This is a genomic window from Plantactinospora sp. ZYX-F-223 (assembly GCF_039649625.1).
Lineage (GTDB): Bacteria > Actinomycetota > Actinomycetes > Mycobacteriales > Micromonosporaceae > Plantactinospora.
On sequence record NZ_JBDJAV010000023.1, the window covers coordinates 114,464 to 162,389 of the forward strand.

A 47,926-nucleotide genomic window follows, 5' to 3' on the forward strand; every position below is an offset into this window, starting at 1 on the left:
GAGGGCGCGGTGGTGGCCAGCTCGATCGGCGTGGTCGGCGACACCCTCCCCGACGGCGAGCAGAAGCAGGCGATCGACGAGCTGGCCGGTGCGTTCCGCGGCAAGTACGGATACCCGCCACCCCAGTTCGCCCAAGACGGCTACAGCGGGATACGGCTGCTCGTCGCCGCGATCGAGAAGGCCGGCGGCACCGACCGGGAAAAGATTCGGGACGCTCTGGAAGGGCTGACGGTGACGACCCCGAACGGCACCTACACCTACAGTGCCACCGACCACGCCGGCCTCAAGGCCGACTACATTTCCGTCAACACGGTGCGGGGCGGCGCGTTCGTCCCCACCGACTGGGCGCGGGAGCAGCTCGCCGTGGTGGCGGGCAAGTGACCGAGCCGCTGCTGCGGGTCGCCGGTGTGTCGCACGCCTTCGGCGGGGTGTACGCCGTGCGAGAGGTCGACATCGACGTCGCGCGCGGAGAACTGCGGGCCGTCATCGGGCCGAACGGCGCCGGCAAGTCCACCCTGTTCAACCTGGTCGGCGGTCAGCTGGCACTGCGTACCGGCGCGATCGTGCTCGCCGGCACGCGCGTCGACCGGCTTCCGGCCCACCGTCGGGCCCGGCTCGGGATCGGTGTCGTCTTCCAGAGCGCCCGGATCTTCCGCGGCATGACGGCGCTGGAGAACGCGATGGTTGGCGCGCACGCCGTCACCGGAGGCGGCTTTGTCGGCGCCGTGTTCCGACTGCCGGTGCACCGCCGGGAGGAGCGGGAGATCCGCCAGCGCGCCCGGGAGGCGTTGGCCCGGGTCGGCCTCGCCGGCTGGGCCGACCGGCCGGCGGAGTCGCTGCCGCTGGGGCAGCAGCGCGCGCTCCAGGTGGCCCGCGCGCTCTGCGGCCGACCCCGCCTGCTCCTGCTCGACGAGCCCGCGGCCGGCCTGCGCGCGGCCGAGCGGGACGCACTGGCCCGACTCTTCGAGGAGTTGAAGGCGAGCGGCCTGACGATGGTGATCATCGAGCACGACGTCGCCTTCGTGACCCGGCTGGCCGACCGGGTCACCGTACTCGACCTCGGCCGCGTGATCGCCGAGGGCACCCCCGCCGCGATCCGGGCCGATCCGGCGGTCGTCGCCGCGTACCTCGGGACAGGGGCGCCCGCGTGATCGACGTCGTCGACCTCACCGTCCGGTACGGCGTCGCGGTCGCGCTGCACGCGGTCAACCTCACCGTGGCGGACGGGGAGATGGTGGCGCTGATCGGCCCCAACGGCGCGGGAAAGTCCACACTGGTCAACACGCTCTCCGGGATCCAGCGGCCGGCCGGTGGCACGGTGACGATCTCCGGCCGGCTGGCCCATGTGCCGGAGGGACGCCAGGTCTTTCCCGATCTGACCGTCGACGACAACCTCCGGCTCGGCGGCTGGCGCATCCGCAACCGCGACACCGGCCCGATCTACGAGATCCTGCCCGGCCTGACCCCGCTGCGTCGCCGCCGCGCCGGTCAGCTCTCCGGCGGGGAACAGCAGATGGTGGCCGTCGGTCGGGCGCTGATGGCCCGGCCGGACGTGCTGGCGGTCGACGAGCTCTCCCTCGGCCTCGCCCCGCTCGTCGTCGCCGACCTGGTGCGGCACCTGCGGGAGCTGAACGCCGAACACGGTCTCGCCGTGCTCCTCATCGAACAGAACGCCCGACTCGCCCTCGATCTGTGCAGCCGGGGATACGTGCTGGAGGCGGGGCGGGTCGTCGCCGCCGGGACCGCGGCGGAACTGGCCGCCAGCCCCCGGGTGGCCGACGCCTATCTGGGAGTGGCCGGGTGAGGGAGTTCCTCCAGTACCTGATCACCGGCGTCGGCGGCGGATGCGCGTTCGCGCTGGTCGGCAGCGGTCTCGTCGTCGTCCACCGGGTCACCCGGGTGGTCAACTTCGCCCAGGGTTCGTTCGCGGTGATCGCCGCGATGACCGCGTCGACACTGCTGGCCAGCGGGCTTCCGCACGGCCTGGCCGAGGTGTCCGCCGTGGCGGTCGGTGCCGGTGCCGGGCTGCTCGTCGGGCTGGTCGCGATCGGCAGGCCGGGTACGCCGCCCGGCGCGTCACTGATCATCACGCTCGGGCTGGCCGTTTTCGCGTACGCGGTCGAGGTGCTGATCTGGGGTGACCAGCCTCGGTCGTTCGCCGGTGTACCCGGTTCGGTCGAGTTCGGTGGCGTCCGCTTCCAGGCGCATTACCTGCTCATCATCGGCGCGACTGCCGTCGTCTTCGCCGGCACGGCCGCGCTGTTCGCGCGCACCGACATCGGCCGGGCGCTGTCGGCCTGCGCCTCCAACCCGTACGCCGCGAAGGTCATCGGCATCGACGTCGTCCGGATGGGGCTGCTGGCCTTCGGCATCGGCGGTGCGCTCGGCGGGCTCGCAGGAGTGCTCGTCACGCCGATCCAGCTCGTCACCTTCGACTACGACGTCACGCTGATCGTCGGTGGCTTCGCTGCCGCCGTCTTCGGCGGGCTGATGCGGCCGTTGCACACCCTCGTCGGTGGACTGCTGCTGGGCGTGGCCCAGTCCTTCGTCGCTGGTTACGCCAACGCCGCGTACCAGATGGAGGTGGCGCTGGTGCTGCTGCTCGCCGTGATGATGAGGCAGGCCGCGCGGGCGCCGGTGGCCGAGCAGGAGCCGGCCTGATGGCGCGGCGGGCGCCGGCGGTGGCGGTGGCGGCGGGCACGCTCGCCCTGCCGCCGCTGCTGTCCGGCAGCCACCTGACCGTCTACATCCTGCTCGGCCTCGCCGTGATGGTCACCGTCGGGCTGTCGTTGCTGATGGGGTACGCCGGCCAGATCTCCCTCGGACAGGCGTCCTTCTACGCGATCGGCGGCTACACGGCCGGTCTGCTCAGCGTGCACAGCCTGCCACCGGCGCTCGGCCTGCTCGCCGCACCACTGGTCTCCGCCGCGTTCGCGGTCGTCGTGGGGGTACCGCTGCTGCGGCTGCGCGGTCACCACCTCGCCTTCGCCACCCTCGCCATGCAACTGATCCTGCTGTCCCTGGTCGCCCGGGCGGACTGGGCGGGCGGTGCCATCGGACTGCAGGGCATCCCACGGCTGTCGGTCGGCGGCTACGAGTTCGCCGACGACATCTCCTACGCCTACCTGGTCTGGGCCGCCGTCGTGCTCACCCTGCTGGTGGCCCGCAACATCGTCGCCTCCCGCCCCGGCCGTGGCCTGCACGCCCTGGCCAGCAGCGAGACCGCCGCGGCGGCCTGCGGCGTGCCGGTAGGGCGCTACCGGCTCACCGTCTTCGCGCTCTCCGCCGCGTTCGCCGGCCTGGCCGGCGGCATCTACGCCTTCTATCTCGGCTACCTCGCGCCGGGCTCGTTCCCGGTGCTGCTCTCCATCGAGTACGTGGTGATGGCCGTCGTCGGCGGGCTCGGCACCCTGTGGGGCGCCCTCGTCGGCGCCACCGCGATCATCCTGCTCGTCCAGGTACTCAACACGCTCGGCACCCAGCCCGGCATGCCCGGCTACGCGCCGAGCGTGCTGTCCTACGCCGTCTACGCGGTCCTGCTCGTGCTGGTCGTGATGTTCCTGCCGCACGGCATCGTGCCTGCGGTACGCGACCGGTTGACCCGCAGGACGTCGCGCGGCACCGGGTAGCCCGGCGGCCGTCATGCCGCTGCCGGGACCGGCCTCGGTCCGCCCTGCGGGTCGGCCGTGGCTACGGGCTGGCGCAGCTCAGTGACGGGGTCGGCGGTGTCCCGCCGCCGAGGAAGCCGAAGGTGGTGGAGCCGGATGCCGGCAGCGAGCCGTTGTACGGGGCGTTCCGCACCGAGACTGTCGAGCCGCTGACGCTCAGTGTGCCGTTCCAGACCTGGCTGACGGTCTGGCCGCTGCCCAGGATCCACCGGATGGTCCACCCGCTGATCGCCGAGCCGCCCGCCGTCACCGTGATCTCACCCTGGTAGCCGCCCTGCCACGAGTTGGTCGTACGGTAGGTCGCGGCGCATGCGGCGGCGGCCGGCGGGGTGGTGGTCGGCGGGGGAGTCGGGGTGTTCGAGGGTCCGGCGGAAGGGGTGCCGGTCGGCGGTGTGGTCGGGGCGGTCGGTGGCAGGAACGGGCAGGTGCCGCGGTATGTGACCACCCCGGTCGAGTCCAGCAGCGGGCAGAGGAACTGGCTGTACCGGGTGTCGTTGTCGAGGAACAGCTTGACGAACGGCAGCATCGTCCGGATCATCACGGCGTTCGACCGGCCGACCGGGAAAAGATGGTCGGCGCCGGCGATCTCCAGGTACGCGCTCTCCGTGGCGGCCGGCAGACTGCCGTAGAGGCCGTTGAGGTAGGTCGGGGTGACCACGGTGTCGCCCTGCCCGGCGAAGACCATTGTCGGAACCCGGTCGTTGGCCAGGTTGGACGACGGCAGGTACGGCGCGATCCCGACCGCGGCCTTCAGCGACGGGCGCCGGATGGCCGCGTTGAGGGCGCCTCCGCCGCCCATGGAGTGGCCGGAGACCGCGAGCCGGTTGGGGTCGACCTGGTCACGCACCGGACTCTGTTGTGTGAGGTAGTCCAGCGCGGCGAGCAACTGGGTGCCCCTGGCGACGTCGAAGTCGTTGCGGCTGTTGGTCTCGATGCCGATCACGACGAACCCGTGGGACGCGAGCCACGGCCCCATCCAGGCGAGTTCGGCGGAGAACAGCGCGGTGTAGCCCGGCGAGATGGCGATCGCACCGAAGGTCCCCTGGCTGGTGTCCGTGGGGTAGTAGATCGCGCCGCCGGCGAAGCCGTACCCGGCCGGGACGCCGACCGACGCGGTGGCGAAGGGGCCGGTCACCGCCGCGACGCTGGCCCGGGTGGGATCCGGACCCCGCTGGTACGGGTTGTCGGCGGCTGACGCCGAGCCGGCCGTCACCGCCACCGTGGAGACCATCCCGAGGGCTACCGCCACCCCGGCCGTGACGAGCGTGAGCAGTCGGCCTCGTGCCCAGGGTGCCGCCCGGCGGACCTCGCTACCTCCGGAAGGGAACGGTCCAAACGTGTGTCCTCGCACTGTCGATGCCTCCTTGCTGGGTGGGCTGGTGTGGGCATGCCTGGCCCTGGGGCGGCCGGCCCCATCGACGACGAGTGGAGACCCTGTGCTGGCCTCTGGCAGCTCGATCGTCGATGGGGCTGTCCCACGGAGGGTGGCGGAGCCGGTCAGCGGGCGGAACTGGTCCGGGTCAGCAGGTCGGTGAACGTTTGGAGTCGACACCCGTCGGGACGGGTCCGGGAGACCATGCTGATCCTCCGGCGGTGGGCGGGAAGTTGCGACGTCATGCCCGGGTCCACCGTTGGTTGGCGTCGCCGTGGCAGGACCAGACGATCACGGCGGTGCCGTTGGCGGTGCCGGCGTTGTCGGCGTCCAGGCAGAGCGAGGGGAACCGGACGCTGCTGACGGTGCCGTTGCCGTTCTGGACCCACTGCTGGTTGGTGCCGCCGTTGCAGTCCCAGATCTGCACCCGCGTGCCGGCAGCGGCGTCCAGCGGGATGTCCAGGCACTTGCCGAGCAGTTGGAGGGCCCGGCCGGACTGGGTGAACTGCTGGTTGGCCCCACTGTGGCAGTCCCAGATCAGCGTGCCGGTGCCGTTGGCCGTGTTGCCGTTGTCGAGATCCAGGCACCGGCCACTGGCCTCGCCGCGCAGCCGGAAGGTCGTCGGCGGGTTGGTGATACCGCCGCCACTGACCCGGTACACGACGGTGCCGTGTGCGGGCACGCTGGCCGAGATCGTACCGGTGCTGCTCGAGGTGGCGTTGGTCCAGGTGTCACGCAGCGTGAACGAGCTGCCGGTCTTGCCGATCGCCGCCGCGGTCGTGGAGATCGTCGTGGTGGCACCGCCCTGGTTGAACAGCGCCACTGCCACGTCACCGTTGGACAGGCGCTTGGCCAGCACCCGCCGGGTGCCGTCGAAGGACACCTGGACCGCCTGGAGGGCCAGCGAGTCCTGGTTGATCGCGATGAGGTTCTGGTTCTTCATGATGGCCTGGGTGCTCGCGTTCATGCTCCGCACGTCGTTGCCGGCGATCAGCGGGGACGCCATCATCGCCCACAGCGCGAAGTGGCTGTGCATCTCCGTGTCGGTCATGCCGCCCCGGCCGACCTCCATCATGTCCGGGTCGTTGAACGCACCCGGCCCGGCGTAGTGGGCCAGCGGCACGGTGACGTTGACGATGTTCTGGATGCCCATCGGGTACCCGTTGCTCTGGCCGGTGTCCCACGCGTTGGTGATGTCCTCGGTGGTGCGCCACATGTTGGCCACGTCGCCCCAGTTGCGCATGGGCCCGGTCTTGGCGTGGATGCTGTTCGGGTTGATGCTGTACACGATCGGCCGGCCCGTGGCGGCCAGCGCGTCGCGCATGACGGCGAAGGTGCGTACCTGGTCGTCGATGGTGCCGGTGGGTGAGCACCAGTCGTACTTCAGGTAGTCCACGCCCCAGGCGGCGAACTGGCGGGCGTCCTGGGCCTCGTGCCCCTGGGCGCCGGTCGCCCCCGGGTAGCTGCCGAAGTACTGGGCGCAGGTCCGGTCCAGCGGCGCCTGGTAGATGCCGAAGAGCAGACCTCGGGCGTGCAGGTAGTCTCCGAGCGCCTTCATCCCGCTCGGAAACCGGGACGGGTTGGCCTGTAGATTGCCCTGCGCGTCCCGGGTCGAGTTCATCCAGCAGTCGTCGACCACGACGTACTTGTAGCCCAGGTCCCGCATGCCGGAGCTGACGATGGCATCGGCCATCTGCCGGATCAACGTCTCGTTGATGTTGCAGCCGAAGGTGTTCCAGCTGTTCCAACCCATCGGCGGGGTCCGGGCCACTCCGTTGTTCAGGGCCTGTGCCGGTCGCGGCGAGGCGGTGGGCTCGACGACGGCCAGTCCCACCGCCACCAGAGCTGTGGTCAGCACAGCCAACAACCTCGTACCTGCGTTCATTGAGCCTCCAGCGGTCTACAGGGGACGGGCGGCAACGCACGTCCCGGAACAAGGCCGGTCGGACTTCGCAACCGGGCCGGTTCTGGGGTCGGGGAATTGCCGCCCCCGTACCACTCGGGCGAAGTCGCACCCGCGCACCCGGACGACGTGACGCCGGGTAGGTCTATGGGCGAATATCGATGTGAGCGGTAACATACGCTGCCGTGCTAGGAAACGCAAGGTGGAATCTCGGCGCGGCGGATACCGTGTTGAGCGGCCTGACGAGGTCACCGGACCGTCTCCACCGTCTCCTTCCGTCGTGGTTCCCGGGCGAATCACGAATCGTGCTCGATTCGCACAACTCCCGTCGCCGGGTTGACGTCCGCCGGGCGGTGGCTGTCGCCGAAACGGCTCCGCCCGGCCCGGCCATCGTCCGTGGGGTAGCCATCGCCAGACCTACGCGGAGGCCCCTCGGCGACGCACGACCTGGACCGTGTGTGGCCGGCTCCCATAACAAGAAGTTGCTGTGATGTTTTTCTTCCCGCACTTCGTCGTGACCATCGGGAAAGTGTTATGAACCGGGCTCGTCGAAAGTCCGGGCTCCGGAGCGGATTCTGTATTGATCAGGTTTCGCGTACGCACACCCGCGTACCTCTTGAAGGCGATGAAACAATCTGGCAATCTTCCCTACGCCGATGTGAGCGCTGCTCCCCCTTCCCGTCTATGGGCTTGGGACCTAGGGGGCTATATATGTTAACGCTAACATCTCTGGTGGGTAGGCGGCGGTTGTGAGGGAGGACCGATGAAGTGTCCGTCGTCGGCCACGCCGGTAGCGCGGGTGAAGCGACTGGTGGTTGCCTCGGTGTCGCCACGGAGCTTCGAGGTCGCTGTCTGGGCGGGCCACGACCGGTCGTCCCAGGGGGTGTTCGGTGATCGTTAGGAGTGGGATGCGGATCCCTGCGTCTGTGGCACGGGTGGTGGCGTCGGGGTCCGGCGGGTCGTCGCCGGCCGGCGTGGCAAGGGTGGACGTGCGCGGCCGGAGCCAGGTCGAGGCGCGGCCACGGCGACTGCCCGGGTCGGTCGTCGGCACCGGATTCCTGAAACTCGCCGGCGTACTCCACCGGGCGGGAGCGAGGGTGCTGCCCGAGGGTTCGGGCCGGCGCGGTCCCTCGCTCGCCCTGGTGGGCGTGTTGCTGTGCGCCGGCCTCCTCTCCGTCGGAGGCCATGCGAACGCCGGTGTCGCCTGGTCGCCGGAGCCGGGGTACACGTCGACCGACATCGGCGACGGCAGGTATTCGGTTCCGCTGCTTCGCTCCGACGTTCCGGACATCAGTGTGGAGCGCGTCCCGGCGGCCGAGAACGACGAGGGTCGGGACATCTACTACATGATCAGTACGACGATGCACCTGAGTCCGGGTGCGCCGATCATGAAGTCCTACGATCTCGTGAACTGGTCGATCGTCAACTACGTGTTCGATCGGGCGAGCATCGGAGATTCCTTCTCGCTGCGCAACGGCCAGAACTCGTACGGCCAGGGCCAGTGGGCGTCGTCACTGCGCTATCGCAACGGCGTGTTCTACGTGGCCTTCAACACCAACAACCTCGGCGGCGCGTACACCTACCGCACGGATGACATCGAGGATGGCGCGTGGCAGCGCACCGCTCTGGGGCGCGGTCTCCATGACCCGTCGCTCTTCTTCGACATCGACGGCACGCCGTACGTCTTCTACGGTTCCGGCGGCACCAGCGCGGTGCGTCTCAACACCGACCTGACCGCCATCGCGCAGGACTATCCGAACATCTTCACGGCCAACGACTACGCGGGCCAGCCGTTCATCGGTGGCCTGTTCGAAGGAGCGCAGTTCTACCACATCGACGGCTACTACTACGCGGTCATCATCACCTGGCCGCCGGGGCAGGGACGTCAGGTGGTCATGTTTCGCTCGCCACACCTGCTCGGCCGCTACACGTCGCCGGGTGGTGTGAACAGCTACGAGGCGCGTGGAGTGCTCAACTCGAACGGGTTCGCGCAGGGCAGCCTCGTGCCGATCTCGCGCGAGGGTGGCGGAACCGACTGGTACGGCATGTTCTTCCGCGACACGTTCCCGGTCGGACGTATCCCGGCGCTCATTCCCGCCAGGTGGCAGGACGGGTGGCCGACCTTCGGCAACAACGGGGTCGTGCCCGTTGACGGCCTGTTCGACAAGCCGATCGACCTGCGCCCGGCAGAGGACCTCGTCGAGCGTCAGCGGAGCATCGTCGCCTCGGACGACTTCTCCAACGACGCGCCGCACAAGGCGTACATGGACGAGGAGTGGACGATCCCGGAGCCGCCGGACATCGACGAGTCGCTCATCGGTGTCGAGTTGCTGGAGAACGCCGGTTTCGAATCCGGGGCAGTCGGCCCGTGGGCCGCGCAGTTCGGCGCGACGCTCGGCTTGGACGAGACCGACCCGGCCGCCGGATCGGCGGCGTTGCGGGTGAGCGACCGCACGGTCAACGGCTCCGGCCCGAACCAGTTCGTGAACGGGAAGCTGCAGCGCGGCGTGACCTACACCGTGTCGGCGAAGGTCAAGTACGCGTCAGGGCCGAGTAGTGTGCGGTTCAACCTCGCCGCGGACTGGGGCTCCGGCGTGCAGGTGATGGCGTCCGGAAGTGTGCCGGTGGGGCAGTGGACGACGGTGTCGGGCCAGTACACCGTCCCGACGACGGCGAACCTCGACAACGTCAAGTTCGCCGTGGAGACTCCGTGGGCGAACCCGCAACCGCCGTCGTCGAGTGTCGAATACCTGATCGACGATGTCTCGATCATCGGACAGCCGGTGACGGCCGAGCAGCCGGCCGAGGAGGAAATCGTCTCCAACGGGTCGCGGCTGGACATGGCGTGGCAGTGGAACCACGCGCCCGACAACCGGTACTGGTCGCTCACCGACCGGGACGGCTGGCTGCGGCTGACCACCGGCAAGGTGGTCACCGGCCGGTACGTGTACACAAAGCTGTCCAACCGGTCCGAGCTGGCCTGGTTCGAGGAAGCCAGGAACACCCTGTCGCAGCGTACCTTCGGGCCGCGGCAGTCGGTCGAGACCAAGATGGACATTTCTGGTATGAAGAACGGCGACGTTGCGGGCCTGGCCGCCTACAACCGTGGATTCTCGTACGTCGCGGTCAAGCGCGTCGGCGACGCGAACACGCTTGGCGTGGTCAACCGGGGGCAGCCCTTCGCGGTGGACCTCGACCAGGCGACGCTCGAGAACTTCCTACCGGGCACGACGGTGCCGCTGGGAGACGCGACCGAGGTGTACGTGAAGGCGGATCTCGACTTCGCGTCGCCAGCGGGGCAGCTCTGGACGACGTTCTACTACAGCCTCGACGGACTGACGTGGCGCCAGCTGGGCGGCCGCGTCGGCCCCCAGACGCTGGATGGGAGCCTCGCGCACTTCATGGGACACCGGGTCGGCCTGTTCAACTACGCGACGCTGGCGACGGGCGGGCGGGTCGACTTCGACTACTACCTGCTCAGCGACACGCTGACCGCGCAGGGCCAAGCGCTGGACAGGAACGACCTCGACGCGGCTGTCGCGCACGCGGAGGCGCTCCGCGAGGCCGACTACCCAGCGGACGCCTGGGCCGCGATGCAGACCGCCCTCGCCGCCGCGTTGACGGCGCGCGCCGGTGAGTTCGGCACCCAGAACCAGATCGACGCGCCGGAGCGGGCACTCAGCTATCAGCTGGCCCGGCTCGGCATGCTCCGGGCCGCTCCCGGGTTGCCTGTCACGGTGACCGTGCAGGCGAGGTGTCTCGCCGGTAGGGCGTACGTCGCCGTGCAGGCGCGCAACGACCACGACAGGCCGGTGGACATCGTGCTGGAGACCGGGTACGGCATGCGGTCGTTCGTCGATGTCGTGCCGGGTGCGAGCGCCTACCAGGCGTTCGGTACCCGGGCGACCTCGGTCACGGCCGGGTCGGCGACCGTCCGGGTCACCGGGAGCGTCGACGGCGAGGACGTGACGACCGTTCGGACCGGAGAACATCCCGGCGTCCACTGCGCCGGATAGCCGGCCGCGACGGCGGACGGTTGCGGCCGGCTCCGGTCACCGCCGCGCCTCGACCCTGCCCCACGCCGGTCGGGGTGACCCGATCCCCGTCCGGGCCACCCCACTGGTCCGGGGTGACTGAGAGTCCAGATGCCAGTCAGAGATCAAGGAAGGTGTCACTTGAAACAGCGCTCGCGAGGGGCGGTGCGTCGACGGTTCGCCGCGATCACCACCATCGGCGTCGTGCTGGCCGCAGGACTGGTCACCACGCCGGTGCCGGTACAGGCCGCCGAACAGAATCTCATCCTGAACGGCGGGTTCGAGGAGGGTCTCGCCAACTGGTTCGTCAACAACGGCAACGCGAACGACAGCGCCACCCTCGCGCCTACCACGGACGCCTATTCCGGTACGGGCGCCGCGCTCGTCAGCAACCGGGTGACCACCGGATCCGGCCCGATGCAGGACCTCAGCGGCAAGGTGCAGGCAGGACAGACATACAGCCTCACCGCCCGCCTGAAGTACGCGAACCCGGACTCGCCCGAGACGAAGCAGTTCTTCGCCACGATGCACTACGGCGGTGGTACCTACACCAACCTGGTGAGCGTGGTGGCGACGCGCGGCCAGTGGGCGCAGTTCAGCGGGACGTTCACGATCCCGGCCGGACAGAGTGTGTCGACGGCGCGCCTCTTCTTCGAGACGCCGTGGACGAGCGCTCCTTCCTCGGATCCTCACCTCCACCTGATGGACTTCACGCTCGACGACGTGTCGGTGATCGGCGCTCCGCCGCCTCCGACGCCGTCGAAGACCATCGAGGTCGTCGGTAAGCTGCCCGGAGAGCACAACCCCCTGATCGGGCACAAGTTCGGCGCCGACGGGTTCGGGTTCGTGCACGGCGGCCGGGTGTACATGTACCTGACCAACGACACCCAGGGTTATGCGCCCGACCCGGTCACCGGCATCTCACCACAGATCAACTACGGCGACATCAACCGGATCACGGTGATCTCCTCCGAGGACCTCGTGAACTGGACGGATCACGGTGAGGTTCAGGTCGCTGGACCGAACGGCGTGGCGCCGTTCACCAACAATTCCTGGGCGCCTGGCATGGCCAGGCAGGTCGTGGACGGGGAGGAGAAGTTCTTCCTGTACTACGCCAACGGTGGCGGTTCGAGCAATGTGATCACAGGCGGGTCGCCGCTCGGTCCGTGGGCCAGCGAGCGCACGAGCACTTTGATCAACGGCGGTACCCCCGGTGCCGAGGATGTCGCCTGGAAGTTCGACCCCGCGCCGCTCGTGGACGACGACGGCGAGGAGTACCTCTACTTCGGGGGCGGTCCCGCGTCGACGAGCATGCCGCCGGCCGAGCGCTTCAACAACCCGAAGAACCTCCGGGCGATCGAACTCGGCGACGACATGGTCTCCACCGAGGGGTCGGCGGTGGTAGTCGACGCCCCGGTCGCCTTCGAGGCGGGCCATGTCTTCAAGCGCGAGGGCAGGTACTACTTCTCGTACTCCTCGCACTTCGGCGGGAACGACTTCGGCGGCAACCAGACGCCACTGCCCGGCTACCCCGGCGGCGGTCAGATCGGCTACATGATCTCCGACGACCCGATGTCGTGGCCGAAGGAAACCTACGCGGGCGTGCTCTTCCCGAACCAGTCACAGTTCTTCGGCGCCGGCACCGGTGGCAACAACCACCAGTCGGTGTTCGAGTTCGAGGGCAAGTACTACTTCACGTACCACGCCCCGACGCTGAACAAGCGCATCAACGGGAACACCACCCAGGGCTACCGCAGCCCGCACATCCAGGAGCTGACCTTCAACCCGGACGGCACCATCCAGCAGGTCGTGGGCACCTACGGCGGCGTGGACCAGGTCAGGAACTTCGACCCGTTCCGGGTGTTCGAGGCGGAGACCCTCGGCTGGAGCAAGGGCATCGCGACCGCGAAGGTCGACGGCGGGTCGACCCAGTTCGGTGCGGAGGCGCCGAACCTGGTGGTCCGGGACGTCGACGACGGCGACTGGACGGCGCTGTCCTCCGTGGACTTCGGTGACGGTGGTGCCCGGAGCGTGACGGCGAAGGTGCGCGCGCTGGCCGCGGGCGCCCGGATCGAGGTGCGGCTGGATACTCTCGCAGGTCCTGTGGTCGGCACCGTCCCGGCCGGCACGCCGACCGCGCAGTGGGCCGAGGTGACCGCCGAGCTCGAAGGCGTCAGCGGCGTGCACGACGTCTACTTCACCTACCACGGCCCGGCCGGTGAGGATCTTTTCGAGATCGACTCCTGGTCCTTCGCGGCGACGGGTACCCAGCCCGAGCTGCCCGTCACGACCACCGTGCAGGCACGATGCCTCGCCGGTAGGGCGTACGTCGCCGTGCAGGCCCGCAACGACCACGACGGGCCGGTGGACATCGCCCTGGAGACCGCGCACGGCGCGCGGTCGTTCGCCGATGTCGCGCCGGGCGCGAACGCCTACCAGGCGTTCGGCACGCGGGCGACCTCGGTCACGGCCGGGTCGGCGACCGTCCGGGTCACCGGGAGCGTCGACGGCGAGGACGTGACGACCGAGCGAACCGTGGAACACCCCGGCGTCGATTGCACCGGATGACCCTGAACGCCCCCGACCAACCACCTCGCCGGCAACAACAGCTTGACAACGGAGGAGCGAATGAAGATACGGAAACGGCGGCACCTGCTCGCGGCCTGCGCCGCCGGCGCCGCCCTGGCCGGAGCGACGGCGTTGCCGCCGCCTGCCGTGGCCGAGCCTGGTGACGACACCGACGTGCAGGTGACGGTCGATATCGACGAGATTCACGAACCGGGCGTGCTCGCCATGTCCATCGCGGGCAACGCCGTCGCGCTGTCCGAGAACGGCTCGACCCTGCTGGTCCGCCAGTTCGTCGGCACCCTGCCCACCGTGACGGTCACCGACACCCGCAACCCGGACGAGGTGCCCGAGGGCGCCGCCTGGGCGGTACTGGGCAGCGCGACCGATTTTGTCGGTGCGGCTGGTCAAGCACCGATCAGCGCCGGCCACCTGGGCTGGAAGCCGCGCCTGCTCGACGGTGGCGACACCGGCCTGGTCACCGAAGGTGATGAGGTCGTGACCGTCCTCGACGAGGAGACCCAGCCCGGCAACAACGTCGGTCTGGTCGACCAGGAGTTGCTGGTGTCGACCTTCGACTCCGGAGCCGTAGCCGGTGACGCGTACTCGGTCAACGCCGACCTGTACCTGCGCACTCCGGCGGATGTCGCCGCCGGCGAGTACGCCTCAACGCTCACCCTCTCACTGTTCGAGTAGTGGCTGGGCGGGGCCCGCGCGGGCCCCGCCCAGCTCCACCGAAGGGGCTGCTCCGGATGACCACCCCGCTACGCCGGGCGCTGACGGTACTCGTCGTCGCGACCCTTGCCGCCCCGGTCACCCCGGCCGTCGCGGCGGAACCGGGCACCACCGTCACCTGGACGGTCCAGCCGGCCGATCCGAGCGGGCCGGACGGCCGTCGGTGGATCGAACTCACCCTCGATCCGGGGCAGGTGGTGACCGAGCACCTGGCAGTACGGAACTTCAGCTCCGCGGCCGTCGTCTTCTCCCTGACGTCCGCCGACGGCTACCTCACGGACAAGGGGCGCTTCAACATGCTTCCGTCCGGCCAGGCTTCGGTGGCCGGCGGCACGTGGATCGACGTACAGCAGGCGGTGACGGTCGGGCCGAACGAGACGAAGGTGGTGCCGTTCACGATCACCGTGCCGCAGGACGCCACGCCCGGGGACCACCCGGCCGGCATCGCCGCGTCGGTCATCAGTACCGGCGGCACGGTCAACGTCGAGAGCCGGGTCGGGTTCCGGGTCATGATGCGGGCCAGCGGCACGGTCCGGGCAACCGTGGCGGTCAAGGACCTCACCGCCAGGTACACACCGTCGTGGAATCCCTTTCGGGGCGGCACGATCCGGGTCCGATACCTCCTGTCGAACGACGGCAACGTCCGGACGAGCGGCACGAGCCGCCTGGCGGTGACCGAGCTGTTCGGCCTGACCGGCCAGCACTCGACCGCCGACGTCGAGGAGATGCTCCCGGGCGGCAGCCGGCTGGTCGAGTCTCGCCTCCACCCTGTCTGGGCACTCGGGCAGCTACGGACGACCATTGCCATGACCCCCGAACCTCTCGGCAGCGACCAGTCCGGCGCCGAGATCCACCAGACCCGGGCCACCGTGACGACCTGGGCCTTGCCCTGGTCGCAACTCGCGCTGCTGCTACTGCTGGGCGTACTCGTCATCGGGTTCCGAACCTCGGCTCGACGCCGCCGTCGCCGGTTGACCCAACTGCTCGCCCGTGCCCGGGAAGAAGGCCGGGCGGAGAGCCGGGCGCGTTCGTAGCCGGCGCCTCCGCCCGGCGCCGGCCCGGTAACCCGGCCGGGGAGACGGATTGACATGAGTCGTTTGACGTATGACGATGTGAGCGCTAACTTTTCAGCCGCGCGTCAGGTGGCTGCCGGGAGCCCTGACGCACCGCCGCGATTCGCGCGGACTCGCCGCATCGCCGGCTCATGGCAGGGCCGGACGTCCGGGGGTGGCGGCCGCGCGGATGCCGCGGATCACCTCACGTGCCGACGCCACCACCGGACGCCGGCACCACCCCCCTGGGCGCACGCGTCCGTCCTGCTCGCGTGTAACCCCGACCGAAGGAGCGGATATGAAGGCCACCGGTGAGGCTCGTCCCGCCTCTCCACAGAGACGTCGCTGGCGGTCTGGGCTGGCCGTCGCGGCGGCGGCGGTCGTCGCGGCCGGGACGCTCGTCGCGGTGAACGCCGCGCCCGCGTCGGCGGCGACAGTGGACACCAACGCCTGGTACGTCCTGGTGAACCGGAACAGCGGCAAGGCACTGGACCTTTACGCCTCGGCCACCAACGACGGCGCGCGGATCAGCCAGTGGACGCGGAACAACGGCGCGAACCAGCAGTGGCAGTTCGTGGACTCGGGCGGCGGCTACTACCGGCTGAAGTCCCGGCACTCCGGCAAGGTCCTCGACGTGCACAACTGGTCGACCGCCGACGGCGGTGCGATCGTGCAGTGGTCCGACCTCAACGCGACGAACCAACAGTTCCGGCTGGCCGACTCCGACGGGGGGCACGTGCGGTTGATCAGCCGGCACAGCGGCAAGGTCGTCGAGGTGCAGGGCGCATCCTCGGCGGACGGCGGGAACGTCGTGCAGTACTCCGACTGGAACGGCGCGAACCAGCAGTGGCAGCTCGCCCGCGTCGACGGCGGCGAGCCACCGCCGGGTGGCACCGGCTGTGGCAAGGCCCCGACGCTGTCCAGCGGCACGTACACGATCCAGAGCAACGGCAAGAGCCGGTCCTTCATCCTGCGGATGCCGGCAAACTACAACAACAGCAACCCCTACCGGCTGATCTTCGCATTCCACTGGCGGGGCGGCACCATGCAGGACATCTCCTCGGGCGGCACCAGTGGGGCCGCCTGGTCCTACTACGGCCAGCAGGAGCAGTCGAACAACAGCGCGATCCTGGTCGCGCCGCAGGGGCTCGGCAACGGTTGGGGCAATGCCGGCGGCGAGGACGTGACATTCGTCGACGACATGATCCAGCGGATCGAGAGTGACCTCTGCGTCAACCCGAGGCAGCGCTTCGCGCTCGGCTTCAGCTGGGGCGGCGGCATGAGCTACGCGCTCGCCTGCGCCCGGGCGAACGTGTTCCGGGCCGTCGCGGTCATCGCTGGAGCGCAGATCAGCGGGTGTAGCGGCGGTACCCAGCCGATCGCGTACTTCGGGCTGCACGGCATCTCGGACAACGTCCTCAACATCTCCCAGGGGCGGTCGCTGCGGGACACGTTCGTCCGGAACAACGGTTGCACCGCCCAGAGCCCGCCGGAGCCGGGGGCGGGCAGCCGGACGCACGTCACCACCACCTACTCGGGATGCCGGTCCGGCTACCCCGTGCAGTGGGCCGCGTTCGACAACGGCCACATGCCCGGTCCGGTGGACGGGAGCTACGCCGAGAGCGGCGTCACCACCTGGACCAAGGGTGAGATCTGGCGGTTCTTCGCGCAGTTCTCCTGAACAGCTCGGCAGACCTGACGGGCGGGCTCGCGAGCAGGGGTGCCGGCACCCGCTGCGGACCGGGAGCCCGTCCGTTCGGCGATATGTCACCGCTGGAGACGGCTCGGCTTGCCCGGTCCGCTGCGGCGGACGAGCCAGGCCTCGGTGATGTGGGTGAACATCGCCTCGGCGGCGCCGTCCGGGTCGTGCGCGGCGATGCGTTCGTAGATGCGCCGGTGCCCGCGGTTGGACGCTACGCACAGCGAACGTTCGGTCCGGCCCATGTACCGGGAGGTGTTGACGACCTGACTCTCCAGCGCGCGTACGACACCACGGGCGATGCGGTTGCCGGACGCCTGCATGATCGTGTCGTGGAAGGCGCGATCATGTTCGTGGTAGGTGACGTGGTCGTCGACGAGTTCGTCCATCCGCTTCACCTGACCGCGTAACCGCTCGATGGTCTCCTGGTCCGCCAGTCGGGCGGCGACGTTCGCCATGTCGGACTCGAGCACCCGCCGGGTGACGACGAGGTCGTCGAGGATGGCGAGGCTGTCGTCCTCGGCGATGGTGGCCGCGAGGACGAGTTCGTCGAGCATGTCCCACGACGACGGCGGGGTGACCATGGTGCCGGCGCCCTGGCGGACCTGTACCAGCCCCTTCTCCTGAAGGATCTTCACCGCTTCCCGGACGACGGTCCGGCTCACGGAGAAGGTCTCGCAGAGCACCGGCTCGGGCGGGAGCGACGTCCCGGACGGGTGCGTCCCGCGGACGATCCGCTCCACCAGCTCGGCGGTGACGGCCCGGGCGAGGTTGGTCGGTCGTCGCGTCCAGGCCGGGGGCGCTGCAGCATTCAAGGCGGTCTCCTGCGATCGCGTCATGTCCCCTCCGGGTGGCTCGCCGCGCTGTTAGCCCGGTGTCCGTGGTCAGTGTACGGCCGACCGTTGACGGGCAGACATCATACGAGTTACGTTTCCGCGTAATGATGACGCCTGACGGTCGGTTCGCCGGCCACCCCTCATTCAAAGGGTGACAACGATGAAACAGCGAGCAATGTGGCCGGCCGTCCTCGTTGTGGGACTGGCGCTGGCCGGCTGTGGAAGTGCCACAGGGTCGGACTCGTCGCAGGGCGGGTCGGAGGGCAAGCTGGTGGTGTGGGACTGGAAGTCTGGCGAGGCTTCCGCCGCACCCTACATCGAGAAGGCGAAGGCGGACTTCGCGAAGAAGCATCCGGACGTGACGGTCGAGTTCGTCGCGCAGCCCTTCGACCAGTACTACACGCTGCTCGGTGCGGCGATCCAGTCCGGCAAGGGCCCGGACGTCATCCTGTTCAACGGAGGCGGTCAGATCCGTGACCGGGTGGACGCGCTGGTGCCGCTGGACGAGTACGTGGCCGAGGACAAGCAGCGGCTGGCCGGCTGGGACGCGTTCACCAAGGACGGCAAGATCTACGCCGGCCCGGTGACGTTGCAGGGGCACCCCATCTACTACAACAAGGCGCTCTACCAGAAGGCCGGGCTCGATCCGGCGAGTCCGGCCACCACCTGGAGCGAGTTCGTCGCCGACTGCGCCGCCATCGCCAAGGCCGGCGCCAAGTGCTTCGCCCTCGGCAACAAGGAGGGTGCCGGTATCCAGTTCTGGCTCTCGGGCCTGGCGTCGGGCATCCTCACCGCACCGGAGTACGACAACTGGGTCGCCGGGAAGCGCGACTGGACCTCGCCCAACGTCAAGCGGGTCTTCCAGCTCTGGAAGGAGGCCGGCGACGCGGGTCTGAACAACGACGGGGCCAACTCGACCGCGATGTTCAACGACTCCTTCGCGCTCTTCCAGTCCGGCAAGGCCGCCCACGTCATCGGGCTGATGTCGGACGTGGGGCACTGGAAGGACTTCAACGAGTTCCTGACGGCCGACAAGCTCGGCGTCATGGACGCCCCGGTCGTCACCGCCGGGACCACCCCGAGCCTGCCCTACGACGGCGGTATCGGCTACGGGGTCGCCAAGTGGACGAAGGACCCGAAGGTGGCCGCCGACCTGGTGCGGGCACTGACCTCGACCGACGCGCTGAATGCCTTCTACACCGGCGCCGGTGCGATCGCCGCCGACACCACGATCGACGTGTCGCAGGGCGGCCCGGCCGTTGCCACGATCGTCTCCGAGATCAAGGGCGGCAAGCCCGCCCTGCACGTGGCGCTCTCCTCGAAGACCCTGGACCTGATGGGTCGGCTCTCCCAGCAACTCCTCAGCGGCTCGATCACCGTCGACGAGGTGGTGAAGCAGCTGGCCGCTTCCGACCAGGCGGGCTGAACCCGTGCCGATCGGAAATGTATCGCCGTCGGTCCGTCCGGCCCAGGCCGGACGGACCGACGGGGCGGCGGCCGGGTCCGCCACCCGGCGCGGCAGCGCTCGTACCCGGCGTGCCGGTGGCTTGCGGTCCGAACGCTTGGCTCCGTACGTCCTGGTGGCCCCGGCCGTCCTGATCATCGTGGTGCTGCGGCTCTACCCGCTGCTGCTCGGGGTCAACTTCTCCTTCACCGGCGACGGTGAGCGGAACGGGGTGGCGGTCGGTCTCGACAACTACCTGGAACTGCTCCGGGATCCGCTGTTCCGGACCGCGCTGGGCAACGTGGGACTGCTGGTGCTGCTGCTTCCGGTGGCGGTGGCGATCCCCGGGCTGCTCGCGACGTTCATCTACCTCCGGGTACCCGGTCACCGGCTCTACCGCGGTGTCTACTTCTTTCCCGCAGTGCTCTCCCCGGTCATCGTCGGCGCGATCTTCAACCTCCTGCTCGCCTTCGACGGCCCGGTCAACGCCGTTCTCGGGTCGGTCGGCGTCGGTCCCGTGGACTGGCTCGGCAACCCGGACGTCGCGATGTTCATGGTGGTCGGCGTGCATGTCTGGGCGACCTTCGGCATGGGCCTGGTGGTGTTCCTCGCCGGCTTCGCCACCCTGGACTCCGCGCTCCTGGACGCGGCCCGGGTGGACGGGGCGTCGCTACCCAAGGTCATCTGGCACGTGATCGTCCCGGGCCTGTCCCGCACCATCCAGTTCGTCTTCGTGACCACGATGATCGGGATGCTGACCTCCATGTTCGGCCTGCTCTACGTCATGACCAGCGGTGGCCCGGAGGGGTCGACATACCTGCCGGAGTACTACATCTGGATCCAGCAGGGACAGATGAACCGGCCGGCCCTCGCGTCGGCCGCGTCGACGGTCCTCTTCGTGATCATGCTCGTCGTGGGGCTGCTGCAGGTCAAGCTGCTCAAGCGGGCGGGAAGGGAGGACTGATGTCCCGCATCCGTCTGGGTCGGTGGCTGGTCGCCGTCCCGATGGCGCTGCTCGCGCTGGCGACGGTCTACCCCCTGCTGTTCACCGCCAACGTCGCGATGAAGACCCGGCGTGACTACATCCTCGACCGGTTCTCCCCGACCGACGCCCTGCGCTGGGAGAACATCAGTACGGCGTGGAACAGCGTCGGCATGGGCCGGTACTTCGTCAACTCGCTGATCGTGGTGACGCTGTCGGTGGTCCTGCTGCTGCTGTTCGGCTCGATGGCCGGCTTCGCCCTGAGCCAGTTGCGGTTCCGCGGTTCGACGGCGCTGTTCCTGGGCTGCCTCGCGGGACTCTTCGTGCCGTTCCAGGTGATCATGGTGCCGCTCGCCCGGATCATGGCAGACAGCGGCCTGATCGACACGTACCCCGGGCTGGTCCTCGTTTACGTGGCCCAGTTCCTGCCCTTCACCGTCTTCCTGATGACGAGCTACTACAAGAGCATCCCGCCGGAGATCGTCGACGCGGCCAGGATCGACGGCAACAGCGTGTACGGCGTGTACCGGCGGATCATGCTGCCCCTGGGCACCCCGGCGCTGCTGTCGGTCGGCATCCTCGACGCCCTGTTCTGCTGGAACGACGTCCTCATGTCGCTGGTGATGATGCCCTCGGCCGACCACCGGACCCTCATGGTCGGCGTGACCTCGTTGCGGGGGCAGTACTCCGACGACATCCCCACCTTCGCCTCCGGGGTCCTGATCGCCGCTGTTCCCGTCCTGGTGGTCTACCTGTTCCTCCAGCGCCAGATCGCCGACGGCGTCGCCGCCGGTTCCACGAAGGGCTGACATGCGGATCACCGGATATCGGACACTCACCACTGTTCAGGAATGGGGGCGGCCCGTCGGCGACGCCAACGGCGTCTTCGCCGACGGGGTGGTCCCGGTGTCGATCGTCATCGTCGAGACCGACGAGGGCATCTCGGGGGTCGGCCTCGGGCCGCACGTGGAGATCGAGCGGATCTTCGCGGCCATCGACGGCGAAGACCCGCGCGCCGTGACGACCCTCTACGACCGCATGCTGCGGCACACCTTCAAGGCGGGCCACGCGGGCCCGGTGTTCGGCACCATCGGCGCGCTCGACACCGCCCTGTGGGACATCAAGGCACAGGCGGCCGGCGAGCCACTGTGGCGGCTGTTGGGCGGACGTGACCGGCGGGTCCCCGCCTACGCATCCGGCCTGGACATCGGGCTGACCGACGACGAACTCGTCTCGACCTACGAGGTCTACGCCCGGTACGGCCTGCGGGCCGCCAAGGTCAAGGGCGGCCTCGACATCGAGCGCGACCGGCACCGCCTCTGCCTGGTGGGGGAGGTGCTGACCGAGGCCGGGCATGGCCTGCGGCCGGGTCTGATGCTCGACGTGAACGAGGCCTGGACCCGCAAGCAGGCCGTCCGGCACGTCTGCGAGCTCGAACGCACCCTCGACCTCATCTGGATCGAGGAGCCGGTCCGGCGCTGGGACGCCGAGGGTCACGCCGCGGTCGGCCGGGGCATCCGTGCGTCGGTCGCCACCGGGGAGAACCTCACCGGGCTCGAGCAGTACCGCCCGCTGATCGCCGCCGGTGCGGTCGACATCGTGCAGATGGCTGCCGTCTGGGGGGTCACCCATTTCCTGCGGGCGTCCGCCCTGGCACACGCCCACGACCTGCCGGTCAGCCCGATCGGTAACAGCCCGGTCGGGCTGCTGCACGCCGCGACCTCGGTGCCGAACCACCTGACCAGCGAGTTGCAGGACCTAACGCCACCGGTCGGCGTCTCCATCGACCTGCACGTCGAGGACGGTGCCTTCGTGCTCGGTGACTCGCCCGGCCTGGGCGTCCGGGTCGACGAGGACCGGATCCGAGCTACCACCCGGCGCCCGGAGGCGCCGATGTCCGAGGGCCCGCACGTCCGGCCGGAGCGGGCCGGACGGCGACTGCTGGCCGGGGTCGACGGCATCGCCCCCGCACCGGAGTTCGCCGGCGCGCCGCTGCACCGCCACAACGACGTGTCGCCCACCGCACGCCACTGACTAGCACCGGGTCCGCGTACCGAAGGACATCCGCGTGCTCAATCGCCCGTACCACCCATCACCAGCGTCAGCGTGAGCTGAGCCAGCAAGGGGAGGTCCTGGGTGCACCGCCACGGCGGCGCATCCACGAGCAATGCGCGGTCGGGACGACCGACGTACCGGCCGCCGAGACGGAGGATCGATGAAGGCAGTGGTCTACCGGGGAGCCCGCCAACTCGGGATCGAGGAACGCGACCCGGAACCGCCGGGTCGTGGTCAGGTGCGGATCGCGGTGGCCTACACCGGGATCTGCGGTACCGACCTGCACATCTACCACGGGGACATGGATGCCCGGATCGGCGCCTCGGCGATCATCGGACACGAGATGTCCGGGCGGATCGCGGCCGTCGGAGCGGAGACCACCGGCTGGTCCGTCGGCCAGGCCGTCACCGTGATGCCTACCCGGTCGTGCGGGGAGTGCGTCGCCTGCCGGCGCGGCAATTCCCATATCTGCCACGCCATGAACTTCCTCGGCATCGACTCGCCGGGCGCCATGCAGTCGTCCTGGAACGTCCCGGCGGACCTGGTCCTGCCGCTGCCCGAGGAACTGCCGCTCGACCACGCGGCGCTCGTCGAACCGGTCGCGGTCGCGGTGCACGACGTCCGGCGGGGAAACGTGACCGCCGACGACCAGGTGGTCGTGATCGGCGGCGGGCCGGTCGGGGTACTGATCGCCACCGTTGCGCGGGGCTGCGGCGCGCGGGTGTTGCTCGTCGAGCCGGATCCGTTCCGGCGTGCCGCCGCGGGCGGGATGGGGATCGAGGCCGTCGACCCGGGGACGACCGACGTCGTGGCGCTGGTAAACGACCGCACCGACGGCGCGGGCGCCGACATCGCCTTCGAGGTCTCCGGCTCCGCGGCCGGCGTCGCTACGGCGGTGGACGTGCTGACCACCCGCGGCCGGCTGGTGATGGTGGCGATCCACCCCCGGCCCCGGGAGGTCAACCTGCACCGGTTCTTCTGGCGCGAGCTGGAGCTGCTCGGCGCCCGCCTGTACCAACGGGGCGACATGGCGGAGGCGATCCGGTTGGTCGCGTCCGGCGCGATTCCGGCGGAACGGCTCATCTCCCGGGTCGAGCCCGTCGAAGCCGTGAACGCCGCGTTCACGGCCCTGGAGGGCGGCGGCGTGCTGAAGGTGCTGCTTGACTGGCGGGAGGACAACCGGTGACCACCTTGTTCGACCTGTCCGGCCGGACTGCCGTCGTGACCGGCGCCCGGCGCGGCATCGGCCTGGCCATGGCCGAGGCGCTGGCCCTGGCCGGCGCCGACGTCGTCGGCGTCTCCGCCCAACTGGAACCGGACGGCAGCGAGGTGGAACGCCGGGTACGGGCGGCCGGCCGCCGGTTCACCGCACTGCGGGCCGATCTCGCCGACCGGGCGGCGGTGCACCGGTTGGCCCGGGACCTCACCGCGCTCGGGCCGATCGACATCCTGGTGAACAACGGCGGCACGATCGCCCGTACCCCGGCCGCGGATCACCCGGACGAGATGTGGGACCACGTCATCGAGGTGAACCTGACGAGCCAGTTCGTGCTGAGCCGGGAGATCGGCCGGACGATGGTCGAGCGCGGTCGAGGGAAGGTCATCTTCACCGCGTCGCTGCTGAGTTTCCAGGGTGGCATCACCGTTCCCGGCTACGCCGCGTCGAAGTCGGGCGTGGCCGGGCTGACCAAGGCGCTGGCGAACGAGTGGGCGCCCCGTGGGGTGAACGTCAACGCCATCGCACCCGGTTACATCGCCACCGACAACACCCGGGCGCTCCGCGACGACCCCGACCGTGACCGGGCCATTCTCGCCCGGATTCCGGCGGGCCGCTGGGGTCGCGCCGACGACCTCGGCGGCGCCACCGTGTTCCTGGCGTCGGCGGCGTCGGACTACGTCAACGGGATCGTGTTGCCCGTCGACGGCGGCTGGCTGGGCCGATGACGGGCGGTCAGGTGCCGGGACACCCCGGCATCATCGACGCGCACCACCACCTCTGGGTCCGGGCCCGGCATCCGCAGCCGTGGATCGACCCGGTGGCCATGGCGGCCATCGACGCCGACTTCGAACCTGTCGACCTCGCCCCGCTGGCCGAGAGCGCCGGGGTCACCGGGACGGTCGTGGTGCAGTCCATCGCGTCGGAGGCGGAGACGGAGGACCTGCTGGATCTCGCGGCCGACAGCACACTCGTCCGGGGGGTCGTCGGTTGGGTGGACCTGACCGCGGACGACGCCGCCGACCGCATCGACCGGCTGCGGGCGGGACGGGGCGGGGACCGGCTCGTCGGCATCCGCCACCTCGTCCAGGGGGAAACCGACCCGGCGTACCTGGACCGTCCGGACGTGCGCCGGGGGATCGCGGCGGTGGCCGCCGCCGGCCTGGCGTTCGATCTGCTGGTCCGCCGGCACCAGCTACCCATGGCCGCGCGTCTGGCGCACGACCTGCCCGAGGTGCGGTTCGTCCTCGACCACCTGGGCAAGCCCACACTTGGCGGGCCGGAACTGGCGGACTGGGCCCGGGACCTGCGGACACTGGCCGCCGCGCCGAACACGACGGCGAAGCTCTCCGGCCTGGTGACCGAGGTACGACGGTCGCCTTGGACGCCGGAGGATCTTCGACCGGCCGTGGACGCCGCTCTCGACGCGTTCGGGCCGGACCGGCTGATGTTCGGCTCGGACTGGCCGGTGTGCCTGCTCGCCACCTCGTACCGGCGGTGGGTCGAGGTACTGGCGGAGTTGCTGGGCGACCTCGGCGCAGCCGACCGGGCGCTGATCTGGGAGCAGACGGCGCGGCGGGTCTACCGGCTGGGGGCGTCGTGAGGACGCTCGCACTGCCGCGCCGCCCGGGGGTACGGCTGACCGAGTTGGGTTTCGGCGCTTCCCAGGGCGGCAACCTGTACCGGGCGACCACGGACGAGGAGTTCGCCACAGCGGTCGACACCGCGTGGGACGCGGGAGTCCGGTACTACGACACCGCGCCGCACTACGGACTCGGGCTGTCCGAGCGACGGCTCGGTGCCGCGCTGCGGCACAGACCGCGCGACGAGTACGTGGTGTCGACGAAGGTGGGCCGCCTGCTCGTACCCACGCCGGAGGACGCGCACCGGCGTGACCCCGAGGGGTTCGACGTCGCCGCGAGCCACCGACGGGTGTGGGACTTCAGTCGTGACGGTGTCCACCGGTCAATCGAGGCGAGCCTGGACCGTACCGGCCTGGGCCGGATCGACGTCGTCTACCTCCATGACCCCGACGAGCACTGGGAGCAGGCCGCGACCGAGGCCGTACCCGCCCTGGTCGAGCTGCGCGATCAGGGCGTCGTACGCGCCATCGGGGCCGGAATGAACCAGTCGGCGATGTTGGCCCGGTTCGTGCGGGAGACCGACATCGACGTGGTGATGTGCGCAGGGCGGTACACGCTGCTGGAGCAGGGCGCGGCCGATGACCTGCTGCCCGCCGCCGCGAACGGTGGGGTGGGCGTGGTGATCGCGGGCGTCTACAACTCAGGGCTGCTGTCCCGGGACCGGCCACCGGTCGACGCGCGCTATGACTACCGGCAGGCCCCGCCGGAGGTGGTCGGGCGGGCCCGGCGGATCGCCGAGGTCTGCGAGACGTACGGCGTCACCCTGCCGCAGGCGGCGCTTGCCTTCGTCCGCCGGCATCCGGCCGTGGTCTCGACGGTGGTCGGTGTGCGCAACGGACCTCAGGTGACCGAGGCCGCGCGACGGTCGGAGGCCACCGTGCCGGACGAACTCTGGGACGCGTTGGCAGCAGCCGGCCTGCTCGCCGCGCCGCCGCCCGGGTAGGGCGGGGCCGGCCCGTCCCGTCGACGCCGACGTCCCGGTCGGGACCGGCTCCGTTTTATCGGATGCCGGTCCCGACCGGACCGTCACTGCTCACCGCGGCAGCCGCGGTCCCGTCACGCCGGGGTGAACCGCCACTGCTGGTTGGTGCTGCCGAGGCAGTTCCACTGCAACAGCCGGGCTCCGTCGCTGGTGGCGGCGCCGTTGACGTCCACGCAGTGCCCGCTGGGCACGCTCTTCACCGTGTACACCCCGGAGGTCCCGGTTGGCGTGGCGGTGAACTTCTGCTGGTTGCCGTTGTTGCAGGTGGCCTGCTGGAGGAAGGCTCCCGGCGCGGTGGAGCCGCCGGTCACCTCGACGCACTTGCCGCTGTGCACCGCCTTCAGGTAGACCGCACCACCACCGGCGTCGACGGCCTGCCACTTCTGGTTGTTGCCGCCGGTGGCCGCCCACTGGTGGATCTGGGCACCGTCGGCGGTGGAGACGCCGCTGACGTCCATCAGCTTGCCGCTGTGCTGCGCGGTGAGCGTCCAGGTCCGGCCCGCTATGCCAGTGGTGTCGGCGACGCCGACGCCGGGGCCGCCGAAGGTGAACGAGTCGAGGTCGAACCAGTTGTTCGTGCTGCCCTTGAACACCATGTACAGCGTATGGGTTCCGGCGAGGGCGGCCACGTTCACCGCCGGCGTGGACTGGTAGTTGTCCCAGCCGCCGGTGCTGGGCACCGGTGTCGTGGCCAGCAGCGTGCCGGTCGGTGAGTCGGCGCGCAGCTCGATGGAGCCGCCGCCGGACGGCGACGACAGCCGGTAGCTGACGTTCGTGATGCCCGACAGGCTCATCGGGTTGAACGCCACCCAGTCGTTGTTGGAGATGTCGCCGACCCGCTTGGCGCTCTCCGCGCCGGCCTGGTCGACGACCCGGGTGCCGGACTGGCTGGTGTAGTACTCGGCCTGCTTGTGCTTGGGCTGCAGGGTCACCTTGGCGTAGCCGGTGAGCGGCGCCGCGCCACCGGTGCCGCCGTTGTCGGTGTACCGGGCGTTGAGGACGTAGTACAGATTTGCGCCGTCGGGATGGCCGCCCAGCAGTTCGGTGGCGATGGTGCCCGAGCAGCCCGGGTAGTCGGTGGTCTCGTGCTCGTGGTCGTCGTGGCCGAGGGCCGGTTTGACGAACACCTTGGTGCAGTCGATGGTCCCGCCGTCCGGATCCGAGACGGTGACCGTGTACGAGACGCGGTCGCCGAAGTTGAGCATGCCACCGTTGGTCGGGACGGTGATGGTGACCACCGGTGCGGAGTTGCCGACGGTGATCTGCACGTTGGCGAAGGCGGTCTTGCCGGTGTTGTCGGTGACCTTCAGCTGTGCGGTGTAGTTGCCGTTGGTGGTGTAAGTGTGTGACGGGTTGGCCGCCGTGGAGGTGGCGCCGTCGCCGAAGGTCCACTGGTAGCTGAGGGTGTTGCCCGGGTCGGGGTCGGTCGTGCCGGCGCTGCTGAACTGCACGGTCAGCGGCGCGTTTCCACTGGTGGGCGTGCCGGTGGCCTTGACGACCGGTGACCGCCCGCCCTGGATGTAGTCGATGCGGTAGAGCCCGGAGTCGTTGTTGCCGCCGCCGAAGTTGGAGCCCCACTCCAGCAGGTAGAGCGAGCCGTCCGGGCCGAACTCCATGTCCATCGGCTTGATGAAGTTGCCGGCGGGCAGGAACGGGTTGGTTCGGGTGACGGCCGTCGCGGAGTCGAAGTGGACTTCCTTGATGTAGTTACGGGTCCACTCGTAGAAGAAGTGCACGCCGTCGTAGTAGGGCGGGAACTTCGTCGCGGACGGGTTCGCCGCGTCGTAGCGGTAGACCGGTCCACCCATCGGGCCCGAGCCGCCGGAGCCGAGCTCCGGGAACGTCGGTGAAGTGCCGTAGCCGTACCACATGTTCGGGGCGACGATCGGCTTGAGGCTGGTCAGGCCGGTGTTGTTGGGCGAGTTGTTCACCGGCGCGGAGCAGTTGAACTTCGCGCCGACGACGCCGGTGTCCGGGTTGTACGGGGCGTAGGGCTGGTTGTCGCCGTGGCAGAACGGCCAGCCGTAGTTGCCAGCGGACTTGATCACGTTGAGTTCGACGAGCCCTTCCGGGCCGCGGTTGGTGGTGGGGGGATTCCGGTCGGGCCCGTAGTCGGCCAGGTAGACCCAGCCGTTGGCCGGGTCGATCGAAAAGCGGAACGGGTTGCGGAAGCCCATCGCGTAGATCTCCGGCCGGGTCTGCGCCGTTCCCTGAGGATAGAGATTGCCCGCCGGGACGGTGTAGCCGCCGCTGGCCGAGGGCCGGATCCGCAGGAGCTTGCCTCGCAGGTCGTTGGTGTTGCCGGCGGTCCGGGCGGCGTCGAGGTTGGCCTTGCCGGACCGCCAGTCCAGCGGAGCGTAGCCCTGCCAGTTGGGGTCGAGGTTCGGCGGCGTGTCGTCGCCGGTACCGATGTAGAGGTTCCCGTCCGGGCCGAACTCGAGGTATCCGCCGGTGTGCCCGGGCTCCGGGAACGTACGGTCGCGGTACGCGGGGATGTCGATGATCCGGACCTCGCTGGAGAGGTTCAGCGTGTCGCCGGTGAGCGTGTAGCGGGAGACCCGGTTGACGTCGGTCGTGCTGCTCGCCGGCGAGTGGTACAGGTACACGTAACCGTTGCTGGCGAAGTTCGGGTCGAGCGCCATTCCGGTGAGGCCGTCCTCGCCGCCGGTGTAGACGCTGAGCGTGCCGGCGGTGACGGTGGTGTTGGTGGACGGCTTGAAGATCTTCAGTTGCCCGCCCCGCTGGACGTAGAGCACCCGTCCGTCGGGTGCCACCGCCAGCGCCATCGGGTCGACGGTGTTGTCGTCGAGGGCACGCTTCTCGAAGTTGCCCCAGACGGTGCCGCCGCAGTCGCCGGGCTCGTTGCCGGCGGCCCACTTGACGCCGCCGAGGACGTGGTTGCGGAAATTGGTCTCGCTGTAGGACTCGGCGGCGTGCCCCATCGCGGTGGCCCAGACCCGGCCGCCGCTGACGTTGCGGCACCAGGAGATCGGATGGTCCGGACCCATCGCCCGGGAGCCGGGGTTGTACGTGCGTTCGTCGGCGGTCACCAGGACATGGACGTCGCCGCGCGGGTTCTTGTCGAAGTTGTACCACTCCTCGCTGCGGTTCCAGCGGTCCGGGAGGCTGGCCGTCGAGGGGTGTTTCTTGTCGGCGACGATGGCGGTGCCGGGTAACACGCCGGGGGAGTGCTCCGGCATGTGGGCACCGGCGTTCACGGTCTGGTCCCACCACGGGTACTCGCCCTCGATGCCCATGTCCGTGGCGTTGTGCACGGCGACGATGCCCTTGCCGCCGGCGAGGAACCCCTCCACCGCCTGGCGCTGGGCCGCCGAGGTCCACACCATGCCCGAGGTCTGGAACATGATGAGGACGTCGAAGGTCGCGAGATTGGCCGGGGTGAAGACGTTCGAGTCCTCGCTGTGCACCAGTTCGAAGTTGTTCGCCGCCGCCTGCTGCTGGAACATCGAGATCCCGGCGGGGATCGAGTCGTGCCGGTAGCCGGTGGTCTTGGTGAACAGCAGGGCGCGGAAGGCGGGAGCCGCCGACGCCGGGGGAACGAGCGCGAGCGACAGTAACAGGCCGGCGAGCACTCCTATGATCAATGTGTTGCGACGCATGCCGTCTCCTAGTTCGGGCGGGCGAGGGTGTTGCGGCCACGGGCCCGGCGGCGCGTCAGGTTGTGCCTGGCCACGCGTAGGGGCACGGGTGTGCTGGTCGGTCGTCGTGCCGTCCGCCGCAACGGCAGTCAGCCCCGCAGGACATCACACAACGTGACGTAGGGAGTGTCCTCGTCCCGTGTCTGCAAGGTGTCGGGATGCGGGCTCTACATCAACGACCATCGATGTCTGCGCGTGCATCTCACGTCGTCCCGAGGTGGGGGCGGCCGTGTCTGGCCCCTCGGTCCGGCGCCGCTGCCGATCGAGTGGCGGGCCCGGCAGTCGCCTCAGGTCGAGGATTGCGGAGCCGCATCCAAACATCTATCTTCATACGTGTGATGTTTCGCTCGTGTCAAGCGAATGTTTGCAACGCACGAACGTAAGCCCCCCACGCCGCGCCCGAAAGTTCGTCTTCGCCCGAGCAAACGACTCGACGCGCGGTGAACGAATACGTCGTTGACTACTATCTGTAAGGGCCTTTTCCGATGTCAGATCCACGACCGGCGCCGCTGCTCGCCCTGCGCGGCATCGGTAAGTCCTTCCTCGGGGTACGCGTCCTCGACCGTGTCGACCTCGACGTCCTGCCGGGCGAGGTGCACGCCGTCGTCGGCGAGAACGGCGCCGGGAAGTCCACCCTCATGAAGATCGTCTCGGGCGGCTACGTCCCGGACGAGGGCAGCATCGAGTTCGCCGGTGAGCCACGCGCGTTCCGCGGTCCGCGCGACGCGCAGCGGGCCGGCATCGGCATCATCCACCAGGAGTTCAACCTGCTGCCGGAGCGCACCGTCGCGGAGAACGTGTACCTGGGCCATGAGCCGGTACGCCGCGGGCTCGTAGACCGGCGGGAGATGCTGCGCCGCACCGGGCAACTGCTCACCTCGATCGGGGAGACCGCGCTGCCGCCCGACGCCCGGGTGGGACGTCTCGGCGTCGCGCAGCAACAGGTCGTCGAGATCGCCAAGGCGCTCGCTCTCGACGCGCGGCTGCTCATCATGGACGAGCCCACCGCGGCGCTGGCCGACCACGAGGTCGAGCTGCTGTACGGGCTGGTACGCCGGCTCCAGGAGCGGGGCATCGGCCTGCTGTACGTCTCGCACCGGCTCGCCGAGGTCTTCGACCTGTCCGGTCGGATCACGGTCCTGAAGGACGGCCGCCGGGTGACCACCGTGCGGACCGCGGACACCACCGCCGACGAGCTGGTGCGGCACATGGTCGGCCGGGAACTGTCCAGCTACTACCCGGACCGGGCCGGTCCCGAGGACCGGGGTCCGGTCCGGCTCACCGTCCGGGCCGGCGGAAACGGCAAGCTGCGCGGCGTGGACCTGGAACTGCGCGCGGGTGAGGTGCTCGGCGTCGGCGGCCTCCAGGGCGCCGGGCGGTCGGCGCTGGCCCGTGCGCTCTTCGGGGTGGCCCCGTTCACGACCGGCGAGGTCACGCTCGACGGCACACCGGTCCGACTGCGCTCGCCGCGCGCCGCGATGCGGGCCGGCATCGCCTACGTCACCGAGGACCGCAAGGGCGAGGGCATCGTCGCCCGGCAGTCCGTACTCGACAACGCACTACTGGCCAGCCGGGCGGTCTTCGCGGCCCGGGCGGGCCGCGCCGCCCGGACCGTGCGGGTCCGCGAGCTGCTCGCCGCGGTGGAGGTCCGGGCCGTCGACGACGACCAGGAGATCCGCTTCCTCTCCGGCGGCAACCAGCAGAAGGTCGTGCTGGCCCGGTGGCTCGCGCTCAACCCGCGGATCCTGCTCTTCGACGAGCCGACCCGGGGCATCGACGTCGGGGCGAAGGTGGCCATCCACGATCTCGTCCGCCGCCTCGCCCGCGACGGGGCGGCGGTTCTGATGATCTCGTCCGACCTGCCGGAGCTGCTGGGGATGAGTGACCGGATCGTGGTGCTGCGCGACGGCCGCGTCGCGGGCGAGTTGCCCGCCGGCGCGACCGAGGAGGACGTCCTCGCCCTGGCGGTCGGGACCGTGCGGGAGGCGGCCGCGTGAGCGTGAGGAGTGAGCCGGGTTTGCGAGCCCCGCAGTCGCGAACAGAGGCGGCCCAGTGAGCGTGAGGAGTGAGCCGGGTTTGCGAGCCCCGCAGTCGCGAGCAGAGGCGGCCCAGTGAGCGGCCTTCCGCTCCTGCCAGCCCGGCGGCCCGTACCGGGTGTGTTCGTGGCACTGACCCTCGTCCTCGCGATCGGCTGGCTGGTCGTGATGATCGACGGCGGCCAGCTGTTCAACCAGTCGACGACGGTGAGCCTGCTGCACGTTGCCGCCGGGCTCGGGCTCGTCGCCGTGGGCCAGACCCTGGTTATCCTCGGCGGCTCGCTCGACCTGTCCGTGGCGTACGTGATCAGCCTCAGTACCCTGGTCGCGGCCGAGACGATGGATGGCCGCAGCGGCGCGCTGCTGCCGGGGGTCGGCCTGGCGCTCACCGTCAGCGCCGGCATCGGGCTGCTCAACGGGCTGCTCGTCACCAAACTACGGATCAACCCGTTCATCGCGACCCTCGGCGTCGGGCTGCTGCTCAAGGGGTACCTCGACAACGGTTACGACGGCCCTGCCGGCACCACCGCCCCCGCCCTCGTGCAGTCCCTCGGATACCAGCGCGTCGGTCCGGTACCGCTCTCCTTCCTGCTGCTGGTCGCCGTCACCGGGGCGGCCTGGTTTGCGCTCTCGCGGACCCGGTTCGGCCACCACCTGGTCGCGGTCGGCGGTGACCCGGAGGTCGCCCGGCTCTCCGGCGTCCGCAACGACCGGATCCTCGTCACCGCCCACGTGCTCTGCGCGCTCTGCGCCGGGCTCGCCGGGATCTACCTCGCCAGCCGGCTCGGCTCGGGTGCGCCCCGGGTCGGCACCGAGGGTCTCTACGACCTGGAGTCGATCGCCGCGGTGGTGATCGGCGGCACCGCTCTGGCCGGCGGACGCGGCGGTGTCATCGGCACCGTCGGCGGGGTGCTGCTGCTCGCCAGCATCGACGCCATTTTCAACCAGCTCGAGGTGGACGCCTTCTTCAAGCAGGTGATCCGCGGTGCCGTCATCATCGCCGCGGTCGCCGTCTACGCCCGCCGGGCCCTGCGGAAGGCGGACTCCTAGCCATGCAGACCGTCCAACGCCCTCCGCTCCCGCTGCGGGTCCTGCGGTCCCGCGCCGGTGGCGTCCTGCCGATCCTCACGATCCTCGCGGTGCTGCTGGTGCTCGTCGCCGTCCGGCAGCCCGACTTCCTGGCCCCGCCGTCGCTGATGTCGTTCCTCGGCCGCTCGGCGCCGATCATCCTGCTCGCCGCCGGCCAGTACTTCGTGATCGTCTCCGGCGAGTTCGACCTCTCCGTCGGCTCCCTGGTCACCGCCCAGGTCGTCGTCGCCGCCCGGCTCATCGACAGCGACCCGTCCCGAACCTGGCCGGTGGTACTGGTGCTGCTCGGCGGTGGCGCGTTCGTCGGGCTGGTCAACGGTCTGGTCACGACGCGGCTGCGGGTGCCCTCGTTCATCACCACCCTCGGCATGTTCCTGATCCTCGTCGGCGCGGTGTACCTCTGGTCCGACGGCGCTCCGAAGGGCGGGCTCTCCGAGGAGTTCCGCCGGTTCGGCCGGCGCGCGTTCGAGGACGTACCGGTGCTCGGCCGTCTGCCGTACGCCCTGGTCGTCCTGCTGGTCCTCGCGGTGCTGGCCGTGCTGCTGATGCGTTCCGACTTCGGTCGCACCCTGGTCGCCGTCGGCGACAACCCGCGCACGGCCGAGCTGAGCGGGGTGCGGGTCTGGCGTACCCGGACCGCTGCCTTCGTCCTCAGCGGACTCGCGGCGGCGGTCGCGGCGATCCTCCTCGGCGGCTACAGCGGCGTCTCGTTCCAGGCCGGCGCCGGCCTGGAGTTCGGGGCGATCACCGCGGTCGTCCTCGGCGGCGTAGCGCTGGGTGGCGGTCGCGGTTCGGTGGTCGGCGCGATGCTCGGCGCGTTGACCCTCGAACTGCTCTTCGCCCTCATGAACTTCTACGGCGTCTCCGGCGCCCTCAGATCGACCGTCCAGGGCGCGATCATCCTGTGCGCCGTGGCGGTCTCGGCTTTGCGTTTCTCGTCCAGATAGGGGATTTCCAGTGAAACGTCATTTGGCGGCCGTGGTAGCGGTCACCCTGCTCTCGCTCGTCGGCTGCGCCACCGACGAGCCAGCCGCGACCCCGTCGGGCACCTCCACCGGCGCCACCGGGTCGGGCACGGGGGAGCAGTCGAAGTTCTTCGTGCAGGCCGACTACGACAACGAACTTGCACTGCTCGCCGCCACCCCGACCGGCCCGGCCGACAAGCCGTGGGAGCAGGCGCTCAACCCGACGATGGTGGACACCGCGAAGTTCAAGAAGCCCGGCCCGTACAAGATCTGCTTCTCCAATGCCGCACTGAACAACCCGTGGCGACAGGTCGGGTTCAAGACCATGCAGGCCGAGGTCGAGGCGCAGCGGGGCCGGATCAAGGAGTTCGTCCACGTCGACGCCGAGGGCAAGGACCAGAAGCAGATCGCGGACATCAACGACCTGCTCGGCAAGGGCTGCGACGCGCTCATCGTCTCGCCGAACACCACCGCCACGCTCACCCCGGCCGTCGAGGCGGCCTGCCGTGCCGGCCTGCCGGTCGTCGTCTTCGACCGTGGCGTCAACACGAAGTGCCCGGTGACGTTCATCAACCCCGTCGGCGGGTACGGGTTCGGCCACGTCGGCGCCGAGTTCGTCAGCCAGCAGATGAAGCCCGGCGGCAAGCTGCTCGCCCTGCGGATCCTGCCCGGGGTCGACGTGCTGGAGACCCGCTGGTCCGCCGCGAAGGTCGCCTTCGACAAGGCGAAGGTCGACGTCGTCGGCGTCGAGTTCACCGACGGTGACCCGGCCAAGACCAAGAAGATCGTCGACGACTACCTCCAGCGGCACGGCACGATCGACGGCGTCTGGATGGACGCCGGTGCGGTCGCGGTGGCGGCGGTCGAGGCATTCCAGGACGCGGGCAAGCCGGTGCCGCCGATCAACGGCGAGGACCAGCTCGACTTCCTGAAGATCTGGAAGGACAAGAACCTCACCGCGATCGCACCGACCTACCCGACCTACCAGTGGCGTACGCCCGTCATCGCCGCGCTGCGGATCCTCGACGGCCAACAGGTGTCCAGCCCGTGGAAACTGCCCCAGCCGACAGTCACCCGGGAGAACCTGGACCGCTATCTCGACCCGGACATGCCGCCGCTGCACTACGCCATGTGTGGCTGCACCGACCTGCCCGGTTATCCGCAGCGCTGGAAGTAGGCTCCGTTGCACGCCATCGGTGTCAATCCCTGGGTGTGGGCCTCGCCGGTCGACGACGAGGCGCTGGCCGAGCTGATTCCACGGATCGCCGCGTTTGGCTTCGACGCGGTCGAGCTGCCGATCGAGCAACCCGGCGACTGGGATCCGGTCCGCACCCGGGACCTGCTGGCAGAGCACGACCTGGCTGTGGCCGGCGTCTGCGCGGTCACCCCACCCGGGCGTGACCTCGTGGACGCCGCCCCGGCCGTCGTCGATGCGACGGTGGCGTACCTGAAGGGCTGTGTGGACAGCGCGGCCGTCGTGGGTGCGCCGTGCGTCGGAGGACCGGTCTACGCCGCGGTGGGCCGGACCTGGCGGATGAGCCCGGCGGCCCGGGCGGCCTGTTACGCGGACTTCCGTCGGGCGTTGGCGCCGGTCGCTGAGCACGCCGGGGAGCGGGGCGTCTCCATCGGAGTGGAGGCGCTCAACCGCTACGAGACGAGCGTCGCCAACACCGTCGAGCAGACGCTGGAGCTGCTCGACGGCTTGCCGCCGAACGTCGGGATCATGATCGACACGTACCACATGAACATCGAGGAGGCCGACCCGTACGCGGCCGTCGTCCTGGCCGGCCCGTACATCAAGCATGTCCAGGTCAGTGGCACCGACCGGGGCGCTCCCGGTGCGGACCATCTCGACTGGCCCCGCTTCTTCGCCGCGTTGGACGCCACCGGTTACCGGGGGGCGGTCTGTATCGAGTCGTTCACGGCTGAGAACGAGACCATCGCCACCGCCGCGTCGATCTGGCGTCCGCTCGCCCCGTCACAGGATCGGCTCGCCCAGGACGGCCTGACCTATCTCCGGCGGATCCTCCGCTGACCCGCCGGCTCTCGCGCTCGCCGACGCCGTGCCGTGGACCGTTGGTCCGGCGGACGCCACCCGGGGACGGCCGCTCCGGGTGGTCCGATCGATTCTTGCAAAAGACATCATTCGTATGATGAACTTCTAGCAGTCGAGTTCACTGGTGTCGCCTCCGCGGCGCGGCGGTCCGTTCCCGGCACGGCCGCCCGGCCGCGCCTGCTGCCGGTGGCGACTCGTGCTCAGCGCCGACACCCGCGCAGCGTCGAACAGTCACATCTGGACCATCGGCCACACCGCACCACCCCCATTCAGGTAAGGAGACCTCCCGTGTCCGTACCCTCAGTTCCCGCTGCCCGGCGGCGGGTGCTGGTCGGAGCCGCGGCGGCGTTGGCCACCGTGGCCACCGCGACCGTGGTGGCCACCTCGGCCGTCCCCGCGCTCGCGGCCACCACCACCCTGTACGCCTCCCCCTCGGGCAGCGGCACCGCGTGCACCGTCGCCGCGCCGTGTGCCCTGACCGGGGCGCAGACCGCGGTCCGATCCCGCACCGGTTCGATGTCCGGCGACATCGTGGTCGAGCTGGCTGACGGGGTGTACCGGCTCAGCTCCCCGCTTCGGCTGACGGCCGCCGACTCCGGCACGAACGGCTACCGGGTGACGTGGCAGGCGGCCCCGTCGGCCCGTCCCGTGATCAGCGGTGCCCGGGCGGTCACCGGCTGGTCCGTCGTCGACGCCGGCCGGAACATCTGGCGGGCCAATGTCGGCGCCGGTGTCGACAGCCGGCAGCTCTACGTCAACGGCGCCATCGCCACCCGGGCCCGCACCCAGGTCAACCGGGCCGATTTCACCGCGGACAGCACCGGCATGAGGTTCACCAGCAGCGCGTTGGGCTATCTGAACAACCTGGCCAACGAGAACCGGATCCAGCTGGAGAGCGTCAACTCGTTCACCGATCGGTACGTCTCGGTGCAGAGCATCGGTGGAAACCTGATCACGATGCAGCAGCCGGGTTGGAGCAACAACAACTTCGGGTACGACACCTTCACCAGCCCGCACCGGGCGGGTCCGCTCTACCTGAGCAACGCCTACGAGTTCCTGGACGCGCCCGGGGAGTGGTATCTCGATCCGACGAGCGGTGCCCTGTCCTACATCCCACTCGCCGGCCAGAACATGAGCAACGTCAGTGTGGAACTGCCGACACTCCAGTCCCTGCTGAACATCGGGGGCAGCTACGACGCACCCGCCCACCACATGACCTTCAGCGGGATCACGTTCACCGGAACGAGCTGGCTCGGGCCCAGCAGCAACCAGGGCTACGTGGACCAGCAGACCGGCGCCTACATCGCGGGCAACTGGAGCTGGCCGAGCTTCACCTCCTGCCACAACGGCTGTCCGCAGTTCGAAGCCACCCGGCCGAACTGGCTCCAGTCGCCCGCCGCCGTGCAGGTCTCGGCCGCCAACAACATCACCTTCACCGACTCCCAGTTCGTCAACCTGGGGCAGACGGCCGTCGGCATCGGCAACGACCCCAGCGCCCACGCTAGCGGGGTCGGGCTCGGCGCCAGCAACATCACCATCACCAGGTCCGAGATCGCCCGCAACTCGGCCGGCGGCATCGTCGTCGGCGGCGTGCGCGCGGACGCGCACCACCCCAGCGACCAGCGGATGGTCAACCGGGACATCACCATCAGCAACAACCGGCTCCACGATCTCGGCATAGAACACCGGGGCATCGTGTCGGTGCTGACCACCTACGTCACCAACGCCACCGTCTCGCACAACGAGGTCTACAACATGCCGTACACCGGCATGTCGATCGGGTACGGCTGGGGCTCCAACGACGCCGGGGGCAGCGACCACTACGCCGACCGCGGCCTGTACAACTACCAGCCGCGCTACACCACGGCCACCACCGCGTCCAACAACCGGCTCGTCGGCAACTACGTGCACGACGTCATGCAGCAGATGAACGACGGCGGCTGCATCTACACGCTGTCGGCCAACCCGGGCGGGCTGATCAGCGACAACTACTGCCTGCGGACCAACGGCTACTTCGGGATCTACTTCGACGAGGGCTCCCGCTACTACACCGCCCGCAACAACGTCTTCTCCGCCACCGGCACCTGGGCCACCGCCAACTACTGGTTCGCCGAGAACATGGGCAACTTCACCGTCACCAACAACTGGTCGACCAACGGCAGCACCAACGTCACCAACGGCGACCGGGGCAACGTCGTCTCCGGCAACGTCACCGTGACCAACGGCAACTGGCCCTCCGGCGCCCAGGCCGTAATGACGGCGGCCGGGCCGCAGAGCGGCAGTGGGCAGCAGAACGTGCAGATCGTCGGGGGTCAGTCCGGCCGCTGCCTCGAGATCGGCGGATCGAGTACGACCAACGGCACCCAGGCGCAGCTTTGGGACTGCCACGGCGGGACGAACCAGCGGTGGACGTACACCGCGGGCAAGCAGCTGACGGTGTACGGCAACAAATGCCTGGACGCCAACGGCCAGGGCACTGCCAACGGCACCCTGGCGATCATCTGGGACTGCAACGGCCAGGTCAACCAGCAGTGGAACGTCAACGCCGATGGCACCGTCACCGGCGCGCAGTCCGGGCTGTGCCTCGACGCGAGCGGCTCTGGCACCGCGAACGGCACGAAGGTCCACCTCTGGGCCTGCCACGGCGGCACCAACCAGCAGTGGAACCTGCGTAGCTGACACCAGAGGGTGGGTGGGGCCGGGCCGGGGGCGCGGTCCCACCCACCGGCTTCCTCCGGTGGCGGCTACCTGCGGCGCGGGCCGACCCAAGGGAGCCTCGCGATGCACGAACAAAGTGGATTCTGTCGCTCGCGGGTGGACCTGACCGGGACCTCGCCAACGGGTGTAGGGAGTATGCCAGCCAGCGGGGTTGACGAGACGAACCTGGTCGTGGCCGCACGGGCCGGCGATCCCCGGGCGCTCGACGAACTCTTCGCGGCGTACCTGCCGCTTGTGTACAGCATCGTGCGCCGAGCCTTGGGCGAACTGTCCGATGTCGACGACGTCGTGCAGGACATCATGTTGCGCGCCCTGCGGGAGCTGCGGGCGCTGCGGTCTCCGGAAAGCTTCCGGCCGTGGTTGGTGACGATCGCGACGCGCCAGGTCAGTACCCACCGGGACCGGCGGCAGGCCGACGCCGAACGGACCGGGCCCCTCGCCGAGGTGACGGAGACGCCGGATGCCGACGCGGAGGGACTGGCCCTGCTCCGCGTGGAGCTTTCCCGCCAGCGGGGGCAGGTGCTACGCGCCAGTTCCTGGCTCGACCGGCACGATCGGAGGCTGCTGTCGCTGTGGTGGCTGGAGACCGCAGGGCTGCTGACCAGGACCGTCCTTGCCGCAACACTGGCAACAAGCGTGGCTCACGCCGGCGTACGCGTCCAGCGCATGCGCAACCGGCTGGAGCTGAGCCGCTCACTCGTCGCGGCGCTGGAAGCGCGGCCCAGGTGCGCACAGCTCAGCGTCGCGCTGGAGGAGTGGGACGGCGTACCGAGCCCGCTGTGGCGTAAACGCATCACGCGGCACACCCGGTCCTGTCCGGTCTGCCCGCGTCGCGGGCAACCGGTTCCCCTCGAGCGGCTGATCGTTGGCCTCGCACTGCTGCCCGTCCCGCTGGCGCTGTCGGCTGTGGTGCTCTGCCCGGCGGATGGGGCCCGCCCGCGGGGGCGGCGGGCCCCGGTCCCCGGTCGGCGATAGTTGACGGCGGTGATGTCGGCCTGCACGGCATCCCCGGTCCTGTTCGTCGGACAGCCGGCAACCATGGCACCGTCGTAGAAGGTGCCGGCGCTGCGGTTCGCTGCTCCGTTGGGTCGCAGCAGTCTCCGCTGTTGCCCGGGACGATGGCGTCGCGCTTCTTCATGGGGCTTGACCTGAACCCGGGTACCGCTGCCGGGTCGACCCGGCCGACGGCTGTGGCTGTCGTCCGGACGGCTCCTCGCGGCCCCGGCCCTATCGTCGGAGTAGGTGCCGCCTGGCGTATCGCTACGAGGGAACAAGCCGCGACCATATGCCACCGGTACTCATAACAGGAAGCTGCTGTAGTTTTACGCCTCCGCCATGTGAACTCTGCGATCGGAAAAGTGTTATTGACGGTGCTGGTCAATAGTCCGCACCTGTTGCGAACTGCGCGGTCGTCGGATTTCGCGTAGGCCGCCCGAGTACCTCTTGAAGGATGCGAAACAATCTGGCAATCTCCATACATCGATGTGAGCGCTCTTCTGTCGCCTGGTCTTGGCGCCTCGGACTAGGAGGGCAGAGAGTGTTAGCGCTAACAGGCGGGCTGCCGAGTCGCAAGGGAGGATCGATGGGGTACGTGTCATTGAACCTTTTTCAACCTCCCCTTGCGGTCGCACGAACCGCAAGGTCGGACGCGGTGCGTGAGCGCCGCGCGGTTCAGGTTGAAGAAGGTTCATTGGTCACGTCCCCGGCGGCGCGAGGTCCGGCTTACGCCTGGCGCCGCCGCCGGTCTCGCCTGAGGAACGCATCGGCGGCGGACCCGACCGACCTGGCGAACTCACCCTCCGGCCCCGCCGCGCTGGGCCCAACCCCTTCGGGTGGCGACGGACTCCCGCCCCGGTAACGATGTCGAAAGGTTACTGACCGATGAACGAGCTCGGATACCCGACCAGACCTCCCGGGCGACGGTGGTGGACGAGAGCGGTCCTGTCGCTGCTGGCGACCGGGTTGTTCGGGGCCGGCATGGCACTGCAGATCGCCGGTCCCGCCAGTGCCGGCACCACCTTGGGTGCCTCGGCGGCAGAGAAGGGCCGCTACTTCGGCGCGGCCGTCGCGGCCGGCAGGATGGGCGACAACACGTACATGACCATCCTGAACCGCGAGTTCAACAGCGTCACCGCCGAGAACGAGATGAAGTGGGACGCGACCGAGCCGCAACAGGGCCGGTTCAGCTACACGAACGCGGACCGGATCGTCAACCACGCCCGGTCGCGGGGCATGTCCGTGCGGGGTCACACCTTGTTGTGGCACGCACAGCAGCCGGGGTGGGCAGAGGGCATGTCCGGCAGCGCGCTGCGCAACGCCGCGATGAACCACGTCACCCAGGTCGCCACCTACTTCCGGGGGAAGATCCACTCCTGGGACGTGGTGAACGAGGCGTTCGCCGACGGCGGCAGTGGCGGACGGCGGGACTCGAACCTGCAGCGCACCGGGAACGACTGGATCGAGGCGGCCTTCCGCGCCGCGGACGCCGCCGACCCGGGCGCCAAACTCTGCTACAACGACTACAATACCGACGGGATCAACGCGAAGTCCACCGGCATCTACAACATGGTGCGCGACTTCAAGGCCCGTGGCGTTCCGATCGACTGCGTCGGCTTCCAGTCGCACCTGAGCAACTCGGTGCCCGGTGACTACCAGGCCAACCTGCAACGCTTCGCCGACCTCGGCGTCGACGTGCAGATCACCGAGCTGGACATCTCCGGCTCCAACCAGGCCGCCGTCTACGGCACCGTCACCCGAGCCTGCCTCGCCGTGGCCCGCTGCACCGGCATCACCGTCTGGGGTATCCGCGACACCGACTCCTGGCGCACCGGGCAGAACCCGCTGCTCTTCGACGGCAACGGCAACAAGAAGGCTGCCTACGACACGGTCCTCGCCGCCCTCAACAGCGGCAGCGTCCCCAACCCGGGGCAGGTCGACACGACGGCCTGGTACGTGCTGGTGAACCGGAACAGCGGCAAGGCGGTGGACGTCTACAACCAGGCCACGAACGACGGGGCGCGGATCACCCAGTGGGCGCGCAACGACGGTGCGTGGCAGCAGTGGCAGTTCGTGGACTCCGGCGGAGGCTACTACCGGCTGAAGTCCCGGCACTCGGGCAAGGTGCTCGACGTCACCAGCGCGTCCATGGCGGACGGTGCCGCGGTCGTGCAGTGGGCTGATCACAACGGAGCGAACCAGCAGTTCCGGCTCGCCGACTCGGCCGGCGGCTACGTCCGCCTGATCAACCGCAACAGCGGCAAGGCCCTGGAGGTGCAGAACGCGGATGTCAACGACGGCGGGAACGTCGTGCAGTACACCGACTGGGGCGGCAACAACCAGCAGTGGCAACTGGTACGTGCCGGATAGGCGGACTGCCAGGACAGGGCAGAGCCAGGCATGCCTCGCAGCCTCGTACGGCAACTCCGCCTGTTGCCGGTCTGCACCGGGCAGGGCCGGAGCGCGGACTCCAGGCACGGCCGGCAGCGGCATCAACGCCGACATGTCCGCTGCCGCCGTGACCTGGGAGGGCCGGCGCGGAGAGGGCAAGCTCCGCGCCGGCCCAGCCGGCGACCACCACCTGCGACGAATCGACCGCGCTTGAGGCGAGCGTGGTTCCCGAGGAGGTAACCATGAAATCCGCAATTTCCGGCCGTGTCGCGGTCAGGCGCGGCGCGGCCTTGATGTCCGCGCTGCTGTGCCTCGCGGTGTTGCCTGGGGTGGCCCGGGCGGACAACCCCATCGTGCAGACCATCTACACGGCCGATCCGGCGCCACTGGTACACAACGGCCGGGTGTACCTCTACACCGGTCACGACGAGGACGGCTCGACCTACTTCACCATGCGCGAGTGGCGGGTCTGGTCGTCGGCGGACATGGTGAACTGGACCGACCACGGCTCTCCGATGAGTCTGGCCACCTTCAGTTGGGCCAGCGCCGACGCGTGGGCTGGGCACACCATCTACCGCAACGGCAAGTTCTACTGGTACGTGCCGGTAAAGAACCGGGCGACCGGCCGGATGGCCATCGGGGTCGGTGTGTCGGAGAGCCCCACCGGGCCGTTCCGAGACGCGCTCGGTCGTCCACTCGTGGAGAACGGGGAGATCGACCCGGCCGCTTTCATCGATGACAACGGGCAGGCGTACCTGTACTGGGGCAACCCCAATCTGTGGTACGTGCGGTTGAACGCCGACATGATCTCGTTCTCGGGCGGCGCGACGCAGATCCCGCTGACGGCGGCGGGATTCGGCGCCCGTAGCGGGAACGCGAGTCGCCCGACCCTCTACGAGGAGGCGCCCTGGGTCTACAAGCGGAACGGGCTGTACTACAACGTGTTCGCCGCGGAGTGCTGCTCGGAGTTCATCGGTTACTCGACGGCCCCTGGGCCGACCGGGCCGTGGACCTACCGTGGGACGGTCATGCCCCGGCAGGGCGGGAGTTTCACCAACCACGCCGGCGTCATCGACTTCAACGGCGGCTCGTACTTCTTTTACCACAACGGTGCTCTGCCGGGCGGCGGCGGCTTCACGCGATCCGTGGCGGTGGAGAGGTTCCACTACAACTCCGACGGCACGATCCCGACGATCAACATGACCGCGACGGGAGCTCCGCAGGTCGGGACGCTGAACCCCTACGTTCGGCAGGAGGCCGAGACGATCGCCTGGGAGACCGGTGTGGAGACCGAGCCCGCCAGCGAAGGGGGCATGAACGTCGGCTGGATCGAGAACGCGGACTGGATCAAGGTCAAGGGTGTGGCCTTCGGCGCCGGCGCCGGCTCCTTCAGCGCCCGAGTGGCCTCGGCAACCAGCGGCGGCCGCATCGAGCTGCGGCTGGGCGGTACCAACGGCACTCTCGTGGGCACCTGCACCGTGCCGGGTACCGGAGGCTGGCAGACCTGGACGACCGTCACCTGCCCGGTAAGCGGCGCGGCCGGCACCCACGACCTGTACCTGCGGTTCGTCGGCGGCAGCGGCTACCTGCTCAACATCGACTGGTGGCAGTTCCAGCAACGGTAGTGAGTTGGCGCCGACCACGGCAACACGGGCGACAACAACCTCGCCCGCGACGCCATCAGCGCACCGTCGATCCCTGGTCCGGCCGTCGCAGTCACGGCAATGCTCGTACTGACGGCGGCCGGCACGGCGCTGACCGGCGGCTTCAGGAGTACTGTGGCGGCTGCGGAGGTCGCCGTCGCCGCCGCGCCACCTGGCACCACGTTTCCCGCAACGCCGATCGGGAGCGATCGCAATCCCACCTCGGCGGTACGCACCGCCGTACCCTGGCTTCAACCTCCCCCTGCGGTCCGGCGGACCGCAAGGTCGGACCCGGTGCGTGAGCGCCGCGCGATCCAGGTTGAAAAGGTTCAGTGTCGGTGTCGATGAACTCGTGGACCGGTGGTTTCGTGGCCACGGTACGGGTAACCGCCGGTTCGGCCGGCACCAGGGGAGTGGACGGCCACCGAGTTCGGGTTCCTTGGTCAGCCTTTGAACGCACCTTCCATGATTCCCTGCACCAGGCGCCGCCCGACGAAGACGAACAACACCAGCAGCGGCAGCGTGGCCAGGAACGAGCCCGACATGGCCAGGCCCAGGTCGATGTCCCGGCTGTTCTGCAGGGCCTTGATGGCGATCTGGACGGTGTACCGCTCCGGGGACTTCATCACGATGAACGGCCACAGGAAGTCGTTCCAGGCGTTGACGAACCCGAACAGTCCCAGGACGAATGCCGCCGGGCGGACCAGCGGGAACGCGATGCGCCAGAAGATCTGCCAGGTCGTCGCGCCGTCCACCCGGGCGGCGTGCAACAGGTCGTCGTCGATGATGCTGCTCATATGTTGCCGCATCCAAAAGATGCCGAAGGCGCTCACCAGCCCGGGGACGATCAGGGCCTGCAGGGTGTCCACCCAACCGAGCTCCGACATGATGAGGTACTGCGGGATGACGGCCAGCTGGGCCGGTACGGTCATGGTCAACACGACGATGAGGAACAGCGTGTTGCGGCCCGGGAAGTGCAGCTTGGCGAAGGCGAAGCCGGCCAGCGCGCACAGCACCGCCTGGCCCACACCGATTGCGGTGGAGACGATCAGGCTGTTGACGAGTGCCTGCACGAACGGCACGGTGTCGAAGACCAGATTCGCCAGGTACAGGAAGTTGCCGCCGGGCAGGACGTGTGGTGGAAGGCTGGTCGCGGTGGCCGAGTCCGTCGTGGACACCACGAACATCCAGTAGAGCGGGAACACGCTGAGGAACACCATGACGCCGAGCGCCGCGTACGCCACGAACGGGACCCGGTTGACGCTGCGTCGGCGGTGCGGTGCCCGTCCGGTGGTCGACGATGTGGATGCGGGGTTCATGGGCGCTCCGAGCGGGTCCGGGTGACCAACAGGTAGTTGATCGCGGCGACAATCACGACCATGACGAACAGCGCGACGGCGATCGCCGCGCCATAGCCGAAGTGGAACCGGCCGAATCCCTGCTCGTAGAGGAAGAGGGTGAGGGTCTGGCACTGCCGTGCCGCTCCACAGGTAAGTCCACCCACCGGGTTGACCAGCAGTGGCTCGGTGAAGATCTGCAGCCCACCGATCGTCGACGTGACGACGGTGAACACGATGATCGGCCGCAGAGCTGGGATGGTGATGTGGCGGAACTGCTGCCAGCCGTTGGCGCCGTCCACGGCGGCGGCCTCGAACAGCTCGCGGGGAACTGCCTGAAGCGAGGCGAGATACAGCAAGGTGTTGTATCCGGTCCACCGCCAGGCGACCATCGCGGCGATCATGAGGTGGCTACCCCACACCGACGCCGTGAAATCGACGTGCTCGAAGCCCAGCAGTTCGAGAAACCAATTGAGCATGCCGTAGTCGCGGTCGAAGAGTTGGGCGAAGACGATGGTCGTCGCCGCCACGGAGGTGATGTAGGGAACGAGTACCGACATCCGGAACAGCGTGGCCGCCCGCAGCCGTACGTGGTTGAGCAGGTGCGCCACGCCGAGCCCGAGCAGCAACTGCGGAACCGTCGACAGCACCCAGATGCTGAACGTGTTGCGCATCGCGCCCCAGAACCGGGGGTCATCGACGAGCTGAGAAAAGTTGGCCAGCCCCACAAAGTGCCGTTCGCCGATGGGGTCCCAGTCAAACAGGGCGACATAGAACGTGAACAGCAGCGGGAAGAGACCGAAGACGAAGAAGATCAGGAAGAACGGCGCCACATAGGCGTAGGGCGCCAGTCGCTCGCGCAAGCCCTGCTGGACGTGCCGGTACCGGGGTGGCCGTGAGGTGGCCTCCGCGGCCGTGGCCGGGCTGAGCGTGGTGGTCACAGCGGTTACCTTCCCGACGTGCGGCGGTCGGCTCGGCGCCGACCGCCGCGCCCCAGTCGTCCGTTCAGCCGCGGAGGGCATTCTTGACGTTGGTCAGCGCGGTGTTCCACGCGTTGGCCGGGGCGACCTTGCCCTGCTCGACGCTGGTGAGGGTGTTGAGCAGTTCGGATCCGATGGCGGCGTCGTCGGGACCGATATAGAACGGCTTGATGTTCACGACGGACTGGGTGTAGATCTTGCCGATCGGTGCGCCGGAGAAGAACGGGTCGGTCTTACCGATGAGCTGCGCGTCGGAGTAGACGGACGGTGTCGTGGGCAGTGACCCCTGCAACAGGAAGTGGGCGAGCTGTCCGGCCGGTGACTGCATCTCGGCGATGTAGGCCCACGCTGCCTTCGGATTCTTGGCGCGCTTGGGGATGGCGAGATAGCTACCGCCCCAGTTGCCCGAGCCACCGGGGATGGTGGCGATATCCCACTTGCCGGCGGTACCGGGCGCGTTGGTGCGGATGGAGGTCAGCATCCACGACGGCGCGGACACGACGGCGAAGTCACCCTTGCTCATGCCCGCTGTCCACCCGGTCGAGAACGTGCTCTGCTTGGCGGAGATGCCTGTCGCGGAGACCTTCAGCGTCAGGTCGAATGCGGCCTTGACCTGTGGGTTCCGGTCGTACGACAGCCTGTGGCCCGCGTCGTAGTAGCGCTCTGTGCCCTGGTTGACCGCCTGGAAGAAGATGCTCGTCGGCGTGTTGTCCAGGAACGGCTTGCCGGTCGCCTGGACGTACTGCTTGCCGACCTCCGTGAACGCGTCCCAGTTCGGCCACAGCTTGGATACCTGGTCCCGATCGGTCGGCAGACCCGCAGCTTGGAACAGGTCCTTGCGGTACGCGATCGCCATGCCGCCGACGTCGGTCGGTATCCCGACCACCTTGCCGTCCTCGGTCATCGACTGCTTCATCACCCAGTCGAGGTAGTCACCCTTCATCTTGTCGGCGCCGAGAGTGGAAAGGTCCACGAAGTTCTCCGGGGACTGCATGAACTTCGGCAGGTCGTCACCCTGGATCAGCACGAGGTCGGGCACCTTGCCGCCGGCCAGTGCCGCGGTGAGCGCCTGGGCGGTCTCGCTCGTGCTGCCCACCTCGGTGAGCTTGATGGGCACGTCCGGGTGCGCTTTCGTGTAGGCCTCGACGTCGGCCTTCTGGTTGATCCCGGTGAACGACCAGAACTCGAACCCGGACGAACCGGAGTCGCCGTCCGATCCTCCCGAACAGCCGGAGACCAGCATCACGGCTGCGGCGAAGACGGCTGCGGTGGTGATGACGCGCTTCACGCGGCCCTCCATACGGTGTGCGGTCCGGCGGTCTGGGTGACCGCAATGAACCAGGTGAATCAGCTACCGGCCGGTACATCGCCTGGCGGAGATGATGACTTGCCCACCTGCGACTCGGGTGCGAGCCACGGCCCCATCGGCATGGCGTTCGCGGCGAAGCCGAATTCGAAACTTCGATCGATATCGATCTCTGTCATATGACGTATGAGGATACTCACCACCACACACATCGTCAACGACCTGCCGGTGCTGAGGCTAGATTTCAGTCGTGACCTGCGACGTCAGTAGCCTGCTCGGCCCTTTGCCGGCACCGGCGTCCGGGCAGCCCTGGGCGGCCTAACGCTCCCCGGGCCCTCGCTCGGAGATCAGGACGGTCTCGCTCTCGGCGTGACCCGGGCGGGCTCGGCCTTGCACCGAGCCCGCCGCTCCAGTTCCGCCCCATCCTGATCGCGAACCGTGACAACGCTCACCCGAATCGGCCTGCGCCGTTGTCGGTGGACGTCAGGAACACCCGAGCCGGACCTGCGTGTCACGCGCCGCTAGCGCTGTAGTGTCAGCAGGCCAGGCCGGTAGGGCAGGAGA

At 69.2% G+C, this 47,926-nt stretch carries 35 protein-coding genes (1 of these 35 only partly in view); 27 read left to right on the forward strand and 8 right to left on the reverse strand.

Translation table 11 applies throughout. From position 1 onward, the window contains the following. The 5 genes in view from AAH979_RS23440 to AAH979_RS23460 are tightly spaced (each overlapping or abutting the next) and all read left to right on the forward strand, a layout consistent with a single transcriptional unit that may run on beyond the window. On the forward strand, positions 1-381 hold the end of the coding sequence (locus AAH979_RS23440) for an ABC transporter substrate-binding protein (RefSeq protein ID WP_346260266.1). Its footprint begins 810 nt before the window's first position; 381 of the gene's 1,191 nt are visible here — the last part of the coding sequence; the start codon falls outside the window, past its left edge; its stop codon occupies positions 379-381. Then, positions 378-1,151, forward strand: coding sequence for an ABC transporter ATP-binding protein (locus AAH979_RS23445; protein ID WP_346260267.1), 774 nt, complete (start codon positions 378-380; stop codon positions 1,149-1,151). Before AAH979_RS23440 ends, AAH979_RS23445 begins: the two co-directional genes overlap by 4 nt. Continuing rightward, positions 1,148-1,804, forward strand: coding sequence for an ABC transporter ATP-binding protein (locus AAH979_RS23450; protein WP_346260268.1), 657 nt, complete (start codon positions 1,148-1,150; stop codon positions 1,802-1,804). The genes AAH979_RS23445 and AAH979_RS23450 overlap by 4 nt, the downstream gene beginning before the upstream one ends. Next, positions 1,801-2,661, forward strand: a complete 861-nt coding sequence (locus AAH979_RS23455; RefSeq protein ID WP_346260269.1) for a branched-chain amino acid ABC transporter permease — start codon at positions 1,801-1,803, stop codon at positions 2,659-2,661. The genes AAH979_RS23450 and AAH979_RS23455 overlap by 4 nt, the downstream gene beginning before the upstream one ends. Continuing rightward, positions 2,661-3,629, forward strand: coding sequence for a branched-chain amino acid ABC transporter permease (locus AAH979_RS23460; protein WP_346260270.1), 969 nt, complete (start codon positions 2,661-2,663; stop codon positions 3,627-3,629). Before AAH979_RS23455 ends, AAH979_RS23460 begins: the two co-directional genes overlap by 1 nt. 61 nt (positions 3,630-3,690) lie before the next feature. Here AAH979_RS23460 and AAH979_RS23465 read toward each other — a convergent pair whose 3' ends face one another. Together AAH979_RS23465 and AAH979_RS23470 are read right to left on the reverse strand one after the other, a co-directional pair. Then, the gene (locus AAH979_RS23465; RefSeq protein WP_346260271.1) at positions 3,691-4,917 is read right to left on the reverse strand and encodes a cellulose binding domain-containing protein; all 1,227 of its coding nucleotides are present in this window, start codon (positions 4,915-4,917) and stop codon (positions 3,691-3,693) included. Between the two features lie 364 nt (positions 4,918-5,281). Beyond that, positions 5,282-6,925, reverse strand: coding sequence for a ricin-type beta-trefoil lectin domain protein (locus AAH979_RS23470; RefSeq protein ID WP_346260272.1), 1,644 nt, complete (start codon positions 6,923-6,925; stop codon positions 5,282-5,284). 992 nt (positions 6,926-7,917) lie between these two features. Between AAH979_RS23470 and AAH979_RS23475 the strand changes: the two genes are divergently transcribed. The 5 genes from AAH979_RS23475 to AAH979_RS23495 all read left to right on the forward strand — a co-directional run bounded on the left by AAH979_RS23475 (position 7,918) and on the right by AAH979_RS23495 (position 17,010). Next, a complete protein-coding gene (locus tag AAH979_RS23475; protein ID WP_346260273.1) occupies positions 7,918-10,959 on the forward strand; it encodes a family 43 glycosylhydrolase in 3,042 nt (1,013 codons plus the stop codon). A 159-nt stretch (positions 10,960-11,118) separates the two neighbouring features. After that, the gene (locus AAH979_RS23480) at positions 11,119-13,545 is read left to right on the forward strand and encodes a family 43 glycosylhydrolase (protein WP_346260274.1); all 2,427 of its coding nucleotides are present in this window, start codon (positions 11,119-11,121) and stop codon (positions 13,543-13,545) included. 60 nt (positions 13,546-13,605) lie between these two features. Then, on the forward strand, positions 13,606-14,238 hold the full coding sequence (locus AAH979_RS23485) for a hypothetical protein (RefSeq protein WP_346260275.1): 633 nt from the start codon (positions 13,606-13,608) through the stop codon (positions 14,236-14,238). Positions 14,239-14,294: 56 nt separating this feature from the next. Then, entirely contained in the window at positions 14,295-15,311 is a 1,017-nt protein-coding gene (locus AAH979_RS23490; RefSeq protein ID WP_346260276.1) for a DUF916 domain-containing protein, read from the forward strand. 316 nt (positions 15,312-15,627) lie between these two features. After that, on the forward strand, positions 15,628-17,010 hold the full coding sequence (locus AAH979_RS23495) for an RICIN domain-containing protein (protein ID WP_346260277.1): 1,383 nt from the start codon (positions 15,628-15,630) through the stop codon (positions 17,008-17,010). A gap of 86 nt (positions 17,011-17,096) precedes the next feature. Here AAH979_RS23495 and AAH979_RS23500 read toward each other — a convergent pair whose 3' ends face one another. Then, complete coding sequence (locus tag AAH979_RS23500) at positions 17,097-17,843, reverse strand: FadR/GntR family transcriptional regulator (RefSeq protein WP_346260278.1); 747 nt, start codon at positions 17,841-17,843, stop codon at positions 17,097-17,099. Positions 17,844-18,024: 181 nt separating this feature from the next. Here AAH979_RS23500 and AAH979_RS23505 point away from each other — a divergent pair, with 181 nt between their 5' ends. The 8 genes from AAH979_RS23505 (at position 18,025) to AAH979_RS23540 (ending at position 26,147) form a co-directional block, all read left to right on the forward strand. Then, entirely contained in the window at positions 18,025-19,290 is a 1,266-nt protein-coding gene (locus tag AAH979_RS23505) for an extracellular solute-binding protein (RefSeq protein ID WP_346260279.1), read from the forward strand. Between the two features lie 136 nt (positions 19,291-19,426). After that, complete coding sequence (locus AAH979_RS23510; protein ID WP_346260280.1) at positions 19,427-20,272, forward strand: sugar ABC transporter permease; 846 nt, start codon at positions 19,427-19,429, stop codon at positions 20,270-20,272. Then, positions 20,272-21,099 carry a carbohydrate ABC transporter permease gene (locus AAH979_RS23515; RefSeq protein ID WP_346260281.1) on the forward strand — a complete coding sequence of 276 codons (828 nt, stop codon included), beginning with the start codon at positions 20,272-20,274 and terminating at the stop codon, positions 21,097-21,099. Before AAH979_RS23510 ends, AAH979_RS23515 begins: the two co-directional genes overlap by 1 nt. A 1-nt stretch (position 21,100) precedes the next feature. Continuing rightward, positions 21,101-22,324, forward strand: coding sequence for a mandelate racemase/muconate lactonizing enzyme family protein (locus tag AAH979_RS23520; protein WP_346260282.1), 1,224 nt, complete (start codon positions 21,101-21,103; stop codon positions 22,322-22,324). Between the two features lie 181 nt (positions 22,325-22,505). Next, positions 22,506-23,531: an alcohol dehydrogenase catalytic domain-containing protein gene (locus AAH979_RS23525; RefSeq protein ID WP_346260283.1), complete on the forward strand. Its 1,026-nt coding sequence runs from the start codon at positions 22,506-22,508 to the stop codon at positions 23,529-23,531. Then, positions 23,528-24,289 carry an SDR family oxidoreductase gene (locus AAH979_RS23530; protein ID WP_346260284.1) on the forward strand — a complete coding sequence of 254 codons (762 nt, stop codon included), beginning with the start codon at positions 23,528-23,530 and terminating at the stop codon, positions 24,287-24,289. Before AAH979_RS23525 ends, AAH979_RS23530 begins: the two co-directional genes overlap by 4 nt. Further along, a complete protein-coding gene (locus AAH979_RS23535; RefSeq protein ID WP_346260285.1) occupies positions 24,286-25,164 on the forward strand; it encodes an amidohydrolase family protein in 879 nt (292 codons plus the stop codon). The genes AAH979_RS23530 and AAH979_RS23535 overlap by 4 nt, the downstream gene beginning before the upstream one ends. After that, a complete protein-coding gene (locus AAH979_RS23540) occupies positions 25,161-26,147 on the forward strand; it encodes an aldo/keto reductase (RefSeq protein WP_346260286.1) in 987 nt (328 codons plus the stop codon). The genes AAH979_RS23535 and AAH979_RS23540 overlap by 4 nt, the downstream gene beginning before the upstream one ends. A 113-nt stretch (positions 26,148-26,260) precedes the next feature. On the opposite strand, the gene AAH979_RS23545 is transcribed toward AAH979_RS23540, so the two are convergent. Then, positions 26,261-29,806, reverse strand: coding sequence for a ThuA domain-containing protein (locus tag AAH979_RS23545; RefSeq protein ID WP_346260287.1), 3,546 nt, complete (start codon positions 29,804-29,806; stop codon positions 26,261-26,263). A gap of 524 nt (positions 29,807-30,330) precedes the next feature. On the opposite strand from AAH979_RS23545, the gene AAH979_RS23550 reads away from it, so the two are divergent. From AAH979_RS23550 to AAH979_RS23590, 9 genes are all read left to right on the forward strand, one after another. Further along, a complete protein-coding gene (locus AAH979_RS23550) occupies positions 30,331-31,842 on the forward strand; it encodes a sugar ABC transporter ATP-binding protein (protein ID WP_346260288.1) in 1,512 nt (503 codons plus the stop codon). Between the two features lie 165 nt (positions 31,843-32,007). Then, complete coding sequence (locus AAH979_RS23555; RefSeq protein ID WP_346260289.1) at positions 32,008-32,931, forward strand: ABC transporter permease; 924 nt, start codon at positions 32,008-32,010, stop codon at positions 32,929-32,931. A gap of 2 nt (positions 32,932-32,933) precedes the next feature. Then, positions 32,934-33,917, forward strand: coding sequence for an ABC transporter permease (locus tag AAH979_RS23560; protein WP_346260290.1), 984 nt, complete (start codon positions 32,934-32,936; stop codon positions 33,915-33,917). A 10-nt stretch (positions 33,918-33,927) separates the two neighbouring features. After that, a complete protein-coding gene (locus tag AAH979_RS23565; protein WP_346260291.1) occupies positions 33,928-35,112 on the forward strand; it encodes an ABC transporter substrate-binding protein in 1,185 nt (394 codons plus the stop codon). Between the two features lie 6 nt (positions 35,113-35,118). Beyond that, a complete protein-coding gene (locus tag AAH979_RS23570; RefSeq protein WP_346260292.1) occupies positions 35,119-35,970 on the forward strand; it encodes a sugar phosphate isomerase/epimerase family protein in 852 nt (283 codons plus the stop codon). A 309-nt stretch (positions 35,971-36,279) separates the two neighbouring features. Beyond that, positions 36,280-38,670 carry a ricin-type beta-trefoil lectin domain protein gene (locus AAH979_RS23575; RefSeq protein WP_346260293.1) on the forward strand — a complete coding sequence of 797 codons (2,391 nt, stop codon included), beginning with the start codon at positions 36,280-36,282 and terminating at the stop codon, positions 38,668-38,670. 174 nt (positions 38,671-38,844) lie between these two features. Next, positions 38,845-39,684 carry a sigma-70 family RNA polymerase sigma factor gene (locus AAH979_RS23580; RefSeq protein WP_346260294.1) on the forward strand — a complete coding sequence of 280 codons (840 nt, stop codon included), beginning with the start codon at positions 38,845-38,847 and terminating at the stop codon, positions 39,682-39,684. A 1,002-nt stretch (positions 39,685-40,686) separates the two neighbouring features. Beyond that, positions 40,687-42,075: an endo-1,4-beta-xylanase gene (locus AAH979_RS23585; RefSeq protein ID WP_346260304.1), complete on the forward strand. Its 1,389-nt coding sequence runs from the start codon at positions 40,687-40,689 to the stop codon at positions 42,073-42,075. Positions 42,076-42,338: 263 nt separating this feature from the next. Then, the gene (locus AAH979_RS23590) at positions 42,339-43,721 is read left to right on the forward strand and encodes a glycoside hydrolase family 43 protein (protein WP_346260295.1); all 1,383 of its coding nucleotides are present in this window, start codon (positions 42,339-42,341) and stop codon (positions 43,719-43,721) included. Between the two features lie 461 nt (positions 43,722-44,182). Here AAH979_RS23590 and AAH979_RS23595 read toward each other — a convergent pair whose 3' ends face one another. The 4 genes from AAH979_RS23595 to AAH979_RS23610 all read right to left on the reverse strand — a co-directional run bounded on the left by AAH979_RS23595 (position 44,183) and on the right by AAH979_RS23610 (position 47,541). Continuing rightward, positions 44,183-45,058 (reverse strand): carbohydrate ABC transporter permease, encoded by an 876-nt coding sequence (locus AAH979_RS23595; protein ID WP_346260296.1) that lies wholly within the window; start codon positions 45,056-45,058, stop codon positions 44,183-44,185. Then, entirely contained in the window at positions 45,055-46,017 is a 963-nt protein-coding gene (locus AAH979_RS23600; RefSeq protein ID WP_346260297.1) for a sugar ABC transporter permease, read from the reverse strand. The genes AAH979_RS23595 and AAH979_RS23600 overlap by 4 nt, the downstream gene beginning before the upstream one ends. Before the next feature lie 64 nt (positions 46,018-46,081). Continuing rightward, positions 46,082-47,344, reverse strand: a complete 1,263-nt coding sequence (locus AAH979_RS23605) for an extracellular solute-binding protein (protein WP_346260298.1) — start codon at positions 47,342-47,344, stop codon at positions 46,082-46,084. A 59-nt stretch (positions 47,345-47,403) separates the two neighbouring features. Next, positions 47,404-47,541 (reverse strand): hypothetical protein, encoded by a 138-nt coding sequence (locus tag AAH979_RS23610; protein ID WP_346260299.1) that lies wholly within the window; start codon positions 47,539-47,541, stop codon positions 47,404-47,406. Between the last annotated feature and the right edge of the window lie 385 nt (positions 47,542-47,926).

Bases quoted from the DNA above. Each gene is read 5' to 3' on its own strand.
- AAH979_RS23460 (WP_346260270.1), top strand. From the start codon at position 2,661: ATGGCGCGGCGGGCGCCGGCGGTGGCGGTGGCGGCGGGCACGCTCGCC.
- AAH979_RS23470 (WP_346260272.1), bottom strand. From the start codon at position 6,925: ATGAACGCAGGTACGAGGTTGTTGGCTGTGCTGACCACAGCTCTGGTG.
- AAH979_RS23485 (WP_346260275.1), top strand. From the start codon at position 13,606: ATGAAGATACGGAAACGGCGGCACCTGCTCGCGGCCTGCGCCGCCGGC.
- AAH979_RS23490 (WP_346260276.1), top strand. From the start codon at position 14,295: ATGACCACCCCGCTACGCCGGGCGCTGACGGTACTCGTCGTCGCGACC.
- AAH979_RS23495 (WP_346260277.1), top strand. From the start codon at position 15,628: ATGAAGGCCACCGGTGAGGCTCGTCCCGCCTCTCCACAGAGACGTCGC.
- AAH979_RS23505 (WP_346260279.1), top strand. From the start codon at position 18,025: ATGAAACAGCGAGCAATGTGGCCGGCCGTCCTCGTTGTGGGACTGGCG.
- AAH979_RS23515 (WP_346260281.1), top strand. From the start codon at position 20,272: ATGTCCCGCATCCGTCTGGGTCGGTGGCTGGTCGCCGTCCCGATGGCG.
- AAH979_RS23520 (WP_346260282.1), top strand. From the start codon at position 21,101: ATGCGGATCACCGGATATCGGACACTCACCACTGTTCAGGAATGGGGG.
- AAH979_RS23525 (WP_346260283.1), top strand. From the start codon at position 22,506: ATGAAGGCAGTGGTCTACCGGGGAGCCCGCCAACTCGGGATCGAGGAA.
- AAH979_RS23535 (WP_346260285.1), top strand. From the start codon at position 24,286: ATGACGGGCGGTCAGGTGCCGGGACACCCCGGCATCATCGACGCGCAC.
- AAH979_RS23545 (WP_346260287.1), bottom strand. From the start codon at position 29,806: ATGCGTCGCAACACATTGATCATAGGAGTGCTCGCCGGCCTGTTACTG.
- AAH979_RS23550 (WP_346260288.1), top strand. From the start codon at position 30,331: ATGTCAGATCCACGACCGGCGCCGCTGCTCGCCCTGCGCGGCATCGGT.
- AAH979_RS23560 (WP_346260290.1), top strand. From the start codon at position 32,934: ATGCAGACCGTCCAACGCCCTCCGCTCCCGCTGCGGGTCCTGCGGTCC.
- AAH979_RS23580 (WP_346260294.1), top strand. From the start codon at position 38,845: ATGCCAGCCAGCGGGGTTGACGAGACGAACCTGGTCGTGGCCGCACGG.
- AAH979_RS23585 (WP_346260304.1), top strand. From the start codon at position 40,687: ATGGCACTGCAGATCGCCGGTCCCGCCAGTGCCGGCACCACCTTGGGT.
- AAH979_RS23590 (WP_346260295.1), top strand. From the start codon at position 42,339: ATGAAATCCGCAATTTCCGGCCGTGTCGCGGTCAGGCGCGGCGCGGCC.
- AAH979_RS23595 (WP_346260296.1), bottom strand. From the start codon at position 45,058: ATGAACCCCGCATCCACATCGTCGACCACCGGACGGGCACCGCACCGC.
- AAH979_RS23610 (WP_346260299.1), bottom strand. From the start codon at position 47,541: ATGACAGAGATCGATATCGATCGAAGTTTCGAATTCGGCTTCGCCGCG.